This window comes from Paenibacillus amylolyticus, assembly GCF_047302515.1.
Taxonomy (GTDB): domain Bacteria; phylum Bacillota; class Bacilli; order Paenibacillales; family Paenibacillaceae; genus Paenibacillus; species Paenibacillus amylolyticus_G.
Genome location: NZ_CP168019.1, coordinates 4,436,954 through 4,494,624 on the forward strand (window position 1 = coordinate 4,436,954; position 57,671 = coordinate 4,494,624).

48 protein-coding genes (2 of these 48 running past the window's edge) are annotated in these 57,671 nt (G+C 45.9%); 3 read left to right on the top strand and 45 right to left on the bottom strand.

Going from position 1 to position 57,671, the window contains the following annotated elements; all coding sequences use genetic code 11:
* The 19 genes from ACDJ59_RS19445 to ACDJ59_RS19535 all read right to left on the bottom strand — a co-directional run.
* On the bottom strand, window positions 1-1,878 hold the 5' portion of the coding sequence (locus tag ACDJ59_RS19445; protein WP_413405029.1) for a WD40/YVTN/BNR-like repeat-containing protein. Its footprint begins 246 nt before the window's first position; the window shows 1,878 of its 2,124 coding nt (coding positions 1-1,878); it begins with the start codon at window positions 1,876-1,878; its stop codon lies beyond the left edge, outside the window.
* Between the two features lie 20 nt (window positions 1,879-1,898).
* Complete coding sequence (locus tag ACDJ59_RS19450; protein ID WP_413405031.1) at window positions 1,899-2,822, bottom strand: LCP family protein; 924 nt, start codon at window positions 2,820-2,822, stop codon at window positions 1,899-1,901.
* A gap of 14 nt (window positions 2,823-2,836) precedes the next feature.
* Entirely contained in the window at window positions 2,837-4,168 is a 1,332-nt protein-coding gene (locus ACDJ59_RS19455; protein ID WP_413405033.1) for a UDP-glucose dehydrogenase family protein, read from the bottom strand.
* A 32-nt stretch (window positions 4,169-4,200) separates the two neighbouring features.
* Window positions 4,201-5,583, bottom strand: coding sequence for a sugar phosphate nucleotidyltransferase (locus tag ACDJ59_RS19460; protein ID WP_413405035.1), 1,383 nt, complete (start codon window positions 5,581-5,583; stop codon window positions 4,201-4,203).
* Window positions 5,580-6,608 (bottom strand): polysaccharide pyruvyl transferase family protein, encoded by a 1,029-nt coding sequence (locus ACDJ59_RS19465; protein ID WP_413405037.1) that lies wholly within the window; start codon window positions 6,606-6,608, stop codon window positions 5,580-5,582. Before ACDJ59_RS19465 ends, ACDJ59_RS19460 begins: the two co-directional genes overlap by 4 nt.
* Window positions 6,595-7,968: a lipopolysaccharide biosynthesis protein gene (locus ACDJ59_RS19470; protein ID WP_413405039.1), complete on the bottom strand. Its 1,374-nt coding sequence runs from the start codon at window positions 7,966-7,968 to the stop codon at window positions 6,595-6,597. The genes ACDJ59_RS19465 and ACDJ59_RS19470 overlap by 14 nt, the downstream gene beginning before the upstream one ends.
* A gap of 10 nt (window positions 7,969-7,978) precedes the next feature.
* Entirely contained in the window at window positions 7,979-8,878 is a 900-nt protein-coding gene (locus ACDJ59_RS19475) for a glycosyltransferase (RefSeq protein ID WP_413405041.1), read from the bottom strand.
* A gap of 26 nt (window positions 8,879-8,904) precedes the next feature.
* Window positions 8,905-9,927 (bottom strand): glycosyltransferase, encoded by a 1,023-nt coding sequence (locus tag ACDJ59_RS19480; protein ID WP_413405044.1) that lies wholly within the window; start codon window positions 9,925-9,927, stop codon window positions 8,905-8,907.
* Window positions 9,928-9,942: 15 nt separating this feature from the next.
* Window positions 9,943-10,878: a glycosyltransferase family 2 protein gene (locus ACDJ59_RS19485; RefSeq protein ID WP_074093914.1), complete on the bottom strand. Its 936-nt coding sequence runs from the start codon at window positions 10,876-10,878 to the stop codon at window positions 9,943-9,945.
* Window positions 10,879-10,899: 21 nt separating this feature from the next.
* Entirely contained in the window at window positions 10,900-11,970 is a 1,071-nt protein-coding gene (locus ACDJ59_RS19490) for a glycosyltransferase family 4 protein (RefSeq protein ID WP_413405046.1), read from the bottom strand.
* A 34-nt stretch (window positions 11,971-12,004) separates the two neighbouring features.
* Complete coding sequence (pssE, locus tag ACDJ59_RS19495; protein ID WP_413405048.1) at window positions 12,005-12,484, bottom strand: PssE/Cps14G family polysaccharide biosynthesis glycosyltransferase; 480 nt, start codon at window positions 12,482-12,484, stop codon at window positions 12,005-12,007.
* Window positions 12,481-12,939 (bottom strand): PssD/Cps14F family polysaccharide biosynthesis glycosyltransferase, encoded by a 459-nt coding sequence (pssD, locus tag ACDJ59_RS19500; protein WP_127551231.1) that lies wholly within the window; start codon window positions 12,937-12,939, stop codon window positions 12,481-12,483. Before pssD ends, pssE begins: the two co-directional genes overlap by 4 nt.
* The gene (locus ACDJ59_RS19505; protein ID WP_413405050.1) at window positions 12,936-14,282 is read right to left on the bottom strand and encodes an O-antigen ligase family protein; all 1,347 of its coding nucleotides are present in this window, start codon (window positions 14,280-14,282) and stop codon (window positions 12,936-12,938) included. Before ACDJ59_RS19505 ends, pssD begins: the two co-directional genes overlap by 4 nt.
* A gap of 34 nt (window positions 14,283-14,316) precedes the next feature.
* Window positions 14,317-15,015, bottom strand: a complete 699-nt coding sequence (locus tag ACDJ59_RS19510; protein WP_413405052.1) for a sugar transferase — start codon at window positions 15,013-15,015, stop codon at window positions 14,317-14,319.
* Window positions 15,012-15,914 (bottom strand): UTP--glucose-1-phosphate uridylyltransferase GalU, encoded by a 903-nt coding sequence (gene galU, locus ACDJ59_RS19515; RefSeq protein WP_036611572.1) that lies wholly within the window; start codon window positions 15,912-15,914, stop codon window positions 15,012-15,014. The genes ACDJ59_RS19510 and galU overlap by 4 nt, the downstream gene beginning before the upstream one ends.
* Before the next feature lie 187 nt (window positions 15,915-16,101).
* Window positions 16,102-16,779, bottom strand: coding sequence for a CpsD/CapB family tyrosine-protein kinase (locus ACDJ59_RS19520; RefSeq protein WP_221819114.1), 678 nt, complete (start codon window positions 16,777-16,779; stop codon window positions 16,102-16,104).
* A complete protein-coding gene (locus ACDJ59_RS19525; protein WP_413405054.1) occupies window positions 16,760-17,509 on the bottom strand; it encodes a YveK family protein in 750 nt (249 codons plus the stop codon). Before ACDJ59_RS19525 ends, ACDJ59_RS19520 begins: the two co-directional genes overlap by 20 nt.
* Window positions 17,510-17,547: 38 nt before the next feature.
* Window positions 17,548-18,306, bottom strand: a complete 759-nt coding sequence (locus tag ACDJ59_RS19530) for a tyrosine-protein phosphatase (RefSeq protein WP_036611338.1) — start codon at window positions 18,304-18,306, stop codon at window positions 17,548-17,550.
* Window positions 18,307-18,461: 155 nt separating this feature from the next.
* Window positions 18,462-18,866 carry a hypothetical protein gene (locus ACDJ59_RS19535; RefSeq protein WP_413405056.1) on the bottom strand — a complete coding sequence of 135 codons (405 nt, stop codon included), beginning with the start codon at window positions 18,864-18,866 and terminating at the stop codon, window positions 18,462-18,464.
* A gap of 378 nt (window positions 18,867-19,244) precedes the next feature.
* Here ACDJ59_RS19535 and ACDJ59_RS19540 point away from each other — a divergent pair, with 378 nt between their 5' ends.
* The gene (locus tag ACDJ59_RS19540; RefSeq protein WP_047841965.1) at window positions 19,245-19,613 is read left to right on the top strand and encodes a helix-turn-helix domain-containing protein; all 369 of its coding nucleotides are present in this window, start codon (window positions 19,245-19,247) and stop codon (window positions 19,611-19,613) included.
* Window positions 19,614-19,710: 97 nt separating this feature from the next.
* Here the strand turns inward: ACDJ59_RS19540 and ACDJ59_RS19545 are convergent, their stop codons facing one another.
* The 4 genes from ACDJ59_RS19545 to ACDJ59_RS19560 all read right to left on the bottom strand — a co-directional run bounded on the left by ACDJ59_RS19545 (window position 19,711) and on the right by ACDJ59_RS19560 (window position 28,437).
* Entirely contained in the window at window positions 19,711-19,866 is a 156-nt protein-coding gene (locus ACDJ59_RS19545; RefSeq protein WP_017690128.1) for a hypothetical protein, read from the bottom strand.
* 230 nt (window positions 19,867-20,096) lie between these two features.
* A complete protein-coding gene (gltB, locus tag ACDJ59_RS19550) occupies window positions 20,097-24,695 on the bottom strand; it encodes a glutamate synthase large subunit (protein ID WP_339182679.1) in 4,599 nt (1,532 codons plus the stop codon).
* A gap of 671 nt (window positions 24,696-25,366) precedes the next feature.
* Window positions 25,367-27,649, bottom strand: coding sequence for a YhgE/Pip domain-containing protein (locus ACDJ59_RS19555; protein ID WP_076327312.1), 2,283 nt, complete (start codon window positions 27,647-27,649; stop codon window positions 25,367-25,369).
* Window positions 27,650-27,855: 206 nt separating this feature from the next.
* Window positions 27,856-28,437, bottom strand: coding sequence for a TetR/AcrR family transcriptional regulator (locus tag ACDJ59_RS19560; RefSeq protein WP_036611349.1), 582 nt, complete (start codon window positions 28,435-28,437; stop codon window positions 27,856-27,858).
* Window positions 28,438-28,819: 382 nt separating this feature from the next.
* Here ACDJ59_RS19560 and ACDJ59_RS19565 point away from each other — a divergent pair, with 382 nt between their 5' ends.
* A complete protein-coding gene (locus ACDJ59_RS19565; RefSeq protein WP_413405059.1) occupies window positions 28,820-30,034 on the top strand; it encodes an MGDG synthase family glycosyltransferase in 1,215 nt (404 codons plus the stop codon).
* Window positions 30,035-30,309: 275 nt separating this feature from the next.
* Here ACDJ59_RS19565 and ACDJ59_RS19570 read toward each other — a convergent pair whose 3' ends face one another.
* Window positions 30,310-31,167 (bottom strand): cell wall hydrolase, encoded by an 858-nt coding sequence (locus tag ACDJ59_RS19570; RefSeq protein WP_036611353.1) that lies wholly within the window; start codon window positions 31,165-31,167, stop codon window positions 30,310-30,312.
* Between the two features lie 130 nt (window positions 31,168-31,297).
* Window positions 31,298-31,900, bottom strand: a complete 603-nt coding sequence (gene thpR, locus ACDJ59_RS19575; protein WP_413405061.1) for an RNA 2',3'-cyclic phosphodiesterase — start codon at window positions 31,898-31,900, stop codon at window positions 31,298-31,300.
* A 207-nt stretch (window positions 31,901-32,107) separates the two neighbouring features.
* On the opposite strand from thpR, the gene ACDJ59_RS19580 reads away from it, so the two are divergent.
* Window positions 32,108-33,064: a D-2-hydroxyacid dehydrogenase gene (locus ACDJ59_RS19580; RefSeq protein WP_413405063.1), complete on the top strand. Its 957-nt coding sequence runs from the start codon at window positions 32,108-32,110 to the stop codon at window positions 33,062-33,064.
* 183 nt (window positions 33,065-33,247) lie between these two features.
* On the opposite strand, the gene ACDJ59_RS19585 is transcribed toward ACDJ59_RS19580, so the two are convergent.
* The 20 genes from ACDJ59_RS19585 to ACDJ59_RS19680 all read right to left on the bottom strand — a co-directional run.
* Window positions 33,248-34,225, bottom strand: a complete 978-nt coding sequence (locus tag ACDJ59_RS19585; protein WP_413405065.1) for a TRM11 family SAM-dependent methyltransferase — start codon at window positions 34,223-34,225, stop codon at window positions 33,248-33,250.
* Between the two features lie 346 nt (window positions 34,226-34,571).
* The gene (locus tag ACDJ59_RS19590) at window positions 34,572-36,284 is read right to left on the bottom strand and encodes a methyl-accepting chemotaxis protein (RefSeq protein ID WP_413405067.1); all 1,713 of its coding nucleotides are present in this window, start codon (window positions 36,282-36,284) and stop codon (window positions 34,572-34,574) included.
* 285 nt (window positions 36,285-36,569) lie between these two features.
* Complete coding sequence (locus tag ACDJ59_RS19595) at window positions 36,570-37,595, bottom strand: MsnO8 family LLM class oxidoreductase (RefSeq protein ID WP_413405069.1); 1,026 nt, start codon at window positions 37,593-37,595, stop codon at window positions 36,570-36,572.
* Between the two features lie 21 nt (window positions 37,596-37,616).
* A complete protein-coding gene (locus ACDJ59_RS19600) occupies window positions 37,617-39,032 on the bottom strand; it encodes a deoxyguanosinetriphosphate triphosphohydrolase family protein (protein WP_076209597.1) in 1,416 nt (471 codons plus the stop codon).
* A 667-nt stretch (window positions 39,033-39,699) separates the two neighbouring features.
* The gene (gene htpG, locus ACDJ59_RS19605; RefSeq protein WP_413405071.1) at window positions 39,700-41,580 is read right to left on the bottom strand and encodes a molecular chaperone HtpG; all 1,881 of its coding nucleotides are present in this window, start codon (window positions 41,578-41,580) and stop codon (window positions 39,700-39,702) included.
* A 732-nt stretch (window positions 41,581-42,312) separates the two neighbouring features.
* Entirely contained in the window at window positions 42,313-43,212 is a 900-nt protein-coding gene (gene nikC, locus ACDJ59_RS19610; protein WP_074093899.1) for a nickel transporter permease, read from the bottom strand.
* Between the two features lie 230 nt (window positions 43,213-43,442).
* Window positions 43,443-44,447 carry an ABC transporter permease gene (locus ACDJ59_RS19615; protein ID WP_017690144.1) on the bottom strand — a complete coding sequence of 335 codons (1,005 nt, stop codon included), beginning with the start codon at window positions 44,445-44,447 and terminating at the stop codon, window positions 43,443-43,445.
* Between the two features lie 208 nt (window positions 44,448-44,655).
* Window positions 44,656-46,305: an ABC transporter substrate-binding protein gene (locus ACDJ59_RS19620; RefSeq protein WP_413405073.1), complete on the bottom strand. Its 1,650-nt coding sequence runs from the start codon at window positions 46,303-46,305 to the stop codon at window positions 44,656-44,658.
* Between the two features lie 936 nt (window positions 46,306-47,241).
* Complete coding sequence (locus tag ACDJ59_RS19625; protein WP_413405075.1) at window positions 47,242-48,189, bottom strand: glycoside hydrolase family 25 protein; 948 nt, start codon at window positions 48,187-48,189, stop codon at window positions 47,242-47,244.
* Window positions 48,190-48,322: 133 nt separating this feature from the next.
* Window positions 48,323-48,820 (bottom strand): holin family protein, encoded by a 498-nt coding sequence (locus ACDJ59_RS19630; protein WP_221819101.1) that lies wholly within the window; start codon window positions 48,818-48,820, stop codon window positions 48,323-48,325.
* A gap of 484 nt (window positions 48,821-49,304) precedes the next feature.
* A complete protein-coding gene (locus ACDJ59_RS19635; protein WP_413405078.1) occupies window positions 49,305-50,450 on the bottom strand; it encodes a tail fiber protein in 1,146 nt (381 codons plus the stop codon).
* Window positions 50,451-50,996: a putative phage tail protein gene (locus tag ACDJ59_RS19640; RefSeq protein ID WP_413405080.1), complete on the bottom strand. Its 546-nt coding sequence runs from the start codon at window positions 50,994-50,996 to the stop codon at window positions 50,451-50,453.
* Window positions 50,993-52,051 (bottom strand): baseplate J/gp47 family protein, encoded by a 1,059-nt coding sequence (locus ACDJ59_RS19645; RefSeq protein WP_413405082.1) that lies wholly within the window; start codon window positions 52,049-52,051, stop codon window positions 50,993-50,995. Before ACDJ59_RS19645 ends, ACDJ59_RS19640 begins: the two co-directional genes overlap by 4 nt.
* On the bottom strand, window positions 52,044-52,457 hold the full coding sequence (locus ACDJ59_RS19650) for a DUF2634 domain-containing protein (protein WP_413405085.1): 414 nt from the start codon (window positions 52,455-52,457) through the stop codon (window positions 52,044-52,046). The genes ACDJ59_RS19645 and ACDJ59_RS19650 overlap by 8 nt, the downstream gene beginning before the upstream one ends.
* A complete protein-coding gene (locus ACDJ59_RS19655; protein WP_017690156.1) occupies window positions 52,454-52,711 on the bottom strand; it encodes a DUF2577 family protein in 258 nt (85 codons plus the stop codon). Before ACDJ59_RS19655 ends, ACDJ59_RS19650 begins: the two co-directional genes overlap by 4 nt.
* Before the next feature lie 6 nt (window positions 52,712-52,717).
* The gene (locus ACDJ59_RS19660; RefSeq protein WP_413405087.1) at window positions 52,718-53,728 is read right to left on the bottom strand and encodes a hypothetical protein; all 1,011 of its coding nucleotides are present in this window, start codon (window positions 53,726-53,728) and stop codon (window positions 52,718-52,720) included.
* Between the two features lie 13 nt (window positions 53,729-53,741).
* Window positions 53,742-54,437 (bottom strand): LysM peptidoglycan-binding domain-containing protein, encoded by a 696-nt coding sequence (locus tag ACDJ59_RS19665; protein WP_413405089.1) that lies wholly within the window; start codon window positions 54,435-54,437, stop codon window positions 53,742-53,744.
* On the bottom strand, window positions 54,438-56,423 hold the full coding sequence (locus ACDJ59_RS19670; protein ID WP_413405092.1) for a hypothetical protein: 1,986 nt from the start codon (window positions 56,421-56,423) through the stop codon (window positions 54,438-54,440).
* A 201-nt stretch (window positions 56,424-56,624) separates the two neighbouring features.
* On the bottom strand, window positions 56,625-57,047 hold the full coding sequence (locus ACDJ59_RS19675; protein WP_036668857.1) for a phage tail assembly chaperone: 423 nt from the start codon (window positions 57,045-57,047) through the stop codon (window positions 56,625-56,627).
* A gap of 170 nt (window positions 57,048-57,217) precedes the next feature.
* Window positions 57,218-57,671, bottom strand: the 3' portion of a protein-coding gene (locus ACDJ59_RS19680) for a phage tail tube protein (protein WP_017690162.1). The gene runs 5 nt beyond the window's last position; only the last 454 of its 459 coding nucleotides appear in the window; the start codon falls outside the window, past its right edge — the gene reads right to left on this strand; the stop codon is at window positions 57,218-57,220.

Genomic DNA, 57,671 nt, shown 5'->3' on the forward strand with positions numbered 1-57,671 from the left:
TAATTCGGACGATTGTACATTTTGTATTTTGGTGAACGCAGCACCGGAACTATTGGAAGCATACAGACCGGCTTCTCCCAGACTCACCCAAACTACATTTTCCATTCCTGGTGCTGCCTCCACCTTGATTTTCTCACTTCGCGGCAACGCAACTATGTTCGCCTTAATCCAGTTAGCTCCACCGTTATTTGTTCGATACAAATGTCCAGCGTAATACGCATAAAACTTATTTCCATTTGTTCGATCAGCTGCCAGTGTCTGATTATACGTGAATATGGACTCTCCTCCAGTATTGTTTGACGGAAGTCCATTCATACTTTGCCAGGTTACACCCTTATCGGTGCTCCTCACTGCCTTTCCTTTCTGCGGAAAATAAATAATCAAATTCGGATTGGAAGCCGAATAAGCTATACGCCCCAATTGAGAACCTGCTGGAACATTCACAGAGGTAGTTGTCAGTCCATTATCGGTTGACACAAATAGCTTGGTGATGGTTCCATACCAATCGTTGCTCCCCAAATAAATGATCTGATTGGGATCTGCCTCGTGATAATCGATGCTAACCACTTCCTGCATTCCTGCAAGTGGGAGCTTTTGGATAGGTGTATTGAATATATCCGAATGCCTGAATCCTACCTGATCAGCCACACCACTAAAAAAAGCGGCTCCTTGAGGTGGTGTCGTAGCTGAAAGGGCAACGACTTCCTCGTGTCCATCTGTAATCGCATCCCATTGGGTCATCGGTTGTGTGATGTCATCTGTTTTAAATACACCTGACCAGTCGGAGACATATACTCTACCAGGATGATGTGGATCAAATACTACACTTGATGTCGCCGAAAAAAACATATTAGATGACCACCATGGAGGTCTGTCGTTCAACGTTTTGTTCACGCTGGTCCAGGTTTGACCACTATTGGCGGAGCGATATAAGGGTAAGTTACTGCCACCCGTTCGAACAGCCGCCAGAATGTGATTATCATTGGAGGGATCAATACTAATACCATAGTAGGATGAATATTCCGAACTCGGGGTAATATTAGTCCATTGCTTACCATTATATTTCAGGATTCCACGGTTATCTGTTGTCACATACAAAATCCCGCTTTTGGAAACCGTCATCCGAGCTGTACTCTCCGGGCTATTTCTAATCAATTCCCACGTCATCTGGCCATTGCTTCGTTTCATTTTGGCAAAGATTCCAACGCCTCTTACACCGACATACACAACTTGCTCATGCTTGGCTGCCGGGTTAACTCCATATACAACACTCCGAATCCCCTGCCCTGAGAGACCATAGGGAACTTCACGTACTTGGCTCCATGTATCTCCGCCATTACTGGATGTATATAATCCATCGTATCTTGTACCTACATGCAGATAGTTTGAGTTTGATGGGTTGACAGCAATACTCTCCCCCATGGCCCTATGAATATTTCCATTGGAAACATTACGAAGATTTAATCCCGTTCGAGTCCACGTTGCGCCCCGATCTGTCGACTTCAATATGTCACTAGGACTCCCATTCGCATACTTTCCGGCAGCAACATAGATGATATCTGGATTCTGATGATCCAGTGCAATCCCATCAATGCCGTATAGATTACTTTCGCCCGACTCAATATGATCCAATAAAGGAATCCACCTGTTATTTATGGGATCGAGCCGATAGACACCGCCAATATCCGTACGAGCATAGACCAAATCAGGTTCCGTTGGGTGAACAACAACCGCTGTAACGTAACCTCCACCACCAATGGGTATCTGATCCCATTGATAACTTTCAGCAGACTGAACAACATTACTGGATGTCGGAATCATAAGTGTATACATTAAAATGACGATCAATACAAATTTTGGTAGTCTGAACATACGCATGTGGTTCACCCCTTATCCATTTAACCGGAGTGTTCTTTGATCAACTGATGTATCCGATTCTTCTCAGACTGTTCCACCATGTAGTAATATACTCCGTCGATTTTCTTACCTGAGCCTTTAATCTCAACCGATTCCACATGCTCCAGGACGTTACGATAATTACTGAGCATTTGCTTCATCTCATCAAACGAAACGTCTGTTTTGACATGTTCGCTCACTTCTCCAAGCAACGACTCCAACTGAAATACAGTCGATATCTGAACGGTGTTTTTCAATACCTGTTTGATAATTTCACGCTGCCGATCATTTCGCCCCAGATCGCCCTTGGGATCATCGTAACGCATACGTGAAAAACCCAATGCACTTGCACCATCCAAGTGAAGGGTTCCTTTCTCAAATCGATGACCCTCATATTCAAAGGCAAAAGGATTGTGGACATCTACCCCACCAACCAAATCGATAACTTTAGCGAATCCTTCCATATCCACTTTCAAATAATAGTCCATGGGGACTCCGAGGAACTGTTCAACCGTTTGCACAGACATGTTCACACCACCAAAGGCGTAGGCATGGTTGATTTTATCCTCTGTTCCATGTCCCACGATGCTCGTTCGAGTATCGCGAGGGATATTGAACATGAGCACTGATTTTTGAGTCGGATTCACACTGAGCACGATCATGGTGTCGGAACGTCCACGATCATTGACTCGCTCATCCACACCCAGAATCAGGGCAGTGAAAGGTTCCTGATTCTCCATGTCAATCGGGAACCTGCCTCCCCTGTTGTCCACAATGGATACCTGCTTGATCGGTTCCCGGGGCTCATAGATGTTGTCTGCAGCCGATTTCACATGGAGGTACAGATAGATTGCGTAACCAATGACAATAGCAATCATAAGAATGAGAACGGTTAACGAAATTTTGATCCCCAGTTTGAGTTTCATGTTCATGCCTCCGGCTACAGAACTGCGGTTTTTCTTCCATCAATATTCGTTAATCCCGGACGACCTACAGAGTAATATTGAAACGCTGTATCCTTGATCTGATCTTCTTCATAAATATTTCTTCCATCGATTAAAATCGGTTGATTCATATGCACTGCCAGTTCGGTCAGATCCACCTCCATAAATTCCTTCCATTCCGTTAGAACACAGAGCGCATCAGCACCCTTGGCGGCTTCCATTGCACTGGAGGTCCATGTAATCGCCGGTGAATCAACCTCCTTTCGGAAATTCTCCGTAGCAATAGGATCGTAAGCTTTAACCGTTGCTCCCTGATCAAGCAGTCGTTGAATAATTTCAACCGCCGGTGCATCTCGTACATCATCCGTATCCGGTTTGAAGGCAAGACCCCAGACCGCAATTTGTTTGCCATCCAGTACGTCTAATGCCTCTTCGAGCTTACGAATCACGTTGAAACGTTGATCCTTGTTCACTTCCACCACGGATTTCAGTAGTTTGAAGTCATAATCGACATTGCCTGCAATTTGAATCAGAGCTTGTGTATCCTTAGGGAAACAGGAACCTCCGTAACCAATGCCTGCCTTGAGAAAGGAGGCACCGATTCGTCTGTCATAGCCCATGCCTTCGGCAACGCGGCTGACATCTGCTCCTACTTTTTCACAGATGTTAGAGATTTCGTTGATAAATGAGATCTTGGTTGCCAGGAAAGCGTTGGATGCATATTTAATCATTTCGGCCGAGCGAATATCCGTAACAATAATCTGTTCGGTTAATGGCTGATGCAACTCTTTCAACGTGGCGACTGCCCGCTCACTATGTGTCCCAATGACTATCCGGTCAGGATAGAGCGTATCCTGTACAGCGGTACCTTCTCGTAGGAACTCCGGTACCGATGCCATGTCGAATGGATGACTCGTCAAACTACTGATCCATTCCTGAATGCGATCATTGGTTCCGACAGGAACAGTGCTTTTAGTCATTATTATTTTATAATTATCCATATAAGAACCAATTTCTCGCGCAACAAGCTCAATGTAACTCAGATTCGCTTCGCCATTCGGAAGTGATGGCGTTCCTACAGCGATGATAATGATATCTGAACGACTGATAGCATCCTGAATGTTGGTGGTGAAGGACAATCTGCCTGCTTTCATATTGGAATTCATGACTTCCTGGAGTCCCGGTTCATAGATTGGAACATGACCACCCGTCAGCATAGTCACTTTTTCTACATTATTGTCGACACAGATCACGTTATTTCCCAGTTCCGAAAAACATACGCCCGATACCAAACCTACATAACCTGTGCCAATCACCGTAATATTCATTCCAACATCTCCCCCATATCATAAAGTCTTGGTTAAACGTGCTTCATATACGTCTGAACAATGTCCTGCCATTCGGTGGTTACTCTAACGATATCTTCCTCAATCAACTGGCTGCCGATCTGCACTTCAATGATCTCCAGTTCAGTAACGGCTCTGACGGAATGAAGCATGCTCCGATCAATAATTACCGTATCTCCCTCGCTGATCATTCGACGTTGGCCATCCAGTATCAATTCCCCTGTTCCCGATACAACCGTCCATACCTCATTGCGGAGCAGATGGTATTGATAGCTCAGGTTCTTCCCGGCACTGATGCAGATTCGCTTGGTGAGAACCTCGCCACCGGCTTCATTTCTCGTATAATCCAGCACCCGGTAGCACCCCCATCGGCGCTCCTCATACATGGGGCGTTGATCCTCGTTTTTCACGATCTCTTTGATCCGTGGACTCGCTTCTTTGTCACTGACCAGAATGCCATCCGGACTCACAGCCACCACCACACCCGACAGCCCCAATACGGCAACTGGAATGTTCAATTCATTGATCAGGTGAGTATCGTGAGAATCATCCGTAATCCAGCCTTTTCCCACAACAGAAGTTCCCATCTCTTCGGTAAGGGTGTTCCAGGTTCCAAGATCTTTCCAGAATCCATTGTAAGGAATGGCAATAACCTGATTCGCCTTCTCGACAACCTGGTAATCAAAACTGATTTTCTGCAATCGTCCATATTGTTTCAGCATCTCGTCGTACTGTATGGGTAGCTCCATCTCAATGAGCAAATTGATCAAATACTCCAGCTTAAAAGCAAAAACCCCGCAATTCCATAATGCAGCCTTCTCAATCATGAGGACTGCATCGGATTCGCAGGGTTTCTCCTGGAACTTCGCTACATGAACGTATTCGTTGCTAGTTTTACTGGAAGATAAGGATTGCGGAATGATATATCCATACTTCTCTGACGGGTAGGTCGGCACCACTCCCATTAAAGCCAGATCGGCCCCTGACTTATCGAGCATCTCAGGCAAGGTCGCCAGAACCTCGAAGAATTCCTTTTCAACAAAAGGATCTACTGGCAGTACAGCAACCGTTTCACTCAGACTCACACTCTCCACTGAATACAGATAGGAAGCGGCGAGTGCAATGGCAGGGAACGTATCTCTGCGCTCTGGCTCCACGACCAGCTTCACATCGTCCCCAAGCTGTGAAGTCAGAATCTCCACCTGAGGCAGACTGGTTGCAATCAACGCCTGTGATGCAAGTCCGGCACAATTCAGTTGCCGCCATACCCGTTGCACCATCGATTCCGGCTCACCCTCGGGTCCATGGAGCACTTTAAGAAATTGCTTGGACCTTGAATCGTTGGATAATGGCCAGAGACGCTTACCCGATCCACCGGATAACAAGATACTTCTCATAGCGCTGCTCCATCCGAGAGCACAACCGTCCCAGATCCTTTACCTGCCTTGGTTGATTGGTTATATGTGCTGGTCTGACCAGCTTCCAGTCTGCCTACCGGATTGTTCCGCGTCCAAGCTGTATAATAATTCGTGTTCTTGCCATACGAATTGTCCAGAAGAATGTTCGGTTGATCCAGAAGACAAGCCAGAATATGTCCATGCAGACGAGATGTCGTGACGGTTTTGTATTTATTGAATTCCTTTACGGCTGTATGTACCATCCGATCAGAGTATTTGTACCACAACCAGCGGGCGAGAGCGTTGCCTTTACCAGATTTCAACCGGGATGAAATCATGCGAATAATTTTCCGGTCTACCCGGTTGTACAATGTCTCCCAGTCTTTGAACGTGGCCTTAGGCCCACTGATGGATTCGTATTGTACTTGATTCTGAGTTTTCTCAATATCCTTCCGAAAGAAATAGAGCATCTCGGCAACAGGTTGGCTCTTGGACTTGAGGGGCCATAATTGATGTGCCATATCTGGAGAAAGATATACGTTCGTTTGTTGAAATTCTTTACTGGCAATCTCATAAGATAAGGTGTCCCGGACAAAAAAGTGCACATCCTTATGACGGCTAAATACCTGAGCTGTTTTTTTCAATTCAATATCACTTTTGTAAAACATCGTCTGAGGCAGAATGACAATTCGGTGATTCGGATGCTGGGCAATCATTCGTTCTCTCAATTTCTGATGAGCTGGGTACAGATCGCCAAAGTTGCCTCCACCGTGCAGTACGATCGTGATACCTTCCGGTACCTTAAGTGACAAAGGGCAATCCAGAATGCTGTATCTGGCAAGTACATTAATATGATTGTCTCGGAAGAAAGCTTCCGTACCTTTCATAATCAACAAGTCTCCACCATTGCTGTGAACCGGGTAATCCAGATAATAGATATCGGTACGCGGGGGAATGACCTTCAGAATCTGAAGTAAGTGTCCCTTCAACTCTTCCATGGGATGAATATTGTTAGTGCCCAGCATCTCCATCTCCTCCTTGGGTGACTCTTCTTTTTTTATTCAACCGTTCAGCTAGGAAAGCAATATCCTTTTTGTCAAAAAACATGCCACTGAACTTAACTTTAAATGCAATCTTCATCGCTGCAACGGTGACCAGCATACGCACGATCGAGCCGATGAGCAGGGCAATGGCGATACCGTTTAATCCCCATAGGGGAGTAAGCACAAAAAACAGACCAATCGTGACTGACAACGCAATGAGTTGTCTGATCATAACCAGCCCCGGTCTTCCCAAAGCATTGAATGCAGAAGCGAGAATCCAAGAACCGCCGCCAATAATACATTCAAAAGCCAAAATATAAAATGCCTGACTCGCCTCCAAAAACTCCTTACCGAACAAAACACCCATCAGCCAATTCCCTACAAACATGGTTGGCACGACGATGATTGTCATAATAATTAAAGAGAGTCGGAATGCTCGCCCAACGGTACGAATGACCTGATCCTGTGGTAATCCGGTGACCTTTGGGAATACAACACTGCTTATTGCATTTTGCACCGCATTATAGATGCGGGATAACGCAAAGACGACGGAATAGAGTCCGAAATCTCTAGGGGTGAGCAGAGCCAATATAATAATCTTGTCGAACTGGGTGTAAAGGGTGCCGAGGAGTTCCACACCAAAAACCCGACTGCCGTAACCAAACAGATTTTTGGCTGCCTTTCGATCAATCGCCTTGGTAAACCACCTAAACTTCAGGCTATCTCTGAGCGTATATGCTGCCCATGCGACAACAATCACTGAACTCGCTATGGATACAAAAGAAGCCATTCCAATGCTCATCGCACCAAGTAACCATAAGGAGATCATGACAATCACTTTCAGCACGGGATTATATAACCGTATCCCGTTATAAACCTGGAATCTGTCACGACTCTGCGACAGAGCAGATAACAGATTAATCAGGATCAGTACAGGAATACTGGTGACGGTAAACCAGCGGGCAATCGTAATGACCTCTGGCGGGTAATCCGCCATCCAGGAAGGCATATAGATCCAGGCAATCGCCCCAAGGATAAAGCTAATCGGAATTTGGACCATGAAGCTAAGTCGCAAATATTCAGCACTTTTCTCAGCAGCTTCCCGTTTCAGGTTATAGATAATCGAGGTCGGAAGTCCCCAACTTACCAGACCAATCAGAAATGTCGGCCAGAACAAGATAGCCGAAAAAGCTCCCTTACCCTCAACACCAAACATTCGAGAAGTAATGATCGACGTAATCGTGGTAAAGACCATAATAATGACGTTTGTTCCACTGGTATGCACAATGGTTTGTAACAGACTATTGCCTTTTAAGAGTTTTGGGAGCGCGAGTTGTGACATCAACTATTCCTCATTCCTTACTGTTATATCTGAGTATTCCGATGATCAGACCGTTTCGGTAGCAGATTTGAGCCAGTTGCCGGGTGAAACGCTTCGGACTGTAAATGCATAATAAGGCTCGAATGACGCCTTGCCCCAGACGAATAGCGTGTTTAATCGTTCGAATCGCGCCCTTGTCTTTTTTACGAACAGCATCACTGACGCCTTGCCAGAAGACACGTCGCAAAAACCAGTTCTTAGTCGTTCGTTCTTTGGATACCTTGTGCTGAACAGAGCCGAAGGGCGTATAAAACACTTTATGTTGGACTCTGATCCGCGAGATCAACTCACTCTCTTCATTGGATAACAAGTTCTTCCCCACTCTGCCCAAGTCTTCACGAAAAGGTGCAATATCCTGAAAGAGCTGTGTACGAAACGCCACATTTGCACCGAAGGGTATTGACGGATTAGGCATCTCAATCACATGGTCTGCATAATCCAAAATGGTATAAAGTGACAATCTCTCGCTTGGAATCCAGTCTGGCTTCTGGCTCTCCCAGAGAGGTTCAATCTTGCCCCCCACACATCCGATAGAAGAGTCACTCTCGAATACGTCAACGATATGTTGAATCCATAATGGAGATGCGATTGCATCATCATCGAGGAACAAAATGTACTCCCCGCGTGCTTCACGAATGGCTCGATTCCTTGCGGCCGATAAACCCGGCTTTTTCTCCAGAACATACTTGACGTTATCTACACCTTCGATGTCCTGAATCTCCTGAACAAGTTGCGCTGTGTGGTCGGTTGAATTGTTATCAATCACGATTATTTCAACGTCATATTCAACGTGTTGCCGAGTGACACTAAGAACAGATTCACTCAGATCATAGGCTCTGTTATACGTGCATATGGCTACAGTGGCTTTCATTCAATCGTCCCCGCATCCTCATTGATTTAGATCGTATAAAGCGAAATCGTTCGCTTCGCGATCCCTGACCATTCCAACTTGTCTAGCATAGATTGGAATCCATCGCCTTCCCTGAACTCGTCATCCTTGGCTCGGATCTTCTTCATCGCTTCTTCCAGCCCCTCCTGATCCGAAGGGTCATATAATACTGCGCAGTTCTCAGGCAAGTACTCTTCCATGAGCCCAATTCTTGGGGCAACGACAGGTTTACCAAAAGACAGTGCCAGAATTGCACTGCCTGATGTCGCAATATTTTTATACGGAAGAATCATCGAATCAATAGCTTCAAAATAATCCGAGTACTCCCCATCCTGAATAAAATTGAAATACGTGTGAATGCGATCCGAATGGCGTATTGAATCTTCCAGATCATAGTCAGCTGACTTCTTGCCAGCGATGAGCAGATGAGCATCCTTCCAATCCAGATGGTTAAACGCCTTGATTAGATCATCTACCCCTTTATAAGGCGAAACCTGACCAAAAAAAGCAAAGACATAGTCATTTGCCGGGATGTTAAAGAGGTCTCTGATGTTCTGCCCTGTTCGTCCATATACCCCCTGATAATGCCCGTGAGGGATGACTTCAATCTTGTTCTCAGGCACATGAAAAGTTTCACTTACGCTGCGAATGAGCGGTTTGCCCATTACAATCAGTTTGGTGCAATTCCGCACCAGAAACCTTCTCATCCAATAATCATGCCATGTTCTGCCGCTGTTATGCGGCCATATGTTATGAACCGTCCAGAACAACTTCGCACCCTTTAGTCGCACATACATAATCATGAGAATGAATAATATGGACTTGATGAATGTCGAGAACGCGTTGTTTCCCTTGTAATAAAAACTCGGCCAGTGAAAATGAAGTACATCATTCTTACGGACATGTTTTAAGTCTTTTTTAGAAAAATGCTTCACATCCCATCCCTGATCTTCGATGGACTGCGATAATAATTCATTGAATTTGTTCGTCTTGATCATTTTGGGCAACATGTACACTACAGGTTCATGCATGACTACACCTCTGCTTTAGGCTGTTCCTTTATACTCTTCTTTGCTCAACGCTTCGCTTCGGAACTGTTTTCTCAAGCGGTAACCGACCAAAATGGTCCGGATATTGCGCTTAAACAACGTGAAATTTTTCCACCATGGATAAAGAGCCAACGTATTTTTGAGGAAAAGAACATTTCGCTTCGGATTCTTGGACCACTCCATCATGCGATAATGATGCAGTTGACGCCTCTTTTGTTCCTCGCTCATATCCTTGTAATACTTAATCAATACTTTGCGTTGTCCCTGAAACTTTTTCTTGGATGAGGTCGAGATTCGTGGGCCCTGATGGATATAGATATGCACAAGAGGTTCCCTGATATTGATTGCATGATGTCCTCTTTGCAGAATACGAAGATAGAAATCATAGTCTTGGGCCGAGGTTAATTGTTCATCAAACATGACGGAGCGCGCCAGCTGGGTCTGCACCATAATTTTGGAGGTTTCACCGATCCAGTTGTAGGTTAGCAAATCCGCGTAGAATACGAGATCACGGGATTCAACCGACACCTTCCTGCGAGTCACCTTGTGATCCTGATCCACATAGACAAGGACTTTACTGCAAAAACAGAAGAGTCCTTTATTTTCTTCCAGGGCTCGGGTCTGGGATTGAATTTTATCAGGCAGCCACTGATCATCATCGTCCAGGAACGCAATATATTTTCCATTGGCACGTTGTATTCCTAAATTTCGGGCATGATTGGCACCTTGAGCATAAGGAACCTGGATATATTGAATTCTGTGGTCTTCCTTGGTCCATGCTCTGCATACCTCTTCGGTATGATCCTGTGAGCCATCATCCACAATAATAATTTCCAGAAAGGGATAGGTCTGCTCCAGCACACTTGCCATGGCCTTTTTCAACAATTCAGCGCGATTATGCGTTGTTATAATACAGCTTACCAATGCTTCCATAGAACCACCTTTCCCTTGAAACTAGGACACTTTCATGTGCACCTTGTCATAGATGGACGATAAATTTTCAATGAGACTGTTCATGTTGAACTTGGATGTGACCAGTTTTTTATTGTTCAATCCCATTTGCACTCTCAGTTCCTTATCCAGAATAAGTCTCTCCAGCACATGGGCCAGAGCTGTGACATCCCCAGGTTCAACGAGAAAACCATTCAGCTCATCTGTAATCACTTCTGGTATGCCACCCACTCGAGTCGAAACAATTGGCAAGCCTTCATTCATGGCCTCCAGAATCGCCATTGGAAGCCCTTCGTGATAGGAAGGTAGAACCAGTATATCTGCATCATGGAGCAACCGCTCCTTCTCCTCGCCTCTAATCCACCCTGGCACTTCAACGTATTCTGTGATGCCGTAACGCTCAACCAGCGCGCGAACTTCATTAACTTCCCCATCGCCAGCCAGTGTGAAGACCGCTTCGACCCCTCGTTGCTTCAATAGTTGAATAGCTAACAGGAGATCATACACACCTTTTCTCTTGCCAAGACGGCCCATGAACAAGCATCGTGGAACCTGACGTTCTTCTCTGATCGGAGGTTCTTTAATGAATACGCCATTATAGAGCACTTCAATTTTGGATTCAGGCACAATTTTGGAAAAAAAACTCTTCCATGTATACGACAGTACAATTAATTTATCCACTTGATTCAAGACATACTTGCATAGCTTCTGTTGCAAGGGATGCCGATTGTAGAACACATCGAAGCTTGAAGCATGGATATGGACAATGACTGGCACCCTGAATATTTTGCGGCCAACGAGAATGAACAACGCTTTACGATAGAAGCTCCCATTGTAAGACATATGAATATGAATCATGTCCGGTTTGAATGTAACAAGCTTCACGAGAAATTGAAGAAAACCTTTGATAAAGATGATTAGTCGTGCAAGCACGCTACCCGTAATATAGGTTTCAATTCGCTGTAGATTGTACTGCTCGGCGATCAATGAATTTTCAATATTTACAATGACACTTACAATTCCGCCCATGTCCTTCGTAGAAGAACCTATGACCAGCACCTTAGGTTTCATCATTCCACTCCTTTTGAATCGTAACGAACTCATCCCATCAAAGAGAATTAATATAACCCTTAATAGAGGAGAGCAACTGCGAGTTACTTTTCACATAGGGTTGAAAGTCGAGTTTATCAATATTGGCTATTAATGCGTGGAGTTCATCTTCGTTCTGAGCTACCGAAATATACCCTTTATCTTGAAACACTTTTGCGATCTCCAGTTGATGATTATCCACATGCTCCCCATGATCCTTCCGCCTTGGCATCACGATTACCTTTTTGTTCATCTGCAGTGCACTGGTAATGACCCCTACCCCCGCGTGTGACAAGACAAATTCACTTTTCGCAATATGCTCATTCATCTCTTCCTGATTAAAAAAAGGCTTTTGTTGATAATGCAGCGGCTTATATTCACTGTAACCGGATTGCACAAGAACATCCGAAGGCATCTGCCCCTCGTGGATGAGATTGTCGACGGCTTTCAGTAGTCGATTAAACTGGAATCGCTGTGTTCCAAGCACGACAAAGATCAAAATAAAGCCCCCCTATACTTCGCGTTCGGATAAGCCTCTTGAAGCGTCTCCCATTGAATATAAAATTCATCGGCAAATTTGTATATCATCCTCCCTGTCAGGGTTGGCGAATATATTTTGGCGTAACTTTCCACAAAAACAAGCTTAGCTCCCATCAATTTCCCAAGTAAGCACAGGGGATAGACAGCTCCGGCTCCAGTGGTAATCAGAACTTTGGGGCGTTCTTTCAGCAGAATGAACAACGAAGCTATGATATTCCTCAGCACAATAAACAGGAACAGGATATTCTTTCGCTCCTGCTGAGACAGGAAATAGGTTCGATTGGAAAGATTCAATTTACTGCTTGCTTCGCTTTTCTCCGTTACCAAAAAGTAATCATGATCTTCCACCGCAGGAATCAGGTTTAACAATTGATTCAGATGGCCTCCTGTGGAACTTACTAGACAAACTTTCATTGCATGATCTCCTTTCGATGGACAAACTCCTGGGGATTATCAGGGACAACACGTTTCTCATCACTGATCTGATATAACGCATTAAGATACACACAAAAAGGAGCAATTAAATGAATGGTGGATAACGTATTATCGACAAAAGAGTAGATCGAGAAACCAACAATCATCCCGACAAAATAAGGTTTCACGAGACGATTTAACTTGTTATATACCTTTTTGTATACAAATAATAAGGCTCCAAAAATCAGCAAAGCCCCCACCAGTCCCCCATCATAATAAAAGCGGATGTATTCATTATGGGGAACGGTGAATCCTGAAAAGATACTGCCATCATTAGCAACCAAGGCGGAGCCCAGTCCCTGACCAAAAATGGGGTACTCGTTCGCTTTTTTGATAAAGAAGGCCCACGCGGAGTCTCTACCTGATAATCCCTTGCTCTCCTGCCTCAATTCATAATTATCCCACTGTAAAACAACCATCACAGAGACGGCTGCCAGAAATAAAACAACAGGAAGAAGAGCACTCGTTCTGCCCTTCACAAATTTCCTTACATGGTCAAATAAATACATACAGACGATAGGGATCAGCGCAAGTAAGGGCCCGCGGGTTCCCGTTTGAATCAAAATAATAAAATGCGTTAGCGTAAGAGCATAATTCAGGATCACCTGATTTTTGTATCGAATCTCCATCAGACACACACAGATCGAAATAAAACAAAGCATTCCCAAATGTGCTGCAATATTAGCTCCCTGTAAACGACTGACGCCTGAACCCTCCAGATTGGAGAGGGATAACATGCCGAATTGCTGCAGAATGAGACCACCAATCAAACTAAACACCGGAAGCCAGGCGAGGACGCTGATGATCCTTTTGCTAACTTCCTTCGGAAAATTCACCATCAGTAACAGGAAGGGAACAACTAATCCCAAAAAAGCCTTAAAGGGATCAAGTGGGCTCATCTTGCCTGGCATGACAGATAAAAAATAACTCTGAATAAAGAGATACCCTACAGCCAAAGCTGGATAAATGAATTGTTTCTTCAATCCATACCTCAAAAAAATAGGAAGTATGAAAAACAGGATCAGCAATTTGTAAAAGGAAGATGCGTCAAAACCCATCATTTGCATTCTGAAGATTTTGTCCATGGATAGCGAGAATGTACCGATCACAATCATATAGACCCAACTTGGATGTTTCATATATATCCCAAACAGAATCAGCAATGCTAATGCCATGATTGAGATGATCGGTAAGTATACTGCCATGCCGATAATGATTAACGAGGAAAGAATGATATATAACGTATTCCCTCTAGAAGAAGCAAAATAGTCTGTTTTTTGCATATCTGCTATGCCACCTCAAAGCCAGAATCGTGTTTCAAAACGCATCCTTCGAACCTACCAGCACCTTGAACGTTCTGAAGATAATTTTGATATCCACCATCATGCTGCGCTCACGGGCATACGTCAGATCCAGCTCCACCATTTCCTCAAAACCAACACTATTTCGTCCGCTGACTTGCCATAATCCCGTACATCCCGGAATCATCTGAAGGCGTTGTCTGTCATAGGAAGTGTAGTTCTTCACTTCTCTGGGCAGAGCCGGTCTGGGTCCAACGAGACTCATCTCTCCTCTGAACACGTTCCACAACTGAGGCAACTCATCCAGACTGGTTTTCCGAATGAACTTGCCAATGCGGGTAATGCGGGGATCATTTTTCATTTTGAACATATTTCCGTTCACTTCATTCTGATCAATCAGCTGTTCCAGCAGATCTTCTGCATTCGCAACCATCGACCTGAATTTGTACATATGAAACTCTTTTCCATTCTGTCCTACCCGTACCTGACGAAAAAAAACAGACCCCTGCGGGGCCTCTATTTTGATGAGTATTCCGATGACCGCAAACAAGGGGCACAAAATGATCAAACCTATGAAAGAACCCAGCAAATCAAGCATTCTTTTCATAAATAGATACACTTTATCCGCATTTTGTCCTGACATCGTTGATGCATTGTACCCCAGACTTGGGTCCATAACGATCTCTGCTTCCTTCGTTTGGGGAGATGGACTCATTCAAACTCCCCCCCGGCTACATGTTCTACCGACTCTTTTTCCAGAATCTGTTGCAGAGCTTGCAGCATTGGAATTCTAAGTTCCTGTTTTTGCAGAGCGAAGTCGATGGTTGTCAAAATGAATCCCAGTTTCTCGCCCACGTCATAACGTACTCCCTCGAAATCGTAAGCATACACTCCTTGTGTCTCATTTAAGCGCTGAATCGCATCTGTTAATTGAATCTCTCCCCCTTGACCAATCTCTTGTTGCTCCAGATGTTCGAAAATCTCTGGACTCAGTACGTATCTCCCCATAATCGCCAGGTTGGAAGGCGCTGTGCCTTGGGCAGGTTTCTCTACGAACCTGAGAACCTCTGTCAAACGGCCATCCGATTGAAGCGGGTCCACAATGCCGTATCTGTCTGTTTGTTCAGCAAGTACGGTTTGTACGCCAACAATGGAATGTTGAACCTGATCATATTGATCAATCAATTGTTTGGTGCATGGAACTTCCGATACGACGATGTCATCTCCGAGCAACACGGCAAAAGGTTCGTCACCGATAAAGTTACGTGCACACCAGACAGCATGACCAAGTCCTTTGGCCTCTTTTTGTCTTATGTAGTGGATATCCACGTTAGAGGATTTGCGAACCTCTTCAAGCAGACCCAGTTTCCCTTTTTCCAGCAAGTTATGTTCCAATTCAAAAGCGTTGTCAAAATGATCTTCAATTGCTCGCTTCCCTTTACCCGTTACGATGATGATGTCTTCGATTCCAGAGGCAATGGCTTCCTCAACGATATACTGTATAGTTGGTTTGTCCACAATAGGGAGCATTTCTTTGGGCATCGCTTTTGTGGCTGGCAAAAATCGTGTACCTAGTCCAGCTGCAGGAATGATTGCTTTTCTCACTTTTTTCATAAATACCACCCTATCCTCTTTTTTTTTAGTTTGATAAAAGTTGAACCAGGGCATCTAACCCGTCCTCACGTCATACCTTCGACGATTAACGTCTAAGGTTCATTGAACCCACAGCATGACCGAGTGCCTACAGTGATAAAGGTGCAGTAGACATTACCTGTTTACTTGGGAGCATTAGATGGAAGGTTTACTTCTCTCCGTAGCCCACCGGAACTGCAACGTTTTTGATATTGTTCAGGATTGCGCCCAGGATTCGTGCATTCACATGCTCCAGAGCAGCCTTGGTCTTCTTCACCAGTTCCTTCTTGACCTTGCCCGAGTTCACGACCAACAGCACACCATCACACAGCGAACTCACAATGAGTGCATCCGTTACTGCGAGCACCGGCGGTGTATCAAACATGATGACATCATATTGATCCTCTAACTTCTCAATCAGCCTTTTCATCCGGTTGGAACCAATCATCTCGGAAGGGTTCGGCGGAATTGGGCCAGAAGTGAACAATTGGAGATTGTCGATATAACTCTCTCTAAGCACGTCTTCCACACTGTACTGATTAGACAGCACACTACTAAGACCGATATGATTCGGTACAGAAAACACCTGGTGCAAGGAAGGATTACGCAGATCCGCATCGATCAGCAGAACTTTCTTGCCTTCCTGGGCATAGGTTACCGCTAGGTTGCTAATGGTTGTGGTCTTGCCTTCGCCGGATTCAGCGGAAGCCACCATGATTTTTTTGATATGACTGTCGATTGAGGAGAACTGGATGTTCGTCCGTAATTTACGGTATCCCTCCGAGATTTGAGATTTGGAGTTGAAATAGGTCACCAGACTGTTATTTTCATTGGTTTGCCGCGACATATTTGCCATCCCCCACTTTCTGTTGAGATACGTAATTTTTCGTATTTTTCAGATCATCTTTTTTCATTTTGGATATCACTGTAAGCACAGGCAGGCCCAGCTCTTTTTCAAGTTCAGTTTCGGATTTGAATGTGTCATCCAGATAATCCATCAGGAATACAAGTGCAATCGCGAGCACAAGACCTGCGAATAGACTGACAATGATGCTTAATGTGGTTTTCATATTAATTGGAGATGCATTACTATCCACTTTTGCTTCACTGAGGATAGCCACATTATCGATTTTCATGATTAGGGGGATTTGAGATTGGAACACGTTGGAGATGGCATTGACCGTTTTTGCGGCTTTTTCGTAGGTAGTCCCTTGTACAGTTATGCTCATCACTTGGGATTCGCTGGCTGTAGAGACCGAGGTGCTATTCATGAGCTGAGCAGAGGTTAAGCCTAGGTCTGGATACGTGGTAGCGACTTTATCCATAATGGCGGAAGATTTAATAATTTCTCTGTATGAGTTAATGAGTTTGATATTGGTTTGAATCATGCTGAAGTCCATCATCGCCTGGCCTTGAACGTTAGAGGTCTGGTTCACGATAAGCTTGGAACTTGCCTCATAGATCGGTTGGGTGAAGAAAATACTTTTGACCCCTGCACCCACACCCGCTACCAGAGCAATTGCAACAATCAACCAAAGTTTCTTTTGTAAGAGTCGAAAATATCCTTTCAGTTCCACTTTCATTCCTCCTATACGTTGTGATCTATCCTATGTAACTACCAGATGGACAGTAGCCATTTGCGAGGTTTCCAGCGTTCTGTGACCAGACACGAATTCGATAGAATGTGCGACGCATTCTCTGCCAGCCTCTTAACGGCTTCAGCTCCAAAACGACGCTCGATGGCCCGCTCTCCTTCACTTATGGCAAATGTCCTTTTGCACGTATCATGTGCATCTGATGAAATGAAATGAAACCCGTTTTCTTTGCAAAAATGAAAACACCACTGCCGAACTTTCCGTCCGAAAAGCCCAGTGAAAGATTGAGCAGTGAGCTGACATAGTCCGCCTTGACTCAAGTAATCAGCCAACAACTTTGGCTTCTTCAAAATGACACGATTACGTTCCGGATGAGCAATAATAGGGGTAATTCCCGCTATTCGTAATTCATGCAGTATCCTGGGGAACTGTGAGGGAATATGACCAAAGGGTAGTTCCAGCAACATGTAACGACTTCCGGCGAGTGTGCAGCACTTTCCTGCATATAAGTCTCCAATCAGGTTGTCATGCACCCTGATCTCCTGTCCGGGACGGATCTCCAGGCGAATGTTACGTTTGCGAAGTTCTGCATGGAGCAGGTTCACGGCCTGATTGACCACCATCGGTTCATTGTTGTATTGCCCGTTCAGGTGATGCGGAGTAGCAATAATGGAGGTAATTCCTGAGGCTGCCGCCTTCTCAGCCATCGCAACGGACTGCTCCATTCGAACAGGACCATCATCCAGGCCGGATAATATGTGGCAGTGCATTTCAACCATATCTAAACTTCCTGAAATAGTATGAGCCCCCTCGCCCCTTTATTCATTGCGCAAATGCTTTTGGTGTTAAAGAACTAATGCATAACGCTATGAAATATAGTAAAATGGCGTTAAGTACATGTTTTGTTCAGAAAATGTTAAGAATCGACTTGGAATTATATGGTGAAATCAATGTAATGATAGGGTTCCTGCAGAGCCTTTTGTTCTGTTGCCTTTTCATACTGAAAACGGGAAACCGCGGGAAACTGAACTTCAGTAAGCATTGTGTTTAACTGTCCAGTTATATATAGTTCCTGTTCGTGCTGAATATGCAAGTTTGAATGATACATTGTGAGCTCTCCGAAGGGCTGTTTCCATTGCAACCTTGCGTGAAGTCGTACACATACATGATGATCTTCAACATCCAAACCAATGAGCATTTCTGATGATATCGGCAAGTTCAGGTCGCTCAGGAAGGTGATTGCTTGAGTGTCCATTCCAAGTAACAGAACAGGGCGTCTTTTGCGGTCTACCATTTTCCCATGAAACTCCTGAATGTACATATGGACATTTAATTTCATATCAGCCCATTCCTGAATTATTGAATACATGGTTTCATTCCTTTAGAATGGATTAGCCTACATGGACTGCCTCTACTTCCTTCTCACAGGTATATGGTCCAGGCAACCAGGAGATACTTAAAATATCCCAAATGATACATTTTGTAACTCCATACGTCCAATTTACGATACAATACGTATCATGTCAAGCGGTATTTGGACATGGTTCTTTTGATTTACGACAATTTGAGATGTCCTTAGACAGACCTATTTACAAATGGAAATGGGTTAAAGGAAACACATGAGGAGTTACTCTTTTGCAGGAAAGCTGCCCTGATCAAACACTTGGCTCAGGATTGTTTCAATATATATTTGATGTCGTTCAGGGGGAAATAGCTTATGAGCTACGGAAATCGCATTGCGGAATTACGGGAACAGCGGGGACTTACTCAAGAAGAACTTGCGAGCTCCATTCATATTACAAGAGCTGCTCTCTCCCACTACGAGAAGAACCGACGTAAACCGGATTTCGAAGTGTTAACGAGACTTGCTGACATATTTGATGTGTCAATTGATTATCTTATAGGACGTACAAAGCAAAGTGATGTCGTGATGGATGAAGACGTACGTGAATTCGTGGATACCTTGGAGTTGTCGGATAAGGAAGTGTTGGAACGCTTCGATCTGATGATTGATGGGAAGTCTTTAACAGAAGAAGAGGCACGTCGTTTTATTGCATTTGTCCGAATGGAACGCAGCATGGACTAAACCCGAAAAGAGGACCCAGTTCCCGAGAGATAACCTCTCTGGCTTCTGGGCTTTTTTTGTGTCTTAATTCCCTTTCATTCCATGCTTGTCTATTGTGTCAAGGACGCTTGTTGTTGACGGAGGATACGAAATGGTTCCAACGCTCCGGGTCGATTCCGCATTGCAGTAAAACCTTCATGATGTCCATCTGGGTTGCTTCGACTTGTTTACCTGTCGGCCTACGATCGTCCCTGTTTGGATGCTTCATATTCATTCCGCTAACCTCACTTATCTTTATACTTTCCCTGCCCTCCAAAACTAGCCTTATTATACTTGAGAAAGTTCCTCGATGTTGTCGTCTCATGGCGATAACGTTTTTTGATGGGGTTCTAATTTTGTCGAAAGCCAAATAGGAGCAATATGGTGCCGGAATGGCAACCATATTGCTCCTATTATTCTTAATACAACCTGTTCATGCACTTACACCTTGGAACAAGGAAGGTATTAACCTCCAGCACGTGCAAGTTCACGCATATTCGCTTCAAACGCTGCAAGCAGCGCTGCTTCTCCAGTCAAACCTGTTGCCTGAATCCGTTCGATCTGTTCTGTCATACGTTTGAAGTCCTTCGGAATAACCCGAACGAACTGATTCAGTGCATCTTGCCAGTTATCCAGAACACGCTGACCGACAGCACTTCCTGTATTGGCAACATGACGTTGAATCATGCCTCGCAGATCTGCACTCTCGGCCACATCTTCGATACGCTCCAAAAGAACCATTTCCAGATTACAACGTTTCAGGAATGTGCCTTCCGGATCATACACATAGGCAATACCTCCGGACATCCCTGCTGCAAAGTTACGACCTGTATCGCCCAATACAACGACACGTCCACCTGTCATATACTCACAACCATGGTCGCCTACACCTTCAACAACTACTTTGGCGCCCGAGTTACGTACAGCAAATCGCTCACCCGCAATACCACGGATATACGCTTCGCCGCTTGTTGCTCCGTAGAGAGCCGTGTTACCGATAATGATGTTATCTTCCGCCTCAAACGTTGCTTTCGGAGAAGGCATCACGATCAGTTTACCTCCGGACAATCCTTTACCTACGTAGTCATTGGAATCCCCTTCAACGGTCAAGGTCATACCTTTAGGTACAAAGGCCCCAAAGCTTTGTCCGGCAGAGCCGACAAATTTGAATTTAACCGTATCTTCAGGCAATCCTGCGAGTCCATATTTGCGTGTGATCTCACTACCCAAAATGGTACCTACTGCACGGTTAACGTTTGTAATTGGAAGCACCGCTTCAACCGGTTGACCGGATTCAATAGCAGACTGTGCCAGTGGCAGCAATTGTTGCATATCCAGCGTTTCTTCCAATTGGTGATTCTGATGCTGTGTGCGGTAACGTGCAGAGCCTTCCGGCATTTCAGGCACGTGCAGCAATACAGACAGATCCACACCTTTTTTCTTCCAGTGATCTACGGCTTCTACCGTTTCGAGGCAATCTGTACGTCCGACCATCTCCTGAATAGTACGGAAACCAAGATCAGCCATGATCTCACGCACATCTTCAGCAACAAATCGCATGAAGTTAACCACATGAGCTGGATCACCCATATAATTTTTACGCAATTCCGGATTCTGTGTCGCTACACCAACCGGACAGGTATCCATCTGACAGACACGCATCATGATACAGCCAAGTGCAACGAGCGGTGCTGTAGAGAAACCATACTCTTCTGCTCCAAGCAAGGCTGCAATCGCCAAGTCACGGCCGTTAAGCATTTTGCCATCTGTTTCGAGGACAACACGGTCACGCAGATTGTTCAGCATCAACGTTTGATGTGTCTCTGCAAGACCTAGTTCCCAAGGCATACCTGCGTGGCGAATCGAACCTTGCGGTGATGCACCTGTACCACCGTCATAACCGCTGACGAGGATAATATCGGCACGGCCTTTGGCTACACCAGCTGCGATGGTACCCACGCCCACTTCCGATACAAGCTTCACGTTAATCTCAGCACGCGGATTGGCATTTTTCAAGTCATAGATCAACTCTGCCAGATCCTCGATCGAGTAGATATCGTGATGCGGTGGTGGCGAGATCAGACCTACACCCGGTGTAGATCCACGAACTTCAGCAACCCAAGGATACACTTTGCGTCCTGGCAGCTGTCCGCCTTCACCTGGTTTAGCTCCCTGAGCCATTTTAATCTGAATCTCGTCGGCATTAACCAAATAGTTGGATGTAACACCAAAACGTCCGGATGCTACCTGTTTAATCGCACTGCGACGGGAATCCCCGTTGCTATCTTTAATGAAGCGAGCCGGATCTTCTCCACCTTCACCGGTATTGGATTTACCTCCAACACGGTTCATAGCAATGGCAAGATCTTCATGCGCCTCTTTACTGATCGAACCAAAGGACATTGCGCCCGTTTTGAAACGACGCATGATATCTTCTACGGATTCAACTTCTTCGAGTGGAATGGAAGCTCCCACTGGTTTCAGTTTCAGCATGGAGCGAATGGTCAACAGTTGATCATTCTCACCTTGTACAAGTTTGGAATATTTTTTATACAGCTTGTAATCGCCAGTGCGTACTGCATGTTGCAGGGTATGAATGGTTTGCGGATTGAACAGATGCTCTTCTCCGTCGTTACGCCATTGATAATCCCCACCGGAATCCAGTACTTTATCGTTACCGTCTTTTTCCGTAAAGGCACGGTTATGATGTGTCAACGCTTCGGCTGCCACTTCTTCCAATCCAATTCCACCGATACGGGAAGGTGTCCAGGTAAAGTAACGGTCAACGAAGTCCGATTTCAGACCCACCGCTTCGAAGATTTGAGCTCCACGATACGATTGAATCGTAGAAATCCCCATTTTGGACAACACTTTAGTAACGCCTTTGGTAGCTGCTTTAATGTAGTTTTTCACTGCTTTCTCATGCGAGATGCCACGCAGTAACCCTTGCTGAATCATGTCATCCAGCGTTTCAAAGGCTAGATAAGGGTTCACCGCACTTACACCGTAACCCAGCAGCAACGCGTAGTGGTGAATATCACGCGGTTCTGCCGATTCGAGCATAATGCTGACTTTGGTTCGGGTTCCCTGGCGAATCAGATGGTGATGCAGACCTGCTACAGCAAGCAATGCAGGAATGGCAGCATTCTCTGCGTCCACACCGCGGTCAGACAGGATCAGAATGTTATGACCTTTGTCGATGACACGATCTGCAGCTTCGAAGAGCAAATCCATCGCTTTGCGAAGTCCTTCTGCTCCTTCCGCGGCGGTGAAGAAGATTGGAATCGTCATGGAACGGAAGCCTGGGCGACGCACATGGCGAATCTTCGCAAAGTCTTCATTGGACAATACCGGTGTATCCAGACGGATCTGGCGACAACTCTCCGGTTCAGGGTTCAGCAAGTTGCGCTCAGGACCAATGGTTGTTGCCGTAGACGTTACAATCTCTTCACGGATTGCATCGATTGGCGGGTTGGTTACCTGGGCGAACATCTGTTTAAAGTAGTTGTACAGACGCTGCGGACGATCCGACAGCACAGCCAGCGGTGCATCATAACCCATTGAACCCGTAGCTTCCATACCTGTTGTTGCCATCGGCTCCAGGATTTTACGCAGTTCTTCAAATGTATAACCATAAGCGAGCTGAAGCTGGGTCACGTTATCATGTTTTGGATCAGGAAGTTCCGGTGCTTCCGGCAACTCGCTCAGATCCATCAAATGCTCATCAAGCCAATCCTGATACGGATTCTCGGCTGCAATAATTGCTTTTACTTCCTCATCCGCGATGATGCGGCCTTCTTGTGTATCCACAAGCAACATCCGACCTGGACGCAGACGATCTTTGTACAGGATCTCTTCCGGCGCGATATCAAGTACCCCAACTTCGGAGGACAGGATAATACGGTCATCTTTGGTTACATAATAACGAGCTGGACGCAAACCGTTACGGTCAAGTGTTGCACCAATTTGCAAACCATCTGTAAAGGCCATTGCTGCTGGTCCATCCCAAGGCTCCATCATTGTGCTGTGATACTCATAAAATGCCTTTTTGGCAGGGTCCATGCCCTCATCCGTGCTCCAAGGTTCAGGAACCATCATCATGGCCACGTGTGGCAGAGAACGGCCGCTCAGATACAGGAACTCCAGTGTGTTATCAAACATGGCTGTATCCGAACCGTCGGGATTGATGACCGGTTTCACTTTGGCGATGTCGTTACCAAACAACTCGCTCTCGAACAAGGACTGTCTAGCATGCATCCAGTTCACGTTACCACGCATCGTGTTGATCTCACCGTTGTGGATCATGAAGCGATACGGGTGGGCACGTTCCCAGCTTGGGAAGGTGTTGGTACTGAAACGGGAATGCACAAGTCCAATGGCCGATTCCACGAGTTCTTCCTGCAGATCCAGATAGAACCCGCCAACTTGTTCCGTTGTCAGCATGCCTTTATATACAATTTTGCGACAAGACATGCTCGGAAGGTAGAACGAACCACCTTCTGCTTCATCTGCCGAATAACGAATAGCCAGCTCAGCGCGTCTGCGAATAACATACAGCTTACGCTCAAATCCAAGCTCATCCTTCACATCTGCGGATCTTCCAATAAACACCTGACGTACATAAGGTTTCGCTGCAAGTGCAGAACGGCCAAGCATTTCATCAAAAGTAGGAACATCCCGGAAACCCAGGAACGTCTGACCTTCTTCTTCAATAATCTTCTTAAGGCTCTCTTCATGCGCACTGCGAATGGCAGGGTCCTGAGAAAGGAACAACATCCCTACGCCATAGAATCCCTGTTCAGGCAATGCAAAACCAAGGCGTTTCGCTTCCTCTGCAAAAAAGCGATGTGGAATCTGAATCAGGATACCTGCTCCGTCACCGGAATTCGGCTCACTTCCCTGTCCTCCACGGTGCTCCATGTTACTGAGCATGGTCAGTGCCTGACTAACGATATCGTGTGAAGGTACTCCTTTGATGTTGGCAACAAAACCCATTCCGCATGCGTCTTTTTCGAACTGCGGGTCATACAGACCCTGTTTTGGAGGTAATCCGATGTGTCTCATGGAACGCAACCTTTCTATAATGAAGTATTTCGGAAAGATCAAGAACATAGGCAACAGGCAACAATGAAACGGGAGGAGCTGGCCTTTCGCTTGCGATAGAGCCTGCTAGATAGAAGAGGTGACAGCATGAGACTGTCAAAAATAATGCCTGCTATTGGGCAGAAGCCATTAAATGAGATGAGCTGATCCGGACGATCCGGCAAACAGCCTGTATAAATCAACACGCAGCCGCTGGCACGGCTACTGAAATGGAGCGACGTTTTTTTGATATAGTTCTATTATTTTAACACCGACCTAACATCAGCGCAATTTAAACTTTTTAATACCTCTGATAAGAAATGTTTTGCAGTACAGCTTTACAGTAGTGACGTTTAAATTCATCTCTTTTTCGAATAATTATACACTTTTTAAGCCAGAGTACAACTGAATTAAATTGCTGACAGAAGAAAATCGTTCCATGTGCCGCCTACGTTTATCCATAATTCCACCAAATTTTCACTGCTTAAGCCAGCGAAACTTTACTTCTCTATGCATTTGTATACAAAATAGCCTGCAACCCCTTTTTGGGGTCACAGGCTATTTGCACTATTTGACTACTATATTGCATAATTTCACTACAAGAAAATAAAGTTTTTTTTCAAAAATAGACCCTGCTGAAGATCAGGTTCGACTTATGCCGTCACAACTTGACCAGAATCAGCCTGTTCGACTTCTTTTTTCGGACGTCTGCCATTCCAGAGGAAGTAAGCAAGCGTCAGCAGAATGGATACACCTGCATAGATGCTAAGAATACCTGCTTGATGCCACATCACATCCAGATTACCACTCGATACAACGGCTTTGAAGCCCATAATGCTGTGTGTCATTGGCAACCAAGGGCTAAATGCCTGAAGCCATGATGGAATCAGTTCTACCGGGAAGGTTCCTGCACTAGCCGCAAGCTGGAAGACCAGAAGCAGAATGACAACATAACGTCCAGGCAGATCCAGCCAGGTTACAAGTGCCTGAACGATCAACATGAAGGTCAGGCCCGTAATAATGGTAAACAGGTAGAACAGCCCTACGCTGTGCGTCTCCAGTCCAAGACCATATAACATGAAGCTTGCCACAATAACCGATTGGAAAATACTCACAGACCCAAATACCAGTGTCCGGCTGACAAAACGATTCCAGCCTGTTGCACCAGGTACGGACGTTTCCCGCATTTTCAATACAATCGTGGAAATCAACGATCCCACAAACAGACCGATCGACAGGAAGAACGGTGTCAATCCTGTACCATAATTGCTCACGTTCTCTGCTGTATTCTCCGAGGAGTTTACCGGTTCAGCGAACATGTTCACTACATCATCCGTTTTCTTAACTTCGGATGTTTTCTGTGCGGCATCATTCAGCTTGGTTTCCAGTTCACTCGAGCCATCTTTTAGCTCAGTAAGGCCGTCAGCCAGTTTGCCCGCGCCATCACCCAATTGCTTGGAACCATCGGTTAGTGAACTAACCCCACCACTGAGTTTACCTACACCCGTTTGCAAAGCTGTTGTCCCGGAGCCCAGCTGCTTGGCACCATCAGCAAGCAATGTACCGCCACTTGCAGCATCACCCAGTTTGCCGCTGAACTGCTTCAGACCATCGGAGAGTTTCGCTCCTCCTTGACTAAGCTGTCCGGCACCAGCCAGCAATTGCTTCTGACCATCCACCAGCTGGTTCGCACCAGCAAGAAGTTGCTCCTGACCTCCATGAAGCTCGGCTGCACCCGCAGCCAATTGCTGGTTACCCTGATGCAGCTGATCTGCACCTTGTGCCAGCTTCTGCTCGCTCTCATGCAGTTGTGCACTGCCGTCAGCGACAGCCTCACTTGCCGCAAGCAGCTTCTGTACATCCGCATTTTCGGCCAGTTCCGGGTTTGATGCAGCAAGCTGTTTCAATCCGGCGGCTACACCCTGTGCACCATCAGCAACCTTGGAACTGCCATCTACAGCCGATTGCAGGCCTGTTGCCAGTGTACCGCTGCCCTGAACGGCACTTTGCAGACCATCCGACAGCTTCGCACTGCCTTGTTCTGACGATTTCAGGCCAGCCTGCAACTTACTTGTGCCATCCAGTGAAGACTGGAGTCCCGTTTCCAACTTGGCGCTGCCATCCTTCAACTGATCTGCTCCGCTCTGAAGCTGGCTCGAAGCGGCTGCCTGAAGCTGTTGCAGACCGGATACAAGATTCGATGTTCCACTTTCAAGCTTGGTTGCCCCTGTGTGCAGCGCGTTAACACCATCACTTAATGGAGAAAGTCCTTCCTGAAGTTCAAGCGTTCCTGATGCAAGCTTCGCCAGGTTATCCTTGAGCTTAACAGCACCATCATCCAGTTTGCCTGCGCCGGTATTCAGTTCACCCGCCCCATCGCCTGCTTCAGCCAAGCCATCCGATACTTCGGAGAACTTGTCGAGCAATGTCTCTGCATAGGATTCCGTTACTTTGGCTGAGACTTTTGCTTTCAGGTCCTTAATAGCGGTCTTACCGATCTGTGCACCGACAAAACTGTAATTGCCATTCGGTTCATAGATCAGATCAGCCGGCTCCGGCTTGTCATCGAGCAATGTTGTTGCTTGGGATGAGAAGTTCTCCGGAATCGTAATTTGCATATAATATTTGTCATTACTCATGCCTTCTTTAGCTTGACTCGCACTGACAAAATCCCATTTGAAATCGGCATTTTTCTTCAGCTCATCCACCAGATCACTACCTACATGGAGGGATTTGCCCTCCAGCTCAGCGCCCTTATCCAGATTGACAACGGCAACCGGCATCTCATCCACATGACCATACGGGTCCCAATAGGCCGCCAGATAGATGCCACTATACAGGATCGGTATAAACATAATTGCAATAACAGGGATCAACACCTTCGGGTTTCTCACGGCCGATCCCACATCCTTGAAAAACACGGATAAAGATTTCATGTCATTTTCTCCCCTTAATCTCTCTGCTCCATGAGCAGGAATAACCATAATGAAATACAATGTCGCATTCCAGAAAACATACTGAAACACGAAGTGACCACTTTCCTCAAACGGTCACTTTAGGACAAAAAAACAACCTGTCTTCCGACAAGCCTCCCTGCTTGATACGCGTGAAAATCCTTATATTATAGTAGATTAAATTTGGATTACGTTACAGCAGCAATTCCTTCCATTAAGAAAAGGCGAAAGTAAGTCTTAATTTCCTCTTTGCTCAGCGGTTGATGTTGTTTGCTCCAGTCTGAGGTGAGTGCAATATACAGGCGAATCATCATAAATGCGACGACTTGCGGATCACAATCTCGAATCTCTCCATTGTCTTTCGCTTTCTCAAGCTCCTTAGCCAGAAAGTCGGAGATTACTTTCTCCACCTTGTCCAAACCTTCCTTGGCCTGCAGCGTTCCAAAGTCCTTCAGCTCCTGAGATAACTTAACGAGCAGATCGTGATCACGACGAAACTCTAACAAGGCATCCAGTACCCGAAACAGATTATCGAAAAATGCACTTTCCTGATGTACTTCACGATGCGCGATGTTCTTCATTTCCTGAATCACTTCTACCAGGATCTGATCAAACAATTGTTCCTTATTGGTGAAAAACGTATAGATCGTTCCTTTGCCAACGTTCGCAATCTTGGCGACCTGATCCATCGTCGTTGCTTTGTATCCAAACATGGCAAACGACTGGGCTGCTGCATGAATAACCTGCTGTCTCCTGTCAATCGGAGCCATCGTATCCCTCCTTTAATCAAATTCATAGTTCAATCGCTCTACATAAATGACCAGAAATACGATTCGGTCATTCGGTCAAAATATACAATACCACCTTAGAAAACAGATTGCAACCCTAACATTTTAAAAATTGTGTTAATATTTTTTAACCTAAATGCAGTGGAAACTCCTTCTGTCGTCGTCTATAGTGTAAGATGACTCAGATAATACGTATATATAATGAAGTTTAGGTTGTCTCATTGTAAGATATATAGTGTAAATATTCATAGAAGAAACATGATTTTGCGCTTCAATGTATATTCATGTAGTAACGCATTCCATAGCTAGAATAAACAATGAATATCTTCATTTTGAATTAAAACTTATGAATAAAGGTGAACTCATGCGAAAACCAAGAGTGCTCTTATTATCGGAAGGTTTCGGTACCGGTCACACTCAGGCCGCTCATGCGCTGGCACATGGCATCAAAAAAGTCAGTCCACATGTTCACAGTCGTGTCATTGAACTAGGCAAATTTTTGAACCCAACGGTAGCTCCACTAATTTTCTCTGCATATCGAAAGACACTATCGGTTCAACCCAAACTGGTCAGCCTGTTGTACCGCACACAGTACAATAAATCATTAAATGGTTTTACCAAGCTGGCGTTGCACCGAATTTTCTATACACAGACGGCACAGGTCGTCTCTCAACTGAAACCCGATGCGGTGATCTGTACCCATCCTTTTCCGAATGCTGTCATCTCCCGGCTTAAACGCCAGGGTCTGAATATCCCACTCTATACCGTTGTGACGGATTATGATGTGCACGGAACATGGATTAATCCGGAAGTGAACAAATATCTGGTCTCTACCCCTCAGGTCAAAGCATTGCTTGAGATCCGGGGTGTCGATCCCTCCCATATTCAGATCACGGGAATCCCTGTGCATCCAGACTTCTGGGAAGCTGGAGATAAGGTGAAGCTACGGGAAGAGATGGGGCTTCAGAACATGCCTACAGCGCTACTTATGGGTGGCGGATGGGGACTTTCGTTTGATGAAGATCATATGAAAGCTCTCACGTCTTGGGCAGATCGTGTTCAATTAGTCTTCTGTCTAGGAAGCAATGAAAAAATGATCGCAAAAATGAAGGAAATGCCTTGCTTCCAGCATCCGAATATTCGTATTCTGGGATATACACGGGAAGTAAGCAAACTGATGGATGTATCCGATGTGCTGATTACGAAGCCAGGTGGCATGACATGCACTGAAGCGCTGGCCAAGGGTCTACCGATGTTATTTATTCCCCCGATTGCAGGTCAAGAGGAAGAGAACTGTGAATACTTTGTACAAGCCGGATACGGCCAGGTCATTCACTCTGCCGACGTGATCACCAATCGTTTCAGACAACTAGTGGAGCAGGCATCTACTCAAACTGAAAGCCCGCTGAACGTAGCGCATATTTCAGGTAACCATTCGGCCTATGATCCGAAGTGCTGTGCTCAAGCTGTTCATAACTTATTGTTCCCGACGACAGCCGAAGTCACAACAACCTCCGTGGAACGCTTCACAGCCGGAATTACTGCCACGTCCTTGTCAGGTACCAGAATACCATTCTGACGCCTCTATGGACCTATAGAACAGCTCTCACGAGGTGTTATAGGGGACAAGACAATTGCTCACGATATACAAAGAAGGTTCCCTTCCGAATTTTTGGAAGGGAACCTTCTTTTATTTTCACTCATTCCACCGTATGATTTGGCAGAAAAAAGGGTAATTTAGAGTATAACGATATTTTTAAATAACGAAATAAAACTACTATTTAGGCTTTTTCAAGGGCCGTGTGATGCACACACAGTTAACTACCCTGCCTGTTTGCAGAATTTACGGGTCGATTACTTGTAAAAAGTATGATGACCGATCGTTTTTACTTTTTTCTGCGAGCGAGCAACTGTCAGATCGTCGGCAAGCGTCAATGATAAGAAATAATACGTATCATCGGCAACTTCCTTCTTCCCGTTCAACGCAGCATTCACTGCTTTGATGCTGTCCTCGTTGGGAACCACACGTTTCATACGTCCGTTCGCTACAGGACTAAACTGGGATTTCTGATAGATGACCTTGTAAATGGTATCGGGAAAATTGGCTGACCGCAGCCGGTTTAAGACAACATTGGCTACTGCCACTTTGCCTTCGTACGGTTCACCTTCCGCTTCTGCCATGACAATTTTTTGCAGCAGATGCAGTTCTTTATCGGACACACTGTATGACCAGGTTGCAAGTTTCGAGTCTTCCTGGTTCAGAAGTTTGGTCCGTGTAAAGTATAGTTTTTGGGGGGGAGTTGTTACAGCAGCGACTTCTTTGGCACGTTTCACTTTGGCCAATTTCAGTGCAGCTTCTTTTTTGGCTTTGGCCGCAGCTACCGCTCTAGCTTTGTTCTTGGCCTTGGCTTCTTGCAGTTCCTGCTCTTCTTGAGCAGTCGTAAGCCAGTTCTTTGCTGGCAGAGATTCAGTCCACGCTACGGTTTGGGCAGACAGATTAGAGGACAGACTTGTCCCATCTTCCATCATGCGCCTCTCTTCTTGCGTAGATGTTTGGTTATTTTGCACAGAAGCCGTAAGTTCGGTCATCTGTTTACTATCACTAGCTTCATTCCACTTCCCCGTCGCCTGAACGACATTTACCCCCACTATACATACAAGCAGCACTGATAACATCGGTGCTACCCAACGATTTTTGCTTATAATGTTCATTCGAAGATTCCTCCTGTCGAAACAATTCCCTTAACTAAGTAACCCAAAAAAAAGAATTTGAATAACGATGGCTAATATTACATAGGGATAAACGTTATGTCAATGTGATTTTATGGCATAAAAATGATTATCAGGAAAAAGTGAACGTGTCAACGACCTCATACATTGGCGATTGTCCCAGCCTTGTCACATAAAGTACAATATCCTCCACCGTCCATGAATTAACACCTGTGGAATGTTCCGGAAGCACTCCAGATATCCCTTTATTTTCATTACCTGGAAGCTGTCCCAGATATTTTCTGGCAATGGTAATGTGGGGAGCATAAGGTCTTAATTCAGCTTCATACCCAAGGGGCGAAGTCGCCTGCACGATTTGTTTTTGCAATGAAAACAAGCGCTCTATCTCTCCGCTAACACCTTTCCAAAGTACCTTAGGTGCTTCTTCAAGTCCAAATGTGCCCCAGTCGGAAAGCTGAAGTTCAAACGGCTGAAATCCGCTTGCTGCTGAGCGCAATGCTTTTCGCAGGTGCCCGATGTCACTAACTAATGTATCCCCCAAAAATTGCAAGGTTATATGATAATCTCTATGATCTGTCCATTTACGAAAATCTAGCTTGTTCTGTACAAGCCTCGCATCCATCTGAAGAGACTGCTGAACAGCAACAGGAAGACGAATTGCTACAAACAATCTTTCCCGTCGGGATGAATGATCCTGATGTGATTGGTTATTCATTGCATACACCTCTCTAAAGTTCGCTCTATTATTTCATAACTATACATATCGTTTCAAGTTGGGTAAGTATAGAGTGACACAAATATAACCATTTGCAAATAAGGCTAGATTCCTGCATTTCCCACCTTAATGCACATCCAACACCAAATCTGATACACTTTAATTATCAAACTCATCAAACTATTTATCTCAGGAGGACCACACATTATGGGTAAAATTGTATGTTTTCCATCTCTATCCGAAGAACAGCAACAACGCATTCAGAATGCTGCACCAGAATACACCCTGAAATTCGGAAAAGCCAAGGAATTGGACCCCGCTGAGTTGAAAGAAGCTGAGATTATTCTCGGCTGGTCCCCACTCGTCACAGAACATGCATTGAAACAGGACAGCCTGTTGAAGTGGGTTCAGGTCTGGTCTGCTGGTGTGGACAATCTCCCCTTCGCAGATTTGCAACAAGAAAACGTTCAGGTCACCAGTGCAAATGGAGTTCACGCAATTCCAATCACTGAAATTATTCTGGGCATGATGTTATCCCACAGTCGCTGGCTGAGACAAGCTATGCTGCATCAGCAGCAGGCCGAATGGAAAGCTCCTGCCAAACCACTGCCGGAACTGCATGGCAAAACAGCGGTCATCGTTGGTGTAGGTGAGATCGGTACGGAAACAGCCCGTATTCTCAAAGCACTCGGCATGCGCACAATCGGAGTTCGCCGTTCAGGTAAGGATGTCCCCAATGTGGACCAAATGTACGACATGACCGGTTTACATGAAGCCTTGAGCCAGGGCGATTATGTAATTAACATTTTACCGCTAACTGATGAAACCAAACATATATATGATCAAACTGCATTTGAGCAGTTCCGATCCGGTGCCTGCTTCGTCAATGTGGGCCGTGGCCCCAGTGTGAAAACGGAAGCGTTGATGAATGCACTCCAAAACGGCAAAGTTGCCTTCGCTGCACTGGACGTGTTTGAAGAAGAACCTCTTCCGGCAGACCACCCGCTATGGGGCATGGAGAACGTGTTAATTACGCCCCATATCGCAGGAAGTACAGAGCAATACGCGGATCGAGCAGTCGATATTTTCGTCAAAAATCTGGAAGCTTACGTCGCTGGCGATACTCTGCCGTTGAACCTTGTGGATTATAGTCATAAATATTAACACAAACACCCGTTCCCATGCAATATTGTGCAAATCAGATCAACGATATCAATAGAACTAAAGAAATATTTCTGTCCTCCTCTACGTTCTTGTGTACATGGCTAGTTCAATTGATATGTAAGCAATAAAAAAATCTACCTCTGGAAATTTCCCTAGAGGTAGATTTTTTTTTGTTTTTTACGCTTACATACACAGCCAAATATGACGTATAAACGTGCCTTTGTGTACTGTTCGGTACTCTTTTACAGTCCATCCCGCTTCCAACAAGTGCTCTTCTACCCACTCTGTGGAAACAATCACTGCCCGTTTTGCCAATCTGCGCAAACTCTCCAGCATGGCTCGTTGCTCAGCATCCGGAAGTACAGAGCAGAGATTATAGGGCATGTCCAGAATTGCCGCATCATACAAATCTTGCAGTTCATTCATATCACCCAGTGTGATTCGACCTGAATCATATCCATAATGCGGCAGATTGATTCGCGCACCTCGGACAGCCAGCGGATTGAGATCGTTACCTTTTACATCAATTCCCATGGATAAAGCCTCAATGACAACCGTTCCCATACCACAGCATGGATCAAGCAACCGATGGTTTTCTACTCTCGGAACAGCAATATTAACCAGCGCTCTCGCAAGTGTAATGCCAAATCCAGTTGAGTAATTTTGCGGCTTCTGCCGATGAATCTGCCATGATCGATCTGCTTCTGTCCACTGGCCCAAGATCCATTTTTCTCCTGTTGGGATTAGGCCGAAAGTCACCTTAGGTTGTTTCATCTGTGCCTTGCCTTTAATACACATACCAACTTCTTTTTCCAGTTGACGAGACTCTGCATAATCAAGGGCTTGATCCCCTTCTTTCAGACAAACTACCTTGAATGTCTCATCTGGCAACAGATGAATATCTCTGGCAAAAGGAAGCAGATTAGTCACGCTGCCCCCTTCGCCGATCACGTCCAGTCTGCCATGGATAAAAGGACTGCGTCCAGGTGGAATACATCGTTCAGACCACACATACGACCCCATATCCATACGGATCTCCGAACTCGGTTCAAGCAGCGTATTCAGCTCCAGCATGCATAATTCTTGCTCGTTCTCGTGGCAAGCAAAGGTGTAGAGGTGTTTCCCAGAAGTAGCGTACATACTAAGTGTTTCATCAGGCAAAATTCCCCTCTCCTTCCTTCATTAATCATGTTTCTTCTATATAAATAGTAAGCTCATTGAAGACATATCAAATACGACTCATACGTTTGCTTCAGGTAGTCATTGTATACAATGTTAGGCTCCTAGACAACTATCCATTTCCTTGCCTTGCACGTATCTATTTGGAAAGAAAGAAAATAAGGCGTTCCTCAACAATGGGAACACCTTACTTTATTCTGAGATTATAACATTGGAAATCTAATCGTTCTTGCCAGCAAACGTTATAGGCCAACAGCTCATATATCATACTGATTTCTCACCAATCGCCGACTGCGTGATTCCAGCTTCTTCTATTATAAGAAGAAGGTTATATTTTTAATTTTTCAATGGATGTAAGCAAATCTTCCGATAATTCTTTCAGACTTTGAATGTTGCCGCTAATCGTCTCCATGGAACTTACCTGCTCTTCCGCCGATGCAGAAACTTCTTCCACACTCGCTGCCGATTGTTCCGAAACAGCGGAAATCTGCTGACTGAAATCATTCATTCGTCCGCTTGCTTCCTGCATGCCTGCCAGTCCATCTGTCATAGTGCTGATGACACCAACCATGCCTTCCACCGATTCATTAATTGTACGGAAGAGTTGACCTGAAGTAAGCACATGTTCCTGACCCAGTTCGGTCTCCTGAACGTTCGTACGTAATTCCGCAACCACCCCTTGTGACTCCTGCTGAATATCCTCGGTAATCGCCGTGATCTCTTCAACCGAAGTCTGCACAGCCTCAGATAACTTCCTCACTTCTGATGCCACTACGGCGAATCCGCGTCCACTCTCTCCCGCACGCGCTGCCTCAATGGAGGCATTTAATGCCAGCAGATTGGTTTGGCGTGCAATGTCATGAATGACCTGAACCAGCTTGGAAATATCTTCATTTTTACGATTCAATCGTTCCATCTTGTTCATGGAAGCAGAGACCGAACCGGAAATCTGTTGCATCTGCTGCACTGATTGTTCCATCACCTTGTGACCATTCAACCCTTGCTCCAGTACAAGATCCGACATGACGCGTAGCTGGCTGCCTTGTTCCGTATGATTCTGAATGTGATCATTCAAAGCTTCAACCGTACGGGCTGATTCCACGGCTGTCTCTGCCTGGCTCTCTGCGGCCTTGGCTGACTCTTCCATTGTCACAGCAATCTGGCGACTACCAATCTTAACCTCTTCTGAGGATATTGCCAGTTCCCCACTTTGTAGATTAACAGCTTCCGCAATTCGTCTGACGCTCAGAACCATGGAAGTCAGGTTACCTTTCATGTCATTCACCGCTTTGGCCAGAACACCAACTTCATCCTCATGTTTGGTATGTATGTCCTGAACATTCAATTGTCCTTCTGCAATCAGTTTCACCGCACTAATGACACGTAGCAGTGGTTTCACGACCTGTGAACGAATAATCGGAATGCTGATCGCTGTAATGGCAATCATGACAAGAACACCGATAATGATGATTAATCTACCATCCTGTACCGATCTGATCGTTTGGGCCGCCGCAAGATTGGACTGTTCCTGATTGTATTCCACGAGATAATCAAGATCGACTTGCATGGTGTCAAAGGAATCAGCACCTTTATCAGCTACTTCCTTCGCCAGCTGTGTCTGACCCTCATCACTCAGCTTGATCGATTGCGTATTAATCTTGAGATACGCTTCCCATTTGTTCTTGAACGCATTCCAGTGTTCGAGCTCTTCCGCAGACTTCTCCTGCTGATCATAGATTTTAATCGCCTGCGTCGTTTCACGAATATACTTGGTACGCTCTTCTGACAAAAATGCCTTGTCTGTTTCATCCGCGTCAAAGTGACGATAACTTAGTGACAGAACATGTTCTGTGGTATAATTTAACCGGTTAATTTGCTGGATTGATGGCATCCAATTGTTCGTAATTTCATTAGTGTTGGTTTCAATTGAATTCATCCGGGTGACAATCGTGACACTCAAAATAATTAAACAGAGGATTAACAAGTAGAACGCGATGCTGATACGCAGACCGATACTCTTGATCTTGAATCTGCTGAACATATGATTTCCCCCTTGACCTCTTCGGTCATCCCGAATTCAGGTGCTTATGTCATTGTTTTCCCCTTCTTTTGACCTCTTGTCAAAAGAACTTCTCTATATTATATCGATAGGAAAATAGACGTAAAGTATTATAACATTATTTTGTCATTAAGATGCTTGGTTTTGTAAAAGATTGTTGAATCTTGACAAAGTCCAAACCGAAGAGCTGCAGCATACGGTAAAGTCCCGATCTGCAGCTCTTCGGTTTGTTCGGATTTCAACGGCTAACATCATAAAACGATCCGCCTAGTTCAGTATTGCCGTCTTATGCTCAGCCAGCAATCGATATGAATCCAACCTGCGCTCATAATCTGGTCCTGACGTAACCAGAAGCAACATCTTCGTATCCAGCCTGCGACTCACCTGTTGCAATCGAGCCCATACCTGCTCAGGTGTACCTGCATAGTGCCGTACCGATTCATTTTGATCACTAACGGCTTCATCATTCGTATTAGAGACCGCGATACCAATTGAATTCGGCTCGGTTGAACGTTCTTTCCCATTTGCCTCGCGTCTCTCCGCCATGTCACGACTCCAGGCCATAGCATCCGTCTCTGAATCGGCACACAATACGCTGACTGCCACCATAACCTCAGGCTCCTTCATAGTTACACTAGGAATAAATCCTTCTCGGTATCGCCTTACAGCCTCTGTACCATCGGCATCACTCATGAATTGACCAAATACATATCCCATGCCAAACCGTGCCGCAAATTCTGCACTCTTCACGTTTGTTCCCAACATCCAGAGTGATAACGGAAGCTTGGGAATCGGACGAGCTGTCACGGGATGATCCTCGTACATGTAGCGGTCTTCGAGCAATTCTGTGAGTGCTGCAAGCGATTCAGGCAGCTTGGTCACATGCTGCAAGTAATTGCCACTGAGTGCCATCGTGGCATGAGGTCCACCGCCAGGAGCACGTCCGAGCCCAAGCTCAATGCGCCCCGGATAGAGCGCAGCCAGCAGGCGGAACGACTCCGCAACCTTGAGCGGGCTATAATGCGGCAACAAGACCGCACCAGAGCCAAGTTGGATCGTTGTTGTCCTTGCTCCGATGTGCGATAACAGTACTTCGGGAGAGGCCGATGCCAGTTCAGCCATATCATGATGCTCTGACGTCCAGTATCGGGCGTATCCCCAAGCCTCGGCATGTTGCGCAAGTGTCACCGATTGTTGAAGCGCCTGTTCCGCTGTGGCATCGTTCAACCTTGGCACAAGGTCAAGTACGCCCAGACTGAACGTCTCACTCATTCGCTTAGCCACGCGTCTCATCTCCCTTTATATCGGTTAGTTTTAATCCAGATCGTAGATGGAACCCACCTTCAGACCGTATAGTTCATTATATATTTTCTCGGCAAATGCATCCGTCATTCCTGCGATGTAATCGATAACCATGTGTTCCCAAGTCCAGATCGGCTGGGCTTTGGCTTGATCCTTCTCATATCGCTGCAGCCAGTCGGATGGAATAATGGATTTGGACGTTTCCGGATCCAGGAATGCATCCCATAATCGCTTAATCATCCACTCACTGCGCTTCTGTAGCCGCTGCACACGCAGGTCACGAATCATGGTTACCCAGGCAAAACTCTTGAGCACACTCACCGTACGCAGCATATCAAGGTCTTCAGCCCCTTCACGGACAAAAGTTACCTTCTTCCAGTCACCGTCGTCAATAACGCCCAGGCTTCCTACAAAAAAGCTCACCCAGTAGGCTTTCACTTCACGACGAGTACGCGAGTAATCATGCTCGCAAAATGGCATCTTCTCATTCCAGATGCGCAGGAACGAAGCGAGGACCTCTTCTACCTTTTGCCCAATCGCTTCTCGGGTCCATCCGTTCCAGAACAGATCCTCCAGCGTTGTAATTTTATCCACAATCAGTCGATTCACATGCGGATCTTGCAGGAAATGCTCATGGACTTCAATTTTGCCTGCTTTGATGCCATCCTCCAAGTCATGTGAGGAGTACGCAATATCGTCGCAAAGGTCCATCAGCTGTGCTTCCAGCGTCTTCTTGCCTGCCGGCACGTTCCAGCGATCACGGATCTCCCGAATATATTGCCACTCATGATGATACATGCCTTTTTTGCTCTCTGTCCCAGGGTACGGATACTTGTTTATCCCTAGTAATACCGCATCAGACAGATTCAGTCCATCGATATCTTCACGTTTCTCCAAGTGCATAATGAGACGGAAGTTGTGCGCATTGCCTTCAAAATGCTCGTATTTCCGTTTTAACTCGGCACGGACTTCAGACTCGACCTTGGGAACTTTGGCGCTGCGGCTTTTTTTCATGATTTTCTTAGCCTCGGTGTTGATGAGGTCATCCAGAATACCATCTAATACTTCTTCACCTTTATGTCCAAACGGCGGGTGACCAAAATCATGTGCGATTGCAGCGCACTCCACCACTTCTGAATCAATAATAAGGCCGGGGTTGTCCGCGCGGTCCCAGTCTACCTCTGGAAAACGGCGAATCAGACTTCGGGCAGCCTCTCGTGCAATCTGTGCCACCTCCAGGGAATGGGTCAAGCGAGTACGATAATAATCACCCGTTCCTGCGCCAAACACCTGCGATTTGCCCTGTAACCGACGGAAGGTCGGTGAATGAATGAGTCTCGAATAGTCCCGTTCATACGCTGCACGAGATCCATCCAATTTGGTTAATTCAGGATATTGTCTATGTTCTCTCAGATCGTTCCATTGCATGGGGATCACTCCTAGCCGACTGTCTCTATTTTGAGTGATTATACACAACATCTGTGGTTTCGAAAAGTAAAACCTGTCTGCGATTGTCATCTCTTCTTACATCAACTTGTAATGAACAGTCATCTTCTCTTATTATACCCTGCCAGACTATCATCCGTGCATCTAAATGACAATGATTCATATTGAACTCACACTATCGTGACTAATGATGAAAAAAAGTGACTTATACAGTTTGCGTGGCCGTTCCGGTTACGGATCGTTCTTATGATCGCTGTTGTCTCCAGGTTTTCTGAATTCCCTTTACTAGGGAAAAACCCGGAGACAAAGGCGAACGCTTTGCTTCTTCAGAATCGATTCCGTCCCCTTCACTACTTTTACTGTCATTTAAATACAATAATGGTATTCACCAGTTATCTCGCTAAAATTGAGTGAAGATCAAGTTCAACTTATAATATCATCATTTGCTTCAATGATAGTCTGCCTCCCCTGCACCCTCCCCGTTGTGGGTAAAAAACAAAAACCGACAGGACGGAAATGCCCTGTCGGATGAATATGGTGGATGCAGCGTCGCGATTTAGCTACTAAACTTAATGTTCACGCAGTCTACTCTTGAAGCTACATGAACTTTTGCATCAAGGATATTATCGCACCCTTGTACGAAGGATTTTTACACCATAACCTTACAGATATCGTTGGTGAATTCTACTGGATCTTGAATTGGCAATCCCTCGATCAGCAATGCCTGATGGTACAACAGGCTTGTGTAAAGGTTCAGCTTTTCCTGATCCTGCGCGAAAGCGTCTTTCAACGATTTGAAGACATCGTGATTTACGTTGATTTCGAGCACTTTGTCGGCTTGTACGTTTTCGCTGTTCGGCATAGCTTTCAGGATTTTCTCCATTTCAATCGTCAGCTCACCTTCGGTGGACAAACATACCGGGTGGCTTCTGAGGCGTTTGGAAGCTTTAACCGCTTTGACTTTACCCGCCAATTGAGCTTGCATTGCTTCAAACAACTCTTTGTTGTCGTTGTCCTGCGCGTCCGTTTCTTCTTTGTCCGCGCTATCTTCGATACCCAGGTCACCACTGGAGATGGATTTGAATTCTTTCTCCTTGTAGTTCGTGATCATCTTGATTGCGAACTCGTCGATGTCATCGGTAAAGTACAATACTTCGTACCCTTTCTCAAGAACACCCTCGATCTGTGGCAGCTTCTCAATACGGCTAATCGATTCACCAGATGCATAGTAGATGTACTTCTGATCTTCCGGCATTCTGGAGACGTATTCGTCCAGGCTCACGAGTTTACTCTCTTTGGAAGACGTGAACAACAGCAGATCCTGCAATGTATCCTTGTTCACACCATAGTCGCTGTATACGCCGTATTTCAACTGACGTCCAAACGCTTGGTAGAACTTCTCGTAGTTCTCACGCTCGTCCTTCAGCAGGCTTTGCAGTTGGCTCTTGATTTTGTTCTTGATGTTCTTCGCGATCAGGCTAAGCTGACGGTCATGTTGCAACATCTCACGGGAAATGTTCAGGGACAGGTCTTCCGAATCCACCATACCTTTAACAAATCCAAAGTAATCTGGCAACAGATCCCCGCATTTATCCATGATCAATACACCGTTGGAGTAAAGCTCGAGGCCTTTTTCATACTCTTTGGTATAGTAGTCAAACGGTGTGTTCTCCGGAATAAACAGGATCGCATTGTATACCACTGCGCCATCTGCGCTGATGTGCAGGTGTTTGAGCGGTTTGTCAAAACCGTAGCGTTTTTCCATATAGAAGTTATTGTAGTCTTCTTCGGTCAGTTCGCTTTTATTTTTACGCCAGATCGGCACCATGCTGTTCACGGTTTGTTCTTCTTGGTATTCCTCGAACTCGTTCTCTGTGCCCTCTTTCGGACGTTGACCCGTTACATCCATCTTGATCGGGTAGCGAATGAAGTCGGAGTATTTCTTGATGATGGATCTCAGGCGGTACTCTTCCAAAAATTCGTCATACGAATCTTCTTCGGTATTTTCTTTGATCGTCAGAACGATCTCTGTACCTACGGAATCTTTCTCAGCTGGTGTGATCGTGTAACCATCTGCGCCTTCGGACTCCCATTTCCAAGCCTCGTCGCTGCCCAGCGTTTTACTTGTTACGGTCAGCTTGTCCGCCACCATAAATGCCGAGTAGAAACCAACCCCGAATTGTCCAATGATGTTGTGGCCGTCTTTTGCTTCATTTTCTTTCTTGAACGCCAGGGAACCACTCTTCGCAATAACCCCCAGGTTGTTCTCCAGCTCTTCCTGCGTCATACCAATACCGGTATCTGTCAGTGTGAGCGTGCGGTTTTCTTTGTCGATCGTGAGCTTGATGAAGTAGTCCTCTTTGTTGAAAACAAGCGCCTCGTCCGTAAGTGCTCTGTAATAAATTTTATCAATGGCGTCACTGGAGTTGGAGATCAATTCTCTCAAAAAGATTTCTCTTTGGGTGTAAATGGAGTTGATCATCATATCCAGCAAACGTTTGGATTCTGCCTGGAATTCTTTTTTAGCCATGAGTGGTTGGACTCCTTTCAAATTGGATATCGAATGATTCAGTTGAAAATAGAAAGTAATCCTTGAGTTTTTCATGCAAAACTTACGGGTGCCAGAAAATCATTCGAAGCTTACACGCTTGATCATCAGATCCAATAGATTGGCTAATCTTCAAAAATGCATGACGCTCTGCAATGTAGCCGTTCCGGTTACGAATCGTTTTTCGGATCGCTGTTATCCCCGTATTTCTTTGATTCCCTTTTTTAAAAGGGAGAAATCCGGTGATAAAGGCGAACGCTCTGCTTCCTCCAAATCGATTTCGTCCCCTGAACTACTTTCGCATTTGATCAGGAACTTGTTTGAGGATTAGAGCCTTCTATTTAAATGGATTCTGTTGATCAAGCAAACATTTCGCTTCTTCAGATTCTGTTGCTTTCCTTGGCTACGTATGTCCTACTCAGGTTCAAATATCTATTTTCGAAAACAGAATCATTCCATATGTAGGCGTATCGTAAAAACATCATCTGTTAGCACTCTAATGATCGGAGTGCTAAACCCTTCCTTTTATATAACATATGGGAAAATTGGGTGTCAATACGCAGGAGGTTATTTTAACAAAAAGATCGAATAACCCTTCAACTTTTGCATATCACCAATCATTTTAACGTAATCCCGCGGGTAAAACAAAAGCCGCCTCGAACCAAAGTTCGAACCGGCATGGGGAAATACACTTACGGTTAGAATTAGAAACTTTTACTTTTTCGCCATTTTCGGATCAAGGGTATCGCGCAGTCCATCCCCCATGAGGTTGAAGCCGAGAACGGTCAACATAATGGAAACGCCGGGGAAGATCAGTGTCCACGGTGCTTTTTGTATAAATTGACGGGAGTCCGACAGCATTTTACCCCACTCCGGGTCGGGTGGTTGCGCGCCCATGCCTAGAAATCCGAGCGCAGCAGCCTCGATGATTGCCGTCCCAATTCCAAGTGTACCCTGCACGATCAGCGGAGTAAGGCTATTAGGCAAAATGTGGCGAAACAAGATTCGCCCATTGCCCGCTCCAAGTGTCCGTGCCGACGTAATGAATTCCTCCTGTCTCAAGCTGAGTACCCGTGAACGCACCAATCTTCCGTAGGTCGGGATGTTCACGATGGCGATGGCGAGCAGTGCATTTTGCAACGACGGGCCCAATATCGCCACAATGGCGATGGCCAGCAAAATCCCAGGAAATGCGAGCAAAATATCAAATAATCGCGAGATGAGCATGTCCGCCCATTTTCCATAAAATCCTGCAATTAAACCAAGCAACGTGCCCGCGATAATGGAACCAATGACGGAGAAGAACCCCACCCACAAGGAAATACGCGCCCCATGCAGCACTCTGGAAAACACATCACGCCCCAGATCATCGGTACCAAACCAATGCTCTGCCGAAGGGGCCTGAAGCCGATCCACCAGCACCTGTTCCTTGTAATCGTAAGGTGCGATATATGGCGCGAGGAAGGCCAACAGGATAAAAAATACGATAATAATTAGACCTGCAAGCGCAAGCCGATTTCTCCGAAACGTTCTCCACGCTTCCCGCCATGGACCGGATGTGCTCGCCGACGCAGCGTCAATGGATGGTCCGGTATTGGTCGATAATTTGGCCATGCGGCGTCTCCTTTCTTGAACATGAATATAGCAAAAGATCAACGAATTCTATTACACTCAAGCACTACGATTGCAGTACCATCTTCTGATCGCTGTTATCCCCAGATTTTATTGATCCACCTTTTTAAAGGTGAAAAAATGGTGGTAAATGCGCGGCCTATGCTTCCGATGTGGCTTTCTTTCAGAAAATTTTTAACTTCGCTTCTGCAGATTGGTTCTTGATCAATTCCCTATTTATAACTAATCCGAGGATCGAACACGGCGTAAAGTAAGTCCACAATCAAGTTGATCACCACGAAAAAGAACGCTACGATCAGAATGCCACTCTGGATCACCGGATAGTCCCGCGAACTAATCGCTTCATATATATAACGTCCCACGCCCGGCCAGGCAAAGATCGTTTCGGTCAACACCGCCCCCCCGAGCAACGATCCGGTCTGGATGCCGATAACCGTGAGCACGGGAATAAACGCATTTTTGAGCGCATGTCCATATACAACAAAAAACGGCCCCAGTCCCTTCGCCTTTGCTGTACGAATGTAATCGGAACTCATCACTTCCAGCATGCTGGAACGGGTCATCCGGGCAATAACAGCCATTGGAATCGTTCCCAGTGCAACACTTGGCAGAATCAAATGTTTCGTTACGGTCCACAACTGATTCCATTGTCCAGCAATCATCGTATCCAGCACATACAAGCCCGTAATGGCTTCCACCGGATCACGCGCATTCATGCGTCCAATGGATGGCAACCACTGCAACTTGTTCGCGAACAACCATTGTTCCATCAGACCGAGCCAGAAGATCGGCATGGATACACCCACCAAAGCAATGACCATACAGCAATAATCAAACCAGGAGTTGTGCTTCCATGCACTGACAATCCCGGCATTCACCCCAATAATGACAGCAAACAACATACTGGCCATCGTTAATTCAAGGGTTGCTGTCAGATAAGGCACAATTTCCTGGGCAATAGGCACCTTGGTGCGGATGGATGTTCCCAGGTCGCCTTTGAGCAAATCGCCCAAGTAGGCGAAATACTGCTGGAACCAAGGTTTATCCAGACCGAGCTGGTCACGAAGGGCCTGCTTGGATTGTTCGGTTGCCTTTTGCCCAAGTATGGTCTCGGCCGGGTCACCCGGAATGGCGTGGATGATGGAAAAGACAATCAGGGTCATGCCCAGCAGTACGGGCAGCAACACAAGCACACGTTTGACAATATAGCTGTTCAATCCTGTTCACCTGCCTTCGACATATCGTGCAAAAATAAAAAGCGCCGGCAGAAACGCATGCTTTGGATAGTTACGTCCGGATGTGGGTTCTGCCAAGCATTGCGTCTCACCAGCGCTTTGATAGAAAGAATTAAAACGTATTCACTCCGAACTGTAGTGCCATCTTCAGATCGCATTTATCCTGAAATGGATAAGTTCAGCTTACAGCTTACTCAAAATAAGCACCGGCATAGGATTCGGTGCCCAGTGGAGAAGGGACGAAACCTTTCAGATTTGCTTTACCTGCCAGAATTGGCGTCGTGTGTACCAGAGGAATCCACGGTGCGTCTTCCTTGATAATTGCCTGCGCTTGTTTGTAAAGCTCCGCACGTTTCTCCTGATCTGTTTCTTTCTGCGCATCCGTCAGCAACACATGCAACTCTTCGTTTACATAATAACTGCGGTTGTTGCTTGGAATGGCATCTTTATCCAGCAGTGTATACAGGAAGTTATCTGGGTCACCATTGTCACCTGTCCATCCGAGCATGTAAATGTCGTCCTTCTCCCCGGCCTTTGTATCTTCGAGATACGTTGCCCACTCCGGTGATTCGATGGTGACGGTCACTCCGATTTTCTCAAAATCGGCCTGGATCGCCTCGGCCACCTTTTTGCCATCAGGCATATACGGGCGGGATACCGGCATCGCATAGAAGGTTATCGGATCAGGCAACCCGTCAGGGAAGCCTGCTTCGGCCAGTAGAGCTTTTGCTTTTTCCAGATCATATGGGTAATCCTCAATGGTATCGTTGTATCCCCACAGCGTTGGCGGCATAGGGTTGACAGCAGGCTCAGCTTGTCCAGCAAAGAATGCATCAATCAGGGCCTGCTTGTTCACCGCATGGTTGAGGGCTTGTCTGACTTTCACATTATCAAATGGTTTCTTCTTGAAGTTAAAGCCGATATACGCTACGTTGAACGGTGGACGCTCGATCTTCTGCAACTCGCTATTGCCTTCAAGGATGGACAGATCGTCTGGGTTCAGGTCTTCCATGACATCAATCTCGCCGTTTTGCAGGGCATTGAAGCGAGCGGTATTATCCGGAATGGAACGCACGATCACTTTGTTCAGCTTCGGCAGTCCTTCTTTCCAATAATCCGCGTTTTTCTCCAAGGTAATGGAGTCGTTACGCTTCCACTCTTTGAATACAAATGGGCCGGTGCCCACAGGCTCACTCTTGAAGTTTTCTTTTTTCTCCTGAATCGCGGTTGGGCTGGCAATGCCAAATGGCGTCATCGCAATATTTTGCAGGAAAGGTGCTTGTGGCTGGTTCAATGTGAACTCCACCGTAGTCTCGTCCGTCGCCTTCACTTCCTTGATCACACGTCCATCCTCTGGACCAAACATGGAGTCGTAATAATCGAAGGAATCTCCTTCGAATTTATATTCACTCGCCGGATCGCCCCAGCGGTTGAAGTTGAACACAACAGCCTCAGCGTTGAAGTCAGTTCCATCATGGAATTTCACACCGGACTTCAGCTTAAACACATACTTGAGCCCATCCGCCGAAATCTCCCAACTCTCTGCTAGTCCAGGAACGACCTCTGTTCCGCCTTCCTTGTAGTCCAGCAATGAATCAAACACCTGATGCCCAATCTTCAGCGACTCCCCATCTGTTATAATCGCCGGGTCGAGTGCAACGGAATCCCCGCCACGCCCCATAATCATCGTATCTTGCGCTTCTGTCACCTCGGCTGGTGGCTCGCTGCCTTCCGCCGGAGCAGGTGAATTCCCAGCCCCCTCATTGCTCGAACAGCCTGACAACACCAAGACGGTACTCAAAGCCAGAGTCAAAAAACCGGACATCCATTTCTTTCTCATTCGCATACGTACAACACCCTTCCCTGTCTCATAATGTGTGTGATGCTGGCATGAAAGATCTCCAATGTTGGCAATCGATTTGGTGCTATGTATCATATAAAAGGCTTTAAATGCCTGCGATACCTGAATTAAAGTTCTGGGAAAAGTAAGGCATGTGTATAAAATGTAAAAACAGCATCGGATATGTATGGAGTACAGGTAAATATCAGATCATCGTGCACAGGATTGAGGACGTTGGTTGATTACTTTTATAGAAAAAGAAAAAGGTTCTACAACGTATCTTGTGAGATGAATCTATGAAATTGAATGAAATTGTTGCGTTTTATTTGAACTTAGGTCAATAAGCAACAGTGAACGGTTATGGACTGGTAAGAGCAGGTTTAAGTTGGTAGATCGAAAATACAGATGGGCATATGGATACTACGCTGCTGGCTACGCAATAAAGTCTGTTCCTTGAGCGTGTCGTGTTGAGCATGGAGTGTGGAGACCGGATTAGGTATCGTTATCGTTCGTTAGCAATACGGATGAAAGAAACTCAACATAGGCTAGGTTGTTTGATGAATCGTGTAAGTTGTTAAATCGGTGGCTTTATCTTGCAGATTGGATGTGTAAAACGTATGAGCGAGTCATCTTGAGATGTTGGATTGTACAACAGGGAGACATTACAATAACTTCATATGTTATGGTTTTGTCATGATGAGGAGGATTGTGTAAATAAACTGTGGTGAAAAACAATTTCGTGTAACTTACTTTACATCACATTAATCAATTAGACAAGAGATTTACAGACATAAGTCTTCAACTTTATTATATGCGTTAATATTACTTACACAAAACACAAAAAAGGAACACAGTTCGACAAAAAACGTCTCGTGTTCCTTCTCCACTCAATCCACATTCAGATAAAATCAACATTATAATTTGCTAAGAATCAGCTCACTTTTTAAACAAACCTCTGCGATGCATCACGGTAATAAAACGGTAAAAATCATAACTCGCCCCATTATCGATGCTGAACAATGGATTTTTGGTGTCATATGCCAGTGCTGCATCCACAGCTGCTTTTGCCCATACTGGAACTTCCATTTGCTGACGCGCCTGCAGTTTGTCGACCTGGGATTTGAGTGCATCAAACGCTGCTTTCTCTTCGGCTGTCATCGGTTCGCCCCCTTTCGGTGGTACGGTTGGTGGATTCGGATTACTTGGATTCGTGGGATTAGATGGCTCCGGTGGTTTTGGAGTAGCTGCTGCGTATCTTGCTCTGAGTTGTGCCGCTGTTCCCTCGAATTCATTCATATCCACGTTGCCACTAATGCCATTCACCTTGCCCGAATCCGTATACTGCCAGAACGTCCAACGCTTCCATGCCGGCTGGTCTTCCGGTACACGGGTGTTGCTGTAACGAGCGATCCACAGATCGTATGAGCTGAGTGATGTGTCAAAATTCCCGGCAAATGAATTGCCTGTGTATATGATCGGTTTTACACCTGTCAGACGTTGTAATTCGGTTAAAAAAGCTTTGGCAACTGTATTCATCTGCGCTTTGCTCAGGTTGCCGGGGTTGTTCTCGTAGTCCATGACGGGTGGCAGTTGTAACGCTTTGGCGCCCCCAACTTTGTTAAGTGTGTTAGCATAATGCACCGCTTCTGCCTTGGCACCATCGGTAGATGTCGCGCGGAAGAAGTGATACGTTCCCACCATCAAGCCCGCCGCCAGTGCTCCTATTACATTTTTCTGGTAATTCGGATCGGTATATGTCTGTCCCTCAGTCGCCTTGATGAATACAAATGTCATGCCACTTGCCTTCACCTTCGCCCAGTCAATATTGCCCTGATACCGGGAGACGTCAATGCCCTGTGTGTTGCTCGAACTTCTCGTTTGCATGTTTCTCACACCCTTTATGCGGCAAATTGCCGTTTGTATATAGTTAATGCGGTTGGATCAGGGGTTGCTTGTGTGCATGTCCCTGATATGTTGAGTTATGTGTAGATTCACGTGCTAACTTGCTATAGTCGCATTACTTCTTACTATCTCCAGCCTGTGAATCTATGTCATCCGGGTCTGCCTGTGAAAAAGAGTCTTTGGCACTTGGGGAGAAGTTACCGGGGAGTTCCCCTGTCCCCCCTTTACCCTTGAGCACTTCAATGGCTTGCCGAATCACCGGCGGAATGGGAGCGCCCAACTTGCCCCCGTTCTCGATAATGGACAACAACTCATTTGCGATATAAAAAAAGGCGACCGCATCCCTGAACAAATGTCCGTCTCCCAGAACACCGTCCACCAGATGAGCCACCGATACCATTGCAAATATAAATACCTTTCGGGCGATGCCGAACATCCCAACATTACTCTCTAACTTGCCACTCATACCCGCCGCCGCGATTCCAGTTAGGTAGTCGAGGATGACGAATACGAGCAATACTCCCAGGACGCCTGACCATCCTCCAAAGAAGTAGGTTACAGAGCTGCTCATGAGTGCAATTCCCCATTTCCATAGGGTGTCCCATCTTTCCATGATTTCACCTCCCTTGTCATTCACATCAATTTAAGACACAGAACTTAAATTTGGGACTGACTCATGAGTATTACTTAAGTGAGTACCTAACACAATTCTGCGCTCAAAGATTTATCACAAGATTATTAACTCTACCGTGTATCAAAATCCCATAACCGTCGAATCCGTCATTTACCTCTTTGCAGTAGATTCTGATAAGTCAGAAAACTGCCCGGCCAAAGACGAATAAGGATATTTAGCGCTTAAAAACTACTCTATTAAATATGACCTTCACCCCTTTTTAGAAGAAAAGTCCTCTGACCACTTCATAGGGCTATTTGGTACACATTAATACTTATTATAATTAGTACTTCTCTGCCTTGTTACTCAAAAAATGAGCTATCCCGTTTTTGAAGGTTAAGGCTTCAATCACATTCATACACTTTTAGAACAAGCATACTGAGGCTTACTCCCCATAGAGCAGTAAAATTTCCAAAGGCATTCCTTAATAAAATTCAATAACGGTTAGACCTTCAAACCGAGACATTACACGACTATTGATGTTAGGCGTACCACCACCGGAGTTCATCTTTACGCCTACAAGTGAGAGTCGAACCCAAGTTGGCTTCGCCTCTGTCAGCTTTGCGGTGTATGTGTCGTTATTGACCATATAAGTAATATTTCCACCTGTGGTCATATCAACTTCGATGTTACCAATTCGTAGTTTTCTCGTTTCCCACATGCTAGTAGCACTTTGGAATGTATTTGGTAGTATTAGGGACTGCCCAGGTGTTTGTATGGCGAGTTGAACATATACTTGATCACCAGAACCTGCATTGATAGCCGCGATATAGTTCTTTTCTACGTCGTACCATTTGAAAGTTAGGATACTTCGCTTAGTTGGGTTTAGCTCAAGTATAGTTGTATACTTGTAATCCGTACCTGAATTGGAAGCCTCATTAATTTGTTTGGTAAATGTAGTGTATTCGGTGATTTTATTGGGAACTAGGGAACCAGAAACTCCATAGATTGATTTATTCACTACGATGTTGGAACTTACTAAGTTAGGTTCTCCATGAACGATGATATCGCCACCGTATATGCCTGCTGGTCTCGTTTCAGCGCTGACGCCCGGTGTGATCGTCAGAGGCCCAGTCGTTCTTTCTGGCAGAGTACCCAAAATATCTGTTTTGTCCGAATTAGAAAAACTTTTACCAGCCCTTACATCAGATGGACTAGCATCACCTACAGCTCGTAAAACTTCTTTCATTTTCGAGATAAGCTGTTCCCATTTTTCACTGGTGGATGCGGATATACCTATGGAGCTAAGCGCGGCAACCACTTCCGCTTTCCGCTCAACTCCAGCTTGAAAAGCCAGTCCTACCGCTTTCTCAGTAGCAGCAACATCTTCTCTATCGCCGTCTGTTTTGTTAGACAACTGCACCTTCCCCTTCTGTGTCAAAGACGCATCAGGAACATCTATCTCCCCTACCGCTTCACGAAGTTCCTCTAAATCTTGCTTAGTCGCTACACCCTCATCAACCTTCTCCCAGTTCTGATCCAGATACTTGTCCAGATCAAAATAGGTCGTCGATGGCGAGGAACGGTCAATCTTGTTCAATCCCAAATTCGGTGTTTTTGGTTCATTCATTTATGCTCCACCTCCTGCAAATTTATCCTGTCGGGTCTGTTCGATCTCATCCAGCGTCATGCTTTCAACCTCCGCAATCGTCAAATACCGCAGACGATAGTCCACGGTCATATGTGCTGGTTTAATATCCTCAATCGCTGCCTTCAGATCGTCCAGATTGGGCGGCAAGCCCCAAGTGTCGATGAAGCGAATTCGGATCAAGTATTCCTCGGGCGACACGGATACATCAATCCCACCGCTTTCGTAGGCCTGCGCCACGTTTTTGAGCATGGAACCAGAGACTTTGCCGCTGCCGCGCATTTTTGAGATGATCACGGATCTCCGCTGGTCGTCTGGCTTGGCTTGATTCGTCGGAATCTGCAAATCCCTCTCATAACGTTCCAATGCCCAGGTCGCAGACTCCGGGTAGAATTGATCCAGCACACTTTCCAAACCCACCGTAAGCTTGTCCAGCTCTACACCTTCGGTCTCCGTGAGAAGCTGCATCTCCAGCACATTTTCATACAATGGGGGCAAAAGAGTCATTAATACCTCTGCTTTACTCATGTCACCTTCACCGTCCCAAGAACAGCTACTGCGCCGGGAGCGATCTCCAGATTAGACATACCAGCATTCACCAGCAGATCGCTATAGTCGATCACAGGCGGTATATCCAGAATGACATTGGCAATACGTGTCCAACGAACCAACGGATCGGCAAAAGCCAGTTCTTTCAGATACGCCGTAACTCCCGTTTCAATCAGTGTCTTCACGCCCTCGTACGTTGAACCAGAAGCAAGCGTGACCTGTACCTCCACATCAATAGGTACTTCTTCTGCTCCCACCACCGTAACCACAGGTCCGATTGGAGCAGCACCTTCGCCCATTCCATCCTGGGTTGGATCGATATACTCCTGCACCGCCTTAATGACCGCATCAGCAGGTGTTTGCATTTCATTATTCAGCAATGCCACTTTGACTGTACCTGGACCATCCCACAGTGGAAAAGCCTTTGCTTTGCCCACACCGGAGTTTTCCCGTGCCCATAACTCATACTGATATTTGTTGGCACTCGTAACCGGACGGGAAACTTTGTCCTGATAGCGATCATATAAGGCCTGATCCGTTTCCTCGTCTTCGCCAGGAACCAGCAACTGTGTCAATTCAGCCGTCGTCAAGCCAGCAATATAATCGATAGGCAGCAGCGCCCCCGTATATTCATTTCCTTCCGCTCCCGCGACCTCACATTCCAACACATATCGTCCTGCCGCGATGCGCTCCACAATAACGTACACCCGATCCCCCGTGGAAAAACGACTCTCCAAAGGAACCTCAATAGGCTTACCTTCGTTATCCCGAAAACTGCCAACCCAACGTGCCTTCGTGGCCGCTTTCCGACTAATGCCCGACCAAGCCACTGCCCGATCTAAGTACTCTCCAGAAGCTGTATCCGCAAACTTCAGATTAGCGTTCACATCCAGCTCGATATACATCTGAGCCATTTCCACAGCCGCTGGCGCAAGCGCATCATAGATAATGCTGCCTTCACGTTTATCCACACCATCCGGTACCCTGTCCAGCATTCGGTTTAAAATGACTTCAAACGTCTGCTCATCATACATTCATGTTCACCTCCGTCTCTTCCCTGAAGCTGCCAAAATCTGTTTCCACGGTAAAAGAAACCCGTACCCTGTCAGCCTCGTGGACAAAATCGAACTCCGTTACATCCGATATACGATCATCCGGAAGCAATGCTTCGCGAATCCAGCGTTCCAGTTCCGATTCAACCATGGATCTCCCGGCCATTCCTTCCCAGGACCATTCCATGCCGTAATCCGAAGAATAGATTAGATGCTCGTAGCGGCGTGTAGACAACGCTTTATACACCGCCTGTTTTACCGCATCTTTTCCTTCCAATTGCAACCTTCCAATTCGTTGTACCGAAGCTTGAAATACATACGTCAGACTTGGAAGCACAGCAGCTTCTTCCAGATCTTCTGCACTAATCTGCGCACCCTGTGGAATCATGGATTCACCAGCCGATCCAGCACGACAAAGCTGTCTCCACCTTGAACACGTAATAACAAGACATGGTCCCCCACGGTCCAAGTTTTGTTCACTACGGATTCTGGCAGTACCAGGAAAGGTTCAGCCAATGCCAGCCGTTGTTCAACGGTAATCTCCAGAGGCTGGGTGTTTGTCACGCTTCCGTACATTACCTGAACGGGAGACTTGGCATCTACAGCGGCCACCGCCGCCTTTTTAATCACGTCCAGCATCATTTATCGTTACACCACCTTCAAATCCAGTGACATCGTGTGCACACCGCCCTGTACCTTATGCGTACATTCGTCTACCAGAAAATATTGATTAATCTTGAGTTCATCGATCTGGATGTTGACAAAACTGCCTGCCCTCACCTTGAAATCACCAAGCGCATCTACTTTCAACGTCTGCGTCTCGCGATTACGGAGAGTCATCAGGGTCTTCAGCATGGCATCAATCTGACCTTCGTTCAGGCCATCATCCGCTTTTTGGTACAAAAAAAGCAGCCCCCATTGACGGATGCTGCCTGAGTCCTGATGAACAAACGTTTCTCTTTTTCCCGTATTCTTGTTATCCCGGTACAGCTTGATCTTGTTATAAGTCTGGTCGTCAATTGACCGCGTATAGCTGTAATCCGTGAGCAGACTGTTATCCCCAATAACAAAGCCGTAAGGCATCTCTTCCACATCCCGAAGCACAAGCTTGCCGAAATCATCGTAGAAGATGTAGTTTTTACCGCCATAAATCAACGTTCGGTCGAGCGCCTCACAGATCATGTCAATCAGCTTTTTGTTATCAAATAACATGCGTGGAATCACATATTTCGGCTGAATCAGATCATCCGTTTTCAACAGGAAATCCTTTGCAATTCGTTTAATTACATCCGCAGCAGTGGCATTAACGAACTTGTACGTCTGATTCGCGGTTAGATAACGAGTCTGGTCGTATGCCTTGATTTTGACACTTTCGTCCTTGCCACTATCCACCGAGAAGATATATCCGTAAAATATGCCTACCTCGTTGCTGATATATTTCACGACATATCCATTCTCATAGGTAAATTTCTTATTTTGGTACAGACTGCCCTTGATCAACGTGAATTCCAGAGAGGAAGGCTTGCCGATGCGGGAGGTTTTGTACGTAATGTCACCGGCAATTTCGCTAATGTCCCAGATGTTGCCCTGCTTGTCATCCAGCAATAACCGTTCCTTCATGTTTGCCAGCTTATCATCCAGCCTGATCTGCTCTTGCATATTCCCTCTCCTTTCACGGAAGCTTGATCACAAGTCCAATCGGCAGCTTCTTCAGTTGTGCATCTTTGATGCTATTCAGCTTTTGCAGCTCTTTCCAGCGAGATCCATCTCCCAAATGGGCTTTGGCTACAGACCACAAGGAGTCTCCGGCTTTGAGTGTGACGGTCTTGGGCTGGATTTTTTCATTGGGCCGGGAGGCTTTGGTTTTTGTTTTCGAAGCAGCCGTATCCTTGCTGTCCTTGAGTGGCACTACTTTTTTGGCGGCATAAAAAATGAATTGCTTCAGCTTGATATCATACTGGATATCCCCCACCGTACCCGCTGTCTCCTTCCAGTCGAAGCTCTCGATGGAAACCGCCATATTAATGGTGTACCTTGCACTGGAAAAGAACAGTCTGACGGGTCTGCCCGTCTGCATCCAGCGGATGACCTTTTTCACATATTCATAGGGATCACGGTAAAACTGCTTCTGAATTGCCGGATGTCTTGCATCGTAGTTCAGATGATACGGGCTGTAGTCTGCTGGAAAAATCCCGCTGAAACTGACTTCACGCAGCTTCGGCGACTTGATCACGTTAATTTCACCCAAAGCGCTAACGTTAAACGTACCGCCGTCTCCCGAATCCGAAAACTCAATGCTCTCTGGTGTCACCGGGAAAAACATATATTCGGAGCGATTATTGAAGCTTAGTTGAATATAATATTCCATTTATCCATACACCCCCTGGGCACTGGAGACGATCTGACTGTTCAGTCCATCGGTGATTTTGCTGATAATGCTGTCCACATCATGTCCGCTGTTGATATCCCCTGTGGTGACCTGAACGGTTGGCGTCAGACTGACAAATCGTTGGATCGCCTGCATCTCGGCAAGCTCACGCATCAGTTTCAAGTCCTCGCTGGTTACATCCACTGTACCGTCCACGTCACCGATCTTGTCCACCTGTCCGATATTGTTGATTTTGTTGATGTTACTCATGTTGCTGTTGGGAACAACGGTGGGAGCAGGTGCTGTTGGTATCGATGGCATTGAAGGGGTTTTCGGTATTTCGGGTGTGAAGTCTTTGCCAAAGTTACCTGGTAGACCTTTTTCCTTGGAATCCGCATTCGAGGTTGAAGAGAAATCAGAAAGTAAATCCTCCGCAACCTTCTGACCATCTTCAAAAGCTTTAGGATTGTACTCTCCGTTCATTTTGAAAAATGACTTCACATCTTTGTCACTCGTAGGCTCCCAGGATTCCAGGCCTTTCTTCCATTCCTTTATTTCCTTGCCACCCAAACTAATATCAGAATCTTGAAACAAACCAATATTGAAACCAAAGGTTTTGTTAACAAGTTTGATCAGACTGTTAAGTCCGCCATTAATTCGTTCCATCGCATCTTCAATTATGGTTACCACGTTATAGAAGATATCAAGTATGAAAATACCCATATTTTTAAATAAATTCTGTATCGCATATACCGGATCTCTGAAAAAGTTAAAAATCGCCTCCCCCAGCGAAGCAAACAGATTCCATACCGTAGCCACTACTACTCGTACGATTTCTCCAAGCATCATAAATGAACCTATGATGACTCCCAAAATCTCTGTACCTGACATTCCCATCATGTTCAAAATTCCAATAACTGCTGCGATTGCAGCAATGGCGAGCAGAATAGGCCAATTCAGTAATAACCAGGCTGCAACCAAACTGTAAACTTGGATAATGACCAAAGCCAGAGCCACAAGCGCAAGCGCCATAAGGATCGGCTGAATAATATCCCAGTTTTGTTGGATCACACTTGCTATATACAGAATGCCATTTACCAGCATCGTCAACGCGTTTGCCGCAACCGTAAATGCATTGCTAATCCACTCAATAATGACCGTGAACTCCCCATTTGCAAAGGCTTCATTTAATCGATCTAGTAAAGGTGTTAAGGCAACGAGGGCTGCCTGTCCAATCTGACCGAGAACCCCATTAAACTGATTCACCAATGCATTCCACTTCTGCAACGGTGAATCAAGCATGGTGTCAAAAGCCTGTTGGGTATAGCCTTGTTTTTGCAAAATAACATCAAGCTTTGTGATAAATCCATCCAGGTTGGATGAATCGATGGTCTGTTGCAGACCTGCTCCGCTTAGAGCTTCAGCAGGAATGTTAAACGACTTGGCAAGCTCACCATTGTCTCCGTTCATCGCAGCGACCAAGGCACTGGATGCATCTGACATGTTTTTGCCATCTGGAGATAACATACTCAACCGCTTAGCCATATCCCTCAGTTGATCAACTTGGTCCGTATTCTGTGCATACGGAATGAGAGATAGTGTACCTTTCAAAGCATCCGTAACATTCTGTCCGCTCTTGAAAGCTTCCGCACGGTAGCGATTAAAGATCGTCTCCCCCTGAGCATCATCACCAGTAGCAGCCATATATCGCTGCTTCAAATCCTCTTCCTGCGCCGCTGGTACGAGTACAGCTTGTCCTGCTGACTTGATCACGCTGATCCAGGCTCGCACTCGCTGGGCACCTTCTGTAAAGGCAGCATTTACCTTAGCCTGTTCTTCTGACACACCTTGGAGTAAGTTGCCTGCCAACTGAATTCGACTCAGATTTCCAGGGTTGAATACCGAATTAATTACTGTAGGCAGGTTTTGAAATTGCTGAACCATATTATTTGACATGATATACAGTCTTGCAAACATGGCATACATTCATTTCTCCCTCCTTTCCTTTTTATTTTTTCCGGGCGCGGCTCTTGGACCGCTCTTTCTTCTCTTCCTCCACCCGGATGGAAATCATAGCATAGATAGCGGCTCGTTCTCGCATGGAGAAGGCCATTAGCTGATGCGGCAAAATGTTTAATTCATGGAGAGCGTAATAAGCCAGATTGGCTTCGGAATCGCCCTCTTTAATTAGTTTTTTACGTCATCCACCAGTTCGTTCATATCCTGATTGAAGCCGTTCAGCTTCTGGACCTGTTCACCGAGCGAAGCAAATTCCCCAGGCAACAGCATTTTCCGCAAAAGCGATTCCGCCCCCATCACGCCATATGAACGCTGGAGTTCTGCGTTTTTCAAATCGGGATAAACGACACTTGCGCTCATCAGGCGAGCCATGTAATCATTCGCATCGATGTCGGGTGTGTAAACACCGTTCTTGCCCTTAATTTTGCGGGTAGCCGCTTTGCGGCATTCCTGGTTTTCGTCCTCGGTCATGCTGCGCAGTTTCCAGGCAACCGGCTCGCCTTTCTCATCTTTAAATCGGGGGGATACGGTAAACTCCTCCGTTGTATCTGTTGCTGCATTTTGGGCAAAAAACATACTCAATCCACTCATGTATTGTTCCTCCTCTAAAGTTAGGTCCCCCGCCGCACGAAGCGGCGAAGAACAGTATTTTGACACGCCAAATAGCCCGTAACACAGGCATGTTGAACAGGTTTCTTTTACAAACCCGCTGCTAATTAATACTCTTTATAAATCTCAAATCATTATGCTTTCACGCTACATTACTTCGGCAGATTGAACGATACAGGCATATCGACATCTTCAAAGGTAAAGCTCACTTCTTCCTCCAACGCCTCGGCCTCGGTATCCAGGGATGCCATGATCACACTGTCGAGGTTGACGCCTTTGAGGGTCACGGTCTGTTTGCCAATGGTAGAAGAAGGATCTTCGTTGGTCACTTCAATGTCGAAGTACGTGTCCACACCATTTTGCATGTACTGGAGCATCAGCTCGCGGAAACGGGAAGTGGTATAAAAGATTGTCATGGAACCTGAACCGGACCAACCAGTTGCTTTGTGCTGTACGCCGCGGCGACCCAAGGTTTTGACCTCTGCTTTTTGTTTCTCCACCGTTGCTTCCAACGTCTTCACATAGAACATTTCTTCCGTCTGTCCGTTAATCGTTGCGTATGCGCGGCCTTCCTGGCCGGAGATTGTGTCACTTGCTTTCAAAAAT

Coding starts and splice junctions, on each gene's coding strand:
- galU (WP_036611572.1), bottom strand. CDS start 15,914: ATGAAAAAAGTGAGAAAAGCAATCATTCCTGCAGCTGGACTAGGTACA.
- ACDJ59_RS19620 (WP_413405073.1), bottom strand. CDS start 46,305: ATGAGAAAGAAATGGATGTCCGGTTTTTTGACTCTGGCTTTGAGTACC.
- htpG (WP_413405071.1), bottom strand. CDS start 41,580: ATGGCTAAAAAAGAATTCCAGGCAGAATCCAAACGTTTGCTGGATATG.
- ACDJ59_RS19460 (WP_413405035.1), bottom strand. CDS start 5,583: ATGAGAAGTATCTTGTTATCCGGTGGATCGGGTAAGCGTCTCTGGCCA.
- ACDJ59_RS19520 (WP_221819114.1), bottom strand. CDS start 16,779: ATGTCGCGGCAAACCAATGAAAATAACAGTCTGGTGACCTATTTCAAC.
- gltB (WP_339182679.1), bottom strand. CDS start 24,695: ATGAGACACATCGGATTACCTCCAAAACAGGGTCTGTATGACCCGCAG.
- ACDJ59_RS19630 (WP_221819101.1), bottom strand. CDS start 48,820: ATGGAAAGATGGGACACCCTATGGAAATGGGGAATTGCACTCATGAGC.
- ACDJ59_RS19650 (WP_413405085.1), bottom strand. CDS start 52,457: ATGATTCCACAGGGTGCGCAGATTAGTGCAGAAGATCTGGAAGAAGCT.
- ACDJ59_RS19470 (WP_413405039.1), bottom strand. CDS start 7,968: ATGTCACAACTCGCGCTCCCAAAACTCTTAAAAGGCAATAGTCTGTTA.
- ACDJ59_RS19635 (WP_413405078.1), bottom strand. CDS start 50,450: ATGAATGAACCAAAAACACCGAATTTGGGATTGAACAAGATTGACCGT.
- ACDJ59_RS19490 (WP_413405046.1), bottom strand. CDS start 11,970: ATGATGAAACCTAAGGTGCTGGTCATAGGTTCTTCTACGAAGGACATG.
- ACDJ59_RS19675 (WP_036668857.1), bottom strand. CDS start 57,047: ATGAGTGGATTGAGTATGTTTTTTGCCCAAAATGCAGCAACAGATACA.
- ACDJ59_RS19560 (WP_036611349.1), bottom strand. CDS start 28,437: ATGGCTCCGATTGACAGGAGACAGCAGGTTATTCATGCAGCAGCCCAG.
- ACDJ59_RS19590 (WP_413405067.1), bottom strand. CDS start 36,284: ATGTTCAGCAGATTCAAGATCAAGAGTATCGGTCTGCGTATCAGCATC.
- ACDJ59_RS19530 (WP_036611338.1), bottom strand. CDS start 18,306: ATGGTTGAAATGCACTGCCACATATTATCCGGCCTGGATGATGGTCCT.
- ACDJ59_RS19580 (WP_413405063.1), top strand. CDS start 32,108: ATGGGTAAAATTGTATGTTTTCCATCTCTATCCGAAGAACAGCAACAA.
- ACDJ59_RS19485 (WP_074093914.1), bottom strand. CDS start 10,878: ATGGAAGCATTGGTAAGCTGTATTATAACAACGCATAATCGCGCTGAA.
- ACDJ59_RS19475 (WP_413405041.1), bottom strand. CDS start 8,878: ATGAAAGCCACTGTAGCCATATGCACGTATAACAGAGCCTATGATCTG.
- ACDJ59_RS19660 (WP_413405087.1), bottom strand. CDS start 53,728: ATGCAAGAGCAGATCAGGCTGGATGATAAGCTGGCAAACATGAAGGAA.
- ACDJ59_RS19510 (WP_413405052.1), bottom strand. CDS start 15,015: ATGAGTCCATCTCCCCAAACGAAGGAAGCAGAGATCGTTATGGACCCA.
- ACDJ59_RS19455 (WP_413405033.1), bottom strand. CDS start 4,168: ATGAATATTACGGTGATTGGCACAGGTTATGTAGGTTTGGTATCGGGC.
- ACDJ59_RS19665 (WP_413405089.1), bottom strand. CDS start 54,437: ATGGAATATTATATTCAACTAAGCTTCAATAATCGCTCCGAATATATG.
- ACDJ59_RS19465 (WP_413405037.1), bottom strand. CDS start 6,608: ATGCTGGGCACTAACAATATTCATCCCATGGAAGAGTTGAAGGGACAC.
- ACDJ59_RS19535 (WP_413405056.1), bottom strand. CDS start 18,866: ATGAAATTAAATGTCCATATGTACATTCAGGAGTTTCATGGGAAAATG.
- ACDJ59_RS19600 (WP_076209597.1), bottom strand. CDS start 39,032: ATGCAATGGAACGATCTGAGAGAACATAGACAATATCCTGAATTAACC.
- ACDJ59_RS19655 (WP_017690156.1), bottom strand. CDS start 52,711: ATGATGCTGGACGTGATTAAAAAGGCGGCGGTGGCCGCTGTAGATGCC.
- ACDJ59_RS19505 (WP_413405050.1), bottom strand. CDS start 14,282: ATGCAAAAAACAGACTATTTTGCTTCTTCTAGAGGGAATACGTTATAT.
- ACDJ59_RS19450 (WP_413405031.1), bottom strand. CDS start 2,822: ATGAAACTCAAACTGGGGATCAAAATTTCGTTAACCGTTCTCATTCTT.
- pssD (WP_127551231.1), bottom strand. CDS start 12,939: ATGAAAGTTTGTCTAGTAAGTTCCACAGGAGGCCATCTGAATCAATTG.
- ACDJ59_RS19555 (WP_076327312.1), bottom strand. CDS start 27,649: ATGAAATCTTTATCCGTGTTTTTCAAGGATGTGGGATCGGCCGTGAGA.
- ACDJ59_RS19570 (WP_036611353.1), bottom strand. CDS start 31,167: ATGAACATTATAAGCAAAAATCGTTGGGTAGCACCGATGTTATCAGTG.
- ACDJ59_RS19540 (WP_047841965.1), top strand. CDS start 19,245: ATGAGCTACGGAAATCGCATTGCGGAATTACGGGAACAGCGGGGACTT.
- thpR (WP_413405061.1), bottom strand. CDS start 31,900: ATGAATAACCAATCACATCAGGATCATTCATCCCGACGGGAAAGATTG.
- ACDJ59_RS19480 (WP_413405044.1), bottom strand. CDS start 9,927: ATGCATGAACCTGTAGTGTACATGTTGCCCAAAATGATCAAGACGAAC.
- ACDJ59_RS19645 (WP_413405082.1), bottom strand. CDS start 52,051: ATGTATGATGAGCAGACGTTTGAAGTCATTTTAAACCGAATGCTGGAC.
- ACDJ59_RS19545 (WP_017690128.1), bottom strand. CDS start 19,866: ATGAATATGAAGCATCCAAACAGGGACGATCGTAGGCCGACAGGTAAA.
- ACDJ59_RS19595 (WP_413405069.1), bottom strand. CDS start 37,595: ATGAGACGCGTGGCTAAGCGAATGAGTGAGACGTTCAGTCTGGGCGTA.
- ACDJ59_RS19565 (WP_413405059.1), top strand. CDS start 28,820: ATGCGAAAACCAAGAGTGCTCTTATTATCGGAAGGTTTCGGTACCGGT.
- ACDJ59_RS19625 (WP_413405075.1), bottom strand. CDS start 48,189: ATGCAAACGAGAAGTTCGAGCAACACACAGGGCATTGACGTCTCCCGG.
- ACDJ59_RS19640 (WP_413405080.1), bottom strand. CDS start 50,996: ATGAGTAAAGCAGAGGTATTAATGACTCTTTTGCCCCCATTGTATGAA.
- ACDJ59_RS19670 (WP_413405092.1), bottom strand. CDS start 56,423: ATGTATGCCATGTTTGCAAGACTGTATATCATGTCAAATAATATGGTT.
- nikC (WP_074093899.1), bottom strand. CDS start 43,212: ATGGCCAAATTATCGACCAATACCGGACCATCCATTGACGCTGCGTCG.